This is a genomic window from Microlunatus parietis (genome assembly GCF_013407955.1).
GTDB lineage: Bacteria > Actinomycetota > Actinomycetes > Propionibacteriales > Propionibacteriaceae > Microlunatus > Microlunatus parietis.
Genome location: NZ_JACCBU010000001.1, coordinates 7002643 through 7060313, shown reverse-complemented (window position 1 = coordinate 7060313; position 57671 = coordinate 7002643). Strand labels below are relative to the sequence as shown.

47 protein-coding genes (2 of these 47 only partly in view) are annotated in these 57671 nt (G+C 70.9%); 23 read left to right on the top strand and 24 right to left on the bottom strand.

The window, feature by feature from the left end:
- The 3 genes from BKA15_RS33840 to BKA15_RS37145 all read left to right on the top strand — a co-directional run.
- Nucleotides 1-456, top strand: the 3' portion of a protein-coding gene (locus BKA15_RS33840; protein WP_179758005.1) for a hypothetical protein. 1794 nt of this gene lie to the left of the window's left edge; the window shows 456 of its 2250 coding nt (coding positions 1795-2250); its start codon lies beyond the left edge, outside the window; the stop codon is at nucleotides 454-456.
- A gap of 88 nt (nucleotides 457-544) precedes the next feature.
- The gene (locus BKA15_RS33835; protein ID WP_179758004.1) at nucleotides 545-2212 is read left to right on the top strand and encodes a stealth family protein; all 1668 of its coding nucleotides are present in this window, start codon (nucleotides 545-547) and stop codon (nucleotides 2210-2212) included.
- A complete protein-coding gene (locus tag BKA15_RS37145; protein WP_179758003.1) occupies nucleotides 2209-3795 on the top strand; it encodes a stealth family protein in 1587 nt (528 codons plus the stop codon). The genes BKA15_RS33835 and BKA15_RS37145 overlap by 4 nt, the downstream gene beginning before the upstream one ends.
- Nucleotides 3796-4307: 512 nt before the next feature.
- Here the strand turns inward: BKA15_RS37145 and BKA15_RS33825 are convergent.
- A complete protein-coding gene (locus tag BKA15_RS33825; RefSeq protein WP_179758002.1) occupies nucleotides 4308-5714 on the bottom strand; it encodes a sugar nucleotide-binding protein in 1407 nt (468 codons plus the stop codon).
- Between the two features lie 7 nt (nucleotides 5715-5721).
- On the bottom strand, nucleotides 5722-6720 hold the full coding sequence (rfbB, locus tag BKA15_RS33820) for a dTDP-glucose 4,6-dehydratase (RefSeq protein WP_179758001.1): 999 nt from the start codon (nucleotides 6718-6720) through the stop codon (nucleotides 5722-5724).
- Nucleotides 6721-6777: 57 nt separating this feature from the next.
- Here rfbB and BKA15_RS37140 point away from each other — a divergent pair, with 57 nt between their 5' ends.
- From BKA15_RS37140 to BKA15_RS33805, 3 genes are all read left to right on the top strand, one after another.
- Nucleotides 6778-8616 (top strand): glycosyltransferase family 61 protein, encoded by a 1839-nt coding sequence (locus BKA15_RS37140; protein WP_179758000.1) that lies wholly within the window; start codon nucleotides 6778-6780, stop codon nucleotides 8614-8616.
- A 39-nt stretch (nucleotides 8617-8655) separates the two neighbouring features.
- Nucleotides 8656-9528: a glucose-1-phosphate thymidylyltransferase RfbA gene (gene rfbA, locus BKA15_RS33810; RefSeq protein ID WP_179757999.1), complete on the top strand. Its 873-nt coding sequence runs from the start codon at nucleotides 8656-8658 to the stop codon at nucleotides 9526-9528.
- Between the two features lie 89 nt (nucleotides 9529-9617).
- Nucleotides 9618-10028 (top strand): VOC family protein, encoded by a 411-nt coding sequence (locus BKA15_RS33805; protein ID WP_312879638.1) that lies wholly within the window; start codon nucleotides 9618-9620, stop codon nucleotides 10026-10028.
- A 17-nt stretch (nucleotides 10029-10045) separates the two neighbouring features.
- Here the strand turns inward: BKA15_RS33805 and BKA15_RS33800 are convergent, their stop codons facing one another.
- The 6 genes from BKA15_RS33800 to BKA15_RS33775 form a co-directional block, all read right to left on the bottom strand.
- A complete protein-coding gene (locus BKA15_RS33800; RefSeq protein ID WP_179757998.1) occupies nucleotides 10046-11014 on the bottom strand; it encodes a hypothetical protein in 969 nt (322 codons plus the stop codon).
- 99 nt (nucleotides 11015-11113) lie between these two features.
- Entirely contained in the window at nucleotides 11114-12928 is a 1815-nt protein-coding gene (locus BKA15_RS33795) for an ABC transporter ATP-binding protein (RefSeq protein WP_179757997.1), read from the bottom strand.
- Nucleotides 12921-14762: an ABC transporter ATP-binding protein gene (locus BKA15_RS37135; RefSeq protein WP_179757996.1), complete on the bottom strand. Its 1842-nt coding sequence runs from the start codon at nucleotides 14760-14762 to the stop codon at nucleotides 12921-12923. The genes BKA15_RS33795 and BKA15_RS37135 overlap by 8 nt, the downstream gene beginning before the upstream one ends.
- Nucleotides 14763-14980: 218 nt before the next feature.
- The gene (locus BKA15_RS33785) at nucleotides 14981-16882 is read right to left on the bottom strand and encodes a hypothetical protein (protein ID WP_179757995.1); all 1902 of its coding nucleotides are present in this window, start codon (nucleotides 16880-16882) and stop codon (nucleotides 14981-14983) included.
- Between the two features lie 9 nt (nucleotides 16883-16891).
- Entirely contained in the window at nucleotides 16892-18859 is a 1968-nt protein-coding gene (locus BKA15_RS33780) for a vWA domain-containing protein (protein WP_179757994.1), read from the bottom strand.
- Nucleotides 18856-20274: a magnesium chelatase ATPase subunit I gene (locus BKA15_RS33775; RefSeq protein WP_179757993.1), complete on the bottom strand. Its 1419-nt coding sequence runs from the start codon at nucleotides 20272-20274 to the stop codon at nucleotides 18856-18858. Before BKA15_RS33775 ends, BKA15_RS33780 begins: the two co-directional genes overlap by 4 nt.
- 42 nt (nucleotides 20275-20316) lie before the next feature.
- Between BKA15_RS33775 and BKA15_RS33770 the strand changes: the two genes are divergently transcribed.
- The 3 genes from BKA15_RS33770 to BKA15_RS33760 all read left to right on the top strand — a co-directional run bounded on the left by BKA15_RS33770 (nucleotide 20317) and on the right by BKA15_RS33760 (nucleotide 22255).
- On the top strand, nucleotides 20317-21207 hold the full coding sequence (locus BKA15_RS33770; RefSeq protein ID WP_179757992.1) for a hypothetical protein: 891 nt from the start codon (nucleotides 20317-20319) through the stop codon (nucleotides 21205-21207).
- A 176-nt stretch (nucleotides 21208-21383) separates the two neighbouring features.
- The gene (locus BKA15_RS33765) at nucleotides 21384-21839 is read left to right on the top strand and encodes a chymotrypsin family serine protease (RefSeq protein WP_179757991.1); all 456 of its coding nucleotides are present in this window, start codon (nucleotides 21384-21386) and stop codon (nucleotides 21837-21839) included.
- Nucleotides 21840-22057: 218 nt separating this feature from the next.
- Nucleotides 22058-22255, top strand: coding sequence for a hypothetical protein (locus BKA15_RS33760; protein WP_179757990.1), 198 nt, complete (start codon nucleotides 22058-22060; stop codon nucleotides 22253-22255).
- A 45-nt stretch (nucleotides 22256-22300) separates the two neighbouring features.
- Here the strand turns inward: BKA15_RS33760 and BKA15_RS33755 are convergent, their stop codons facing one another.
- The gene (locus BKA15_RS33755; RefSeq protein ID WP_179757989.1) at nucleotides 22301-23065 is read right to left on the bottom strand and encodes a sulfite exporter TauE/SafE family protein; all 765 of its coding nucleotides are present in this window, start codon (nucleotides 23063-23065) and stop codon (nucleotides 22301-22303) included.
- Entirely contained in the window at nucleotides 23062-23823 is a 762-nt protein-coding gene (locus BKA15_RS33750; protein ID WP_218871688.1) for a GntR family transcriptional regulator, read from the bottom strand. Before BKA15_RS33750 ends, BKA15_RS33755 begins: the two co-directional genes overlap by 4 nt.
- Before the next feature lie 100 nt (nucleotides 23824-23923).
- On the opposite strand from BKA15_RS33750, the gene BKA15_RS33745 reads away from it, so the two are divergent.
- Nucleotides 23924-26170: a family 78 glycoside hydrolase catalytic domain gene (locus BKA15_RS33745; protein ID WP_179757987.1), complete on the top strand. Its 2247-nt coding sequence runs from the start codon at nucleotides 23924-23926 to the stop codon at nucleotides 26168-26170.
- Between the two features lie 123 nt (nucleotides 26171-26293).
- Nucleotides 26294-27481, top strand: a complete 1188-nt coding sequence (gene sepH, locus BKA15_RS33740; protein WP_179757986.1) for a septation protein SepH — start codon at nucleotides 26294-26296, stop codon at nucleotides 27479-27481.
- A 9-nt stretch (nucleotides 27482-27490) separates the two neighbouring features.
- On the opposite strand, the gene BKA15_RS33735 is transcribed toward sepH, so the two are convergent.
- Together BKA15_RS33735 and BKA15_RS33730 are read right to left on the bottom strand one after the other, a co-directional pair.
- Nucleotides 27491-27925 (bottom strand): hypothetical protein, encoded by a 435-nt coding sequence (locus BKA15_RS33735; protein WP_179757985.1) that lies wholly within the window; start codon nucleotides 27923-27925, stop codon nucleotides 27491-27493.
- Nucleotides 27926-27941: 16 nt separating this feature from the next.
- Nucleotides 27942-29249: a UDP-glucose dehydrogenase family protein gene (locus tag BKA15_RS33730; RefSeq protein ID WP_179757984.1), complete on the bottom strand. Its 1308-nt coding sequence runs from the start codon at nucleotides 29247-29249 to the stop codon at nucleotides 27942-27944.
- 123 nt (nucleotides 29250-29372) lie between these two features.
- Here BKA15_RS33730 and BKA15_RS33725 point away from each other — a divergent pair, with 123 nt between their 5' ends.
- From BKA15_RS33725 to BKA15_RS33700, 6 genes are all read left to right on the top strand, one after another.
- The gene (locus BKA15_RS33725) at nucleotides 29373-30557 is read left to right on the top strand and encodes a glycosyltransferase family protein (RefSeq protein ID WP_179757983.1); all 1185 of its coding nucleotides are present in this window, start codon (nucleotides 29373-29375) and stop codon (nucleotides 30555-30557) included.
- Complete coding sequence (locus BKA15_RS33720) at nucleotides 30547-31770, top strand: glycosyltransferase family 4 protein (protein ID WP_179757982.1); 1224 nt, start codon at nucleotides 30547-30549, stop codon at nucleotides 31768-31770. Before BKA15_RS33725 ends, BKA15_RS33720 begins: the two co-directional genes overlap by 11 nt.
- A 2-nt stretch (nucleotides 31771-31772) precedes the next feature.
- A complete protein-coding gene (locus BKA15_RS33715) occupies nucleotides 31773-32924 on the top strand; it encodes a glycosyltransferase family 4 protein (RefSeq protein WP_179757981.1) in 1152 nt (383 codons plus the stop codon).
- A complete protein-coding gene (locus tag BKA15_RS33710; RefSeq protein WP_179757980.1) occupies nucleotides 32924-34774 on the top strand; it encodes an ABC transporter ATP-binding protein in 1851 nt (616 codons plus the stop codon). Before BKA15_RS33715 ends, BKA15_RS33710 begins: the two co-directional genes overlap by 1 nt.
- The gene (locus BKA15_RS33705) at nucleotides 34771-35865 is read left to right on the top strand and encodes a phosphotransferase family protein (RefSeq protein ID WP_179757979.1); all 1095 of its coding nucleotides are present in this window, start codon (nucleotides 34771-34773) and stop codon (nucleotides 35863-35865) included. Before BKA15_RS33710 ends, BKA15_RS33705 begins: the two co-directional genes overlap by 4 nt.
- Before the next feature lie 137 nt (nucleotides 35866-36002).
- The gene (locus BKA15_RS33700; protein WP_179757978.1) at nucleotides 36003-37034 is read left to right on the top strand and encodes a phosphotransferase; all 1032 of its coding nucleotides are present in this window, start codon (nucleotides 36003-36005) and stop codon (nucleotides 37032-37034) included.
- Between the two features lie 247 nt (nucleotides 37035-37281).
- Here BKA15_RS33700 and BKA15_RS33695 read toward each other — a convergent pair whose 3' ends face one another.
- Complete coding sequence (locus BKA15_RS33695) at nucleotides 37282-37914, bottom strand: thymidine kinase (protein WP_179757977.1); 633 nt, start codon at nucleotides 37912-37914, stop codon at nucleotides 37282-37284.
- 122 nt (nucleotides 37915-38036) lie between these two features.
- Between BKA15_RS33695 and BKA15_RS33690 the strand changes: the two genes are divergently transcribed.
- Entirely contained in the window at nucleotides 38037-39188 is a 1152-nt protein-coding gene (locus tag BKA15_RS33690) for an aminotransferase-like domain-containing protein (protein WP_218871687.1), read from the top strand.
- Here BKA15_RS33690 and BKA15_RS33685 read toward each other — a convergent pair.
- Entirely contained in the window at nucleotides 39181-39855 is a 675-nt protein-coding gene (locus BKA15_RS33685; protein ID WP_218871686.1) for an alpha/beta hydrolase, read from the bottom strand. The genes BKA15_RS33690 and BKA15_RS33685 overlap by 8 nt on opposite strands.
- Nucleotides 39856-40009: 154 nt before the next feature.
- Here BKA15_RS33685 and BKA15_RS33680 point away from each other — a divergent pair, with 154 nt between their 5' ends.
- On the top strand, nucleotides 40010-40555 hold the full coding sequence (locus BKA15_RS33680; RefSeq protein WP_179757975.1) for a hypothetical protein: 546 nt from the start codon (nucleotides 40010-40012) through the stop codon (nucleotides 40553-40555).
- Here BKA15_RS33680 and BKA15_RS33675 read toward each other — a convergent pair.
- Nucleotides 40507-41250 carry a DinB family protein gene (locus BKA15_RS33675; protein WP_179757974.1) on the bottom strand — a complete coding sequence of 248 codons (744 nt, stop codon included), beginning with the start codon at nucleotides 41248-41250 and terminating at the stop codon, nucleotides 40507-40509. The genes BKA15_RS33680 and BKA15_RS33675 overlap by 49 nt on opposite strands.
- A gap of 129 nt (nucleotides 41251-41379) precedes the next feature.
- On the opposite strand from BKA15_RS33675, the gene BKA15_RS33670 reads away from it, so the two are divergent.
- The gene (locus BKA15_RS33670) at nucleotides 41380-41949 is read left to right on the top strand and encodes an ArsR/SmtB family transcription factor (RefSeq protein WP_179757973.1); all 570 of its coding nucleotides are present in this window, start codon (nucleotides 41380-41382) and stop codon (nucleotides 41947-41949) included.
- A gap of 2 nt (nucleotides 41950-41951) precedes the next feature.
- Here BKA15_RS33670 and BKA15_RS33665 read toward each other — a convergent pair whose 3' ends face one another.
- From BKA15_RS33665 to BKA15_RS33650, 4 genes are read right to left on the bottom strand one after another with little or no spacing between them, the layout of a single operon-like run.
- Nucleotides 41952-43067 carry an alkaline phosphatase family protein gene (locus BKA15_RS33665; RefSeq protein WP_179757972.1) on the bottom strand — a complete coding sequence of 372 codons (1116 nt, stop codon included), beginning with the start codon at nucleotides 43065-43067 and terminating at the stop codon, nucleotides 41952-41954.
- 5 nt (nucleotides 43068-43072) lie between these two features.
- On the bottom strand, nucleotides 43073-43651 hold the full coding sequence (locus BKA15_RS33660; RefSeq protein ID WP_179757971.1) for a DUF5998 family protein: 579 nt from the start codon (nucleotides 43649-43651) through the stop codon (nucleotides 43073-43075).
- Between the two features lie 50 nt (nucleotides 43652-43701).
- Nucleotides 43702-46347 (bottom strand): bifunctional acetate--CoA ligase family protein/GNAT family N-acetyltransferase, encoded by a 2646-nt coding sequence (locus BKA15_RS33655; RefSeq protein ID WP_179757970.1) that lies wholly within the window; start codon nucleotides 46345-46347, stop codon nucleotides 43702-43704.
- 10 nt (nucleotides 46348-46357) lie between these two features.
- Nucleotides 46358-47206 (bottom strand): aminoacyl-tRNA hydrolase, encoded by an 849-nt coding sequence (locus BKA15_RS33650; RefSeq protein ID WP_312879634.1) that lies wholly within the window; start codon nucleotides 47204-47206, stop codon nucleotides 46358-46360.
- A gap of 51 nt (nucleotides 47207-47257) precedes the next feature.
- Between BKA15_RS33650 and BKA15_RS37130 the strand changes: the two genes are divergently transcribed.
- Both BKA15_RS37130 and BKA15_RS33640 read left to right on the top strand, forming a co-directional pair.
- On the top strand, nucleotides 47258-48913 hold the full coding sequence (locus tag BKA15_RS37130) for a LicD family protein (RefSeq protein WP_179757968.1): 1656 nt from the start codon (nucleotides 47258-47260) through the stop codon (nucleotides 48911-48913).
- A 399-nt stretch (nucleotides 48914-49312) separates the two neighbouring features.
- A complete protein-coding gene (locus BKA15_RS33640; protein ID WP_179757967.1) occupies nucleotides 49313-49624 on the top strand; it encodes a hypothetical protein in 312 nt (103 codons plus the stop codon).
- 108 nt (nucleotides 49625-49732) lie between these two features.
- Here BKA15_RS33640 and BKA15_RS33635 read toward each other — a convergent pair whose 3' ends face one another.
- The 5 genes from BKA15_RS33635 to BKA15_RS33615 form a co-directional block, all read right to left on the bottom strand.
- Nucleotides 49733-50578 carry a carbohydrate ABC transporter permease gene (locus BKA15_RS33635; protein ID WP_179757966.1) on the bottom strand — a complete coding sequence of 282 codons (846 nt, stop codon included), beginning with the start codon at nucleotides 50576-50578 and terminating at the stop codon, nucleotides 49733-49735.
- Entirely contained in the window at nucleotides 50575-51498 is a 924-nt protein-coding gene (locus BKA15_RS36120) for a carbohydrate ABC transporter permease (protein ID WP_179757965.1), read from the bottom strand. Before BKA15_RS36120 ends, BKA15_RS33635 begins: the two co-directional genes overlap by 4 nt.
- Nucleotides 51495-52754 (bottom strand): extracellular solute-binding protein, encoded by a 1260-nt coding sequence (locus BKA15_RS33625; protein ID WP_179757964.1) that lies wholly within the window; start codon nucleotides 52752-52754, stop codon nucleotides 51495-51497. Before BKA15_RS33625 ends, BKA15_RS36120 begins: the two co-directional genes overlap by 4 nt.
- 144 nt (nucleotides 52755-52898) lie before the next feature.
- Nucleotides 52899-55196, bottom strand: a complete 2298-nt coding sequence (locus BKA15_RS33620; protein ID WP_179757963.1) for an FdhF/YdeP family oxidoreductase — start codon at nucleotides 55194-55196, stop codon at nucleotides 52899-52901.
- Between the two features lie 168 nt (nucleotides 55197-55364).
- Complete coding sequence (locus BKA15_RS33615) at nucleotides 55365-56669, bottom strand: cytochrome P450 (RefSeq protein ID WP_179757962.1); 1305 nt, start codon at nucleotides 56667-56669, stop codon at nucleotides 55365-55367.
- A 130-nt stretch (nucleotides 56670-56799) separates the two neighbouring features.
- On the opposite strand from BKA15_RS33615, the gene glpK reads away from it, so the two are divergent.
- A protein-coding gene (glpK, locus tag BKA15_RS33610) for a glycerol kinase GlpK (protein WP_179757961.1) crosses the window boundary here: on the top strand, nucleotides 56800-57671 show its 5' portion. Its footprint extends 661 nt past the window's final position; 872 of the gene's 1533 nt are visible here — the first part of the coding sequence; its start codon is at nucleotides 56800-56802; its stop codon lies off the right edge, out of view.

The following is a 57671-nucleotide window of genomic DNA, read 5'->3' as shown; positions in this document are numbered from 1 at the left end:
GTGGGCCGGACCGTCGGCGGCTTGCGGCTCGTCCGGGGCGAGGTCACCCTGTGGCTGATCTGGGACGCCGACCGGCCGGTCACGCTCGCGCCGACCACGCAACAACTGCTCGGCGGGACCCGGACCCAGCACGTGCTCAAGATCATCCACCCGGGATCGCTGCGGCTGGAGGCGACGCTGGCCGACCGGCCGGTCGACCCGGCGCGCCCGTACACCGTGGCCGCAGAGCTAACCGGCCGCCGGCTCGCCGTGCACGTGCTGAACCAGGCCGACCGGGCGGCGGACGTCCTGATCGCCGCCGACGGGATCGAAGCGGCATGGCAGCGCGGCGTCGGAGCGGGCCGCGGTGTCTATCGACTGTTCGACCTGCCGGCCGGCACAGAACCGCCACGGCTGGTCACGGTCACGCACCGGGTCGGCCGCCACACCTCGACCCGGCAGACCCGGCTTCGCTGACCTTCCGGCCAGGTTCCCAGACGTGCCGTTCGACACGTCCGGGCTCCGTGTGCCCGCCATGTGCACCCATCTCGCTAGAGTGGCGCGCATGTCCCGACCCGGCGGCGAGGCCCGGCCCTGGACGTCGGTCGTGGTGCATGCCCGTACCACGACCGTTCGCGGCATCGTCCGGGCACTGCGCCGGACCCGGCTCAACCTGCAGCACCGGCTCGCGATCCTCATCGATCTGGTCCAACGGACCCGGCACCGGTCCGCGCTCCGGGATTCGGCGACGGGCGGCTCGACGGCGATGGTGATCGAACGCGGCCACCCGGTACCGGCGGCGAAGGTGGAGGGTCTGCTGTTCGACCCGCACCGGCGCCGACTGGCCGACGACCTGGTCACGGCGCTGCGCAGCACGGGTGCCGAGCCGACCACCCGGAGCGTGCGCTGGAACCAGCCGATCACGATCACCGTGGACCGGACCGATCCGGACCGGGTCTGGACGGCCGTACGGTCCCTGACCGACCGGCATCCCGGCCTGGTCGTGCAGCGCTACGACGAGGAGCTCGACCGGGCCGACGAGCCCGGCCGGACGTTGGCCGGGTTCGTGCTCGGGCCGGCCATCCGGACCACGCTGTTGCCGAGCCGGGCGCTGAGCCGTCCCTGGCCTCCCGGCGGCGAGCTGCCGGCCGAACTCACCGGCCCCACCTGGCAGCTCACCGGGCACGCCGTCGACGCGACCACCGGACGGCACCTGGGCGAGCCGGCAGCGGTGCGGATCAAGATCACCGAGCGCGTCGAGGAGCCGGAACCGGAGTTGATCACCGAACCGATCGACGTGGTCTACACCTGGGTCGACTCGGCCGATCCGGCCTGGCAGCAACAGTTCGCGGCGGCCCGGCCGGGCGGGCGGCCGACCCAGGCGGCGAACGTACCGGCTCGCTTCCAGCAGTACGACGAGCTGCGCTACAGCCTCCGCTCGATCGCCGAGTTCGCGCCGTGGGCCCGGCGGATCTGGATCGTCACCAACGGCCAGGTGCCGCACTGGTACGCCGGTGATCATGACCGGATCACGATCGTGTCGCACGCCGAGTTGTGGCGCGGCGAACCGGGGCTGCCGACGTTCAATTCGCAGGCGATCGAGGCGTGCCTGCACCGGATCGACGGCCTGGCCGAGCGGTTCCTCTATTTCAACGACGACTTCTTCCTCGGCCGGCCGGTGGCGCCGGAGACGTTCTACCACGGCCGGACCGGCCGGCCGATCGTCTTCCCGAGCAATCAGTCGGTCCCGCCCGGCCCGCCGGAGCCGCGCGACCTGGCGCCGGACGCGTCCGGCAAGAACAACCGGATGTTGATCGCCGCCGCGACCGGCCGGATGATCGACCACAAGTATCTGCATGTGCCGCAGGCGTTGAGCCGGTCCATCCTGACCGAGTTGGAGTCGATGTTCCCTGCCGCGTTCGCGCAGACCAGGAAGGCGACCTTCCGGTCGCTGTCCGACCTGGCCGCCTGCAGCCTGCACCACGGTTACGCGCTGGCCACCGGCCGGGCCCAGACGGGCCGGATCACCCAGCGCTACGTCGACGTAGAGAGCCGGGCCTGCGCCCGCGACCTGGCCGACATCGCCCGCTACCGCTGCTACGACGCGTTCTGCCTGAACGCGATCCGGGAGGACGGTGACGAACAGTTGATCAAGGACTTCCTGCGCCGCTACTTCCCGGTGCCCGCACCGTGGGAGAACGATCAAGATCACGAACGGGAGCTGGCCGGGTGACCGGACCTCGACGATGGCGTCAGGACACGTTCCGTGAGCTGATCCGGCTGCGCCGCCGGTTCGCCGCCCGCCGCGCCGTGCTGGGCCGGCCCGGCGGCCTGGCGTACCGGCGGGCCGAGTTGGACGGGACCCGGGTGCTGGCCCGGACCGTGCCTGGGCTACGGCTGCCGGAACACGCGGCCTCGGTCACCGAGCGCCTGCGGAAGCTGTTCCGGGATCGTGACCTGCTGTACTGGCAGTTGCCGGTCCGGCCGGACCGCCGGCCGACGTTCGGAGTACGGGAGCGGGACCGGCCCGAGGTGCTCCGGCTGATCGTGTCCCTCGGCCCCGCCTGGTACGCAGAGCCGCTGCGCCGGTCCGGCGACCGGACCGGCGCGGTCAGCCGGCCGGCCTGCGGCCCGCTGCCGTCGGCGGTGCGGGGGTTCGCCCTCTGGGAGTGCTGTGTCGCCGCCGAGGACCCCGGCTTCGGCACCGGCGAGGATCACCGGATCGAGGTGCACTTCTGGCGCGAGGAGCCGGACCAGACGTTGGTCAGCCTGGTCGACAACCAGACCGTCGACCGGCTGCGGCCGGCCGACCTCGGCCCGTCCGGGTCGGTACCGCCGGCGTTGGCGGCCCGGCCCGCCCACGCGGTCGGCTTCCCGATCGATCTCGTCTACACCTGGGTCGACGGCGCCGACCCGGCCTGGCAGCGGGACCGGGCCGCGGCGGCGGACGCCGTCGACCCGGGCCGGGCGACCGAGCGCGCCGACGACCCGGCCCGGTTCACCGACCACGACGAACTGCGGCACAGCCTGCGCTCGGTCGAGCAGTACGCGCCCTGGATCAACCACGTCTGGATCGTCACCGACGGCCAGCGGCCGCACTGGCTGCGGCCGGACGACGACTGGGTGACCGTGGTGTCCCACAAGGAGCTGTGGCCGGACCCGGCCGGTCTGCCCACCTTCAACTCGCACGCCATCGAAACCTGCCTGCACCGGATCCCCGGGCTGGCCGAGCACTATCTCTATCTCAACGACGACATGATCTTCGGCCGGCCGGTCGCGCCCGAGTTGTTCTTTCACCCGAACGGGATCGGGAAGTTCTTCGCCTCCCGGCTCACCGTCGACCTGCTCCCGCCGGCGCCCGGCGAGATCGCCTCCACCACCGCCGCCAAGAACGCCCGCCGGCTGCTCGCCGAGCGGTTCGGCATGATCAACTCCGGCAAGTACTTCCACACCGCCGTGGCCACCCGGAAGTCGGTGATCACCGCACTGGAGGCCGAGTTCCCTGAGGTCTTCGCGGCGACCCGGCGAGCCCGGTTCCGTACCACGGACGACGTCGCCGCGGCCGGGTCCTTCTACCTCGGCTACGCGTACGCGGTCGGCGCCGCCGTGCCCGGAACGATCGCCTACGAGTACGTCGACCCGTCCAACAGCGTCGACGCCCAACGCCTCGGTCAACTGCTCCGGTTCCGTACCCCGGACTCGATCTGCCTCAACGACGGCCACTCCCCCGACGCCGACCCGGCCCGGACCGACCTGGTGATCAAGGACTTCCTGCGCCGCTACCTGCCGGTGCCGGGTCGCTTCGAGAAGGACTGAGCCCGGCCTGGCATGAGGGGATTCCTCGGCGCACGGTGATTTCCGCCGCGCAAGGGCGTTTCAGGTCGGACCATGCCTGGAACCGGGCGGTGCAACTGCCGAGCGTGGATGGTCAGGCCGCGCGTTGGTGTGGATGACACAAATCTGCAACAGAACCGGTTGTGCAATCGATTTCAAGGCTCCGGTGAGCGGTTGCATTGCAGATTTGTGACACCACGCGCGAGCATCGACAGCGGGACACGCCCGGTACGGAAGCTCGCCGGTCATTTCGCGGCGGAGTTCACTCAGGATCCGCAGGGCAACCTTCGTCGAACGGCGCGGCCCGAACTGTGGTCTCCTGACGCCCCGTCGGAAGATCAGCCACGCCACCCGCGGCGCCGAAACGATCAAGGAACGCTGTACCGAGATTGCGGACTTCTCGGTGCTCCGCCGCGCCGCTGATCAACGGAACCCTGCCCGGATCAGAACGATCCCGTGCCGCAGACTCGTCGGCCGGGCCATCCTCGGCGTCATCACGAACCACCGTCGACCTCCAAGGCCGCCAGGTAGTCGGCCAGGGCCTGGTCGCCGTCGGGCAGGGTGAGGCCGGCGGCCTTGGCCTTGGTCAGGTCCAGCGCGCTGTGCCGGGGGCGCGGGGCCAGGTTCTTGTCCTGGCCGTACTCCTCGGTGCTCACCCGGGTCACGTCGTCGGCCGAGCGGCCGCGTGCCACGAACACGGCGGCGGCGAGGTCGGCCCAGGTGCGGACCGGGCCGTCGCAGGACACGTTGTAGGTGCCGTACGGCTTCCCGCCGGCCAGCAGGTCGACGGCCGCCTTGGCAAGATCAACAGCGAACGTGAGCCGGCCGTGTTGATCATCGATCACCGACGGCGCGATGCCGCGGTCGGCCAGCGACGCCATCGTCGCGATGAAGTTCTTGCCGTCGCCGACCACCCAGCTGGTCCGGAGCAGATAGTGCCGCGGCCAGCTCTGCACCAGCGCGTCGCCGGCGGCCTTGGTCTGGCCGTAGACGCCGAGCGGCGCGAACGGCTCGTCCTCGTCGTGCAGTTCCCGGGTCCCGTCGAAGACGTAGTCGGAGGAGACGTGCACCAGCGGCAGCCGGTGCTCGCGGGCCTTCTCGACCAGCCGGCCGACCGCGTGCACGTTGACCTGCCAGGCCTGCCGCCGGCCCTCCTCAGTCTCGGCCGCGTCCACCGCCGTGTACGCGGCCGCGTTGATCACCGCGCCCACCGATCGCCAGTCGATCTTCTCCAGCGCCTCCGGGTCGGCCAGGTCGCACTCGGCCCGGGTCAGCGCGATCGCGTCCGGCAGCAGCGCCTGCAGGGCCCGGCCCAGCTGGCCGCCGGCGCCGATGATCAAGGTCCGCTTCGCCGGCACCGGGCGCACCTCGGCGAGCGCCGGGTGGTTCCGGTCGGCCTCGGACAGCTCCCCCTCGGAGAGCGGGATCGGCCAGGCGACCGCGAGCGTCGGGTCGGCCAGGTTGACGAACGTGTAGGAGTCCTTCGCCGCCGGGCTCCAGTGATCATTGACCAGGTACGAGTACGCGGTGCCACCCTCCAGCACCTGGAACGCGTTGCCGACCCCGCTCGGCACGAACACGGCCCGCTCCGGCCCGTGCTCGACGGTGACCACGGTGCCGAACGTCGGCCCCTCCCGCAGATCGACCCAGGCACCGAAGATCCGGCCGGCCGCGACGGAGATCAACTTGTCCCACGGCTCGGCGTGGAAGCCGCGGGTGACGCCACGGGTCGCGTTGAAGGACACGTTGTTCTGCACCGGGCCGAAGTCGGGCAGCCCGAGGTCGATCATCTTCTGCCGCTGCCAGTTCTCCTTGAACCAGCCGCGGTTGTCGCCTCGCACGTCCAGGTCGATGATCAACAACCCGGGGATGGCGGTCTTCTCGATCTTCAGCTCAGCCACGGGTGCCTCACTGACCGACGGCGGCGTACTTGGCCTCGGTCGCGGCCTTCTTCGGCCGCCACCAGAACTCGTTCGCGCGGTACCAGTCGATGGTCTGGGCCAGGCCGGAGGCGAAGTCGCGATACTGCGGCTGCCAGTCCAGTTCCCGCCGCAGCCGGGTCCAGTCGATCCCGTACCGCAGGTCGTGCCCGGCCCGGTCGTTCACGTGGTCGTAGTCGTCCCGGGACCGGCCCATCAGTTCCAAGATCGTCTCGACGACCTCGCGGTTGTTCTTCTCGCCGTCGGCGCCGATCAGGTAGGTCTCCCCGATCCGGCCGCGCTCGATGATCCGCAGCACCGCGCTGGAGTGATCATCGACGTGGATCCAGTCCCGGACGTTCAGGCCGTTCCCGTACAGCTTCGGGCGTTCGCCGTCGATGATGTTGGTGATCTGCCGCGGGATGAACTTCTCCACGTGCTGGTACGGGCCGTAGTTGTTGGAGCAGTTGCTCAGCGTCGCCTGCAGCCCGAACGACCGCACCCAGGCGCGGACCAGCAGGTCGGAGCCGGCCTTGCTGGCCGAGTACGGGCTGGACGGGTTGTACGGGGTCTGCTCGGTGAACCGCTCCGGGTCGTCCAGCTTCAGATCGCCGTACACCTCGTCGGTGGAGATGTGGTGGTAGCGGGCCTCGTACCGGCGCGCGGCCTCGATCAACGTATAGGTGCCGACCAGGTTGGTCTGGATGAACGGCGACGGATCGGACAGCGAATTGTCGTTGTGCGACTCGGCGGCGAAGTGGACCACCACGTCGTGGTCACGGACCAGCTCGTCCACCAACTGCGGGTCGCAGACGTCGCCCTGGACGAACCGCAGCCGCTCCGCCGGCAGCCCGGCCAGCGTGGTCAGGTCGCCCGCGTAGGTCAACTTGTCCAGCACCGACACGGTGTGATCGGTGTGATCGATCAGATAGCGGACGAAGTTCGACCCGATGAACCCGGCGCCACCGGTAACCAGCAGTTTCGACATGGCTGACACCCTAATACTGAGCGGACGTCCCGGCTCCGCATCACTACGATGGGGCACGTGGTCAGCCGAAGCCGGATCGCGCGAGGTCGAATCCGTCTGGGCGCACTTCCCGGCCGGGTGCGTCGTCGGCTGCTGCGTGCCGCCGGGGAGTCCCGCCGCGCGCTCGCCGCCGCACCCGCCTCGATGTCGGAGTCCGTGGTCTCGTTCGTCCGCCGGCACCGCCCGGTCCGGGTCCCGGCCCGGCAGCTCCGGCCGCTGCTGGCCGAGCAGCCGGCCCGGATCGTGATCATGACCGACGCGCCGATCGAGCTGGCCGACACGCTGGACCGGTTCCCCGCCGCCGAGATCCTGCTGGTGCTGATCACCGGCAAGGGGCCGCGGCCGGTGCTGCGGCTGGTCTCCGCGCAGGCCGGGCTGCCGGACCGCGTCCGGGTCGAGGCGGTCACCGAGGCGACCGAGATCGCCGCCCTGCTGCGCGACCTGGCGCCGGTGCCCGCGATCATCGACGCGACGGTCCGGACCCGGGTGAAGAAGTACGCGCTACGCCGGTTCCCGTACTATCTCGCGGACGGCGGCAGCTATCTGATCACCGGCCTCGAAGACGAGACGGACCGGCCGAACGCGCGGAAGGGTGCCGGCCGGGCCACGATCCGGGACCTGTCGGCGCTGATCGCCGCCGAGCCGCTGCTCGCCAAGTATCTCGAGATCACCGACGTCACCGACCGGTCGATCATGATCACCAAGCGCGGCCGGCACCTGATCAAGCTGTACGACGCGGAGGTCCAGCCCGCCCTCAGCGCACGGCTCGGCGACCGGTGGGGCGGCGAGCTGACCCGGCGGCCCGGCTTCACCTATGCGGCACGGAACCGGCTCTCGGTGAACGATCCGCAGTACGCGTTCCGGCTGCCGGAGCGCTGGCCGGTGCCGGACCGGGTGCTCCGGCTGCACCACGGCGTGGTCTGCGGGCCGCGCCAGCTGGCGATGGTCGACGGCGCGATCCTGCCCTGGTCGTTCCACCATCCGCTGGCCAACAAGCGGCATGCCCGCGGCACCACGTACATCAACAACACGGTCGCGGCGCTCTCGGACAGCTTCCAGCCGACCGAGAACCTGGACGGCACCTACTTCCACCTGGACTCGGAGTTCCCCGGCCACTTCGGGCACTTCGTCACCGAGGACCTGTCCCGGCTCTGGGGCTGGCGGCTGGCCAAGGAACGGTTCCCGGACTGCCGGCTGCTGATCTCCGTGCCGCGCGGCGCGGACGGGCTGAAACCCTTCCAGACAACGCTGCTGGCCGCCCTCGGGATCGGGCCGGAGGACATCTGCACGTTCTCCGAGCCGGTCCGGGTGGAGACCTTGATCGGCGCCACGCCGCAGTTCCACAACCGGCGTTACGTCGACCCGGACCTGAGCCGGATCTGGGACCAGTTGCGCGCCATGATCCGGCCGGACGCCTCGGTCGACCGGGTGCCCCGGATCTTCGTACCGCGGCCGCCCGACGGCACCCGGCAGTGCCGCAACGGCGACGAGGTCGAGCAGATCTTCACCGACAACGGCTTCAAGGTGATCCGGCCGGAACTGCTGCCGATCCCCGACCAGGTGGCACTCTTCGCCACCGCCCAGGTGGTCGCCGGTTACGGCGGGTCGGCCATGTTCAGCATGATCTACAGCGACCGGCCCGGCGTCCGGATCGTCATCGGCTCGGACCGCTACACCGCCTCGAACGAGTACCTGATCTCCGCCGTGAAGGGCGACAGCTACCACCACTACTGGTGCCCGGCCCTGGTCCAGACGCCGGACAACGGCGAGTTCAACGCGGAGGCGTTCCACTCCGACTTCGTGTTCGACACGGCCAGGGACGGCGATAACCTGCGCAGGCTGCTCGAAGGCTTGTAGGATCGGCGATTTCACCAGCGTCGTCGAGAGGAATCAGCCATGCGCGGGATCATCCTGGCCGGGGGTTCGGGAACGCGCCTGCACCCGGTCACGATGGGGATCAGCAAGCAGCTGGTGCCCGTCTACGACAAGCCGATGATCTACTACCCGCTGTCGACGCTGATCTTCGCCGGTATCCGGGACATCCTGGTGATCACGACGCCGCACGACGCGCCGGGCTTCGAACGGCTGCTCGGCGACGGGTCGCAGTTCGGCATCTCGATCACGTACGCGCAGCAGGAGACGCCGAACGGGCTGGCCCAGGCGTTCGTGATCGGCGCGGACTTCATCGGCGACGACCGGGTCGCCCTCGTCCTCGGCGACAACATCTTCTACGGGCCGGGCGTCGGCACCAGCCTGAGCCGGTTCCGTGATCTTGACGGCGGTGCCGTGTTCGCCTACTGGGTGGCCGATCCGCAGGCGTACGGCGTGATCGAATTCGACGCCGACGGCAAGGCGATCTCACTCGAGGAGAAGCCGGCCAAGCCGAAGTCGAACTACGCCGTGCCCGGCCTCTACTTCTACGACAACGAGGTGGTCCGGATCGCCCGCGACCTGAAGCCGTCGGCCCGCGGCGAGTACGAGATCACCGACGTGAACCGGCACTACCTGGAAGCCGGCAAGCTCCAGGTGGCCGTACTCCCCCGCGGCGCGGCCTGGCTTGACACCGGCACCTTCGAATCCCTCAACGACGCGAACAACTTCGTCCGCACCCTGGAGGCCCGGCAGGGCCTGAAGGTGAGCGCGCCCGAGGAAGCCGCCTGGCGCCAGGGCTTCCTGTCCGACGCCGAGCTCGAACAGCGAGCCGGCAAGCTCGCCAAGTCAGGCTACGGCGACTACCTGCTCGGCCTGCTGGAGCAGTCCCGCACCTGATCGGACCTGTCGGTTTTTCACGTAACGTGAAAACTGTCGCTTTACCACAGAAGCTTCTCTGGCATTGCGACAGGAAGGTTGGTAAAGAGGTGGGTTTTCCGGTCCTCATGCACACCGTTCTCGACGCTCGCGACTGCCGCGGCCTGGCCGAGTTCTATCGGGAGCTGCTGGGTCTTCGCTACCGGGCCGGGGAGGAGCCACCGCCCGCGGGCGAACCGGACGAGGCCGACTGGCTGGTGCTGCTCGATGATCAAGGTCGGCGGGTGGTGACCGTCCAGGAGAAGCTGGACACCAAGCCGCCGACCTGGCCGGCCGAGAGCGTGCCGATCCAGATGCACATGGACTTCCGGGTCGAGTCGCGGGAGGAGCTCGAGCGGCATCGAGCCCGCGCGGAGGAGCTCGGGGCCCGGCTGCTCCATGATCGAACCGCCGACGAGGGCGAACCGCTCTACGTCCTGGCCGACCCGGCCGGGCACCCGTTCTGCCTGCTCGTCCAGTAGCCCGGCCGAGGCCCGGGTCAGCTGATCGTGGCGGTCACGTCGATGACGACGTGGGCCTTCTTGGAGGAGTACACCTTGATCTGGCGCGCGGCCGACACCGTCGTGGTCAGCTCGTTGACGATCGTGTCCGCGGTCGCGTAGTTCACCGACGAGGAGGACGGAAGGGCCGATGCCGCCGAGAACACCTTCAGGTGGCCACTGGCCTCGGTGGCGGTGGCGATCACGTTGGCCTTGATGCCGGCGACGCCGGGCTGGATGAGCGTGCTGGGCAGGGTGATCGTCCGGGTCTCCCCCGCGGCGAACTTGGCGCCGGAGCGGGAGTCGTACACCCGGATCGGGGTCGGCAGCAGGCCGAGTTGTGCGCCACCCTGGCTGAAGCCGACTCGGCAGCCGTTGATCTGGATCGTCCCGTCGCTCGGAGTGGAGATCCCGAGATTGAGCCTGGTGCTCAGCGGGTATGGGCCATAGCTGGCGGCCGGGACGACGACGCGGGTCCGGGTGATCGAGGTCGAGACGGCGATGCTGACGTCGGCCACGGTGGCGGTCAGGGATCCTGAGCCGGCTACCCACAGCCGGCCCAGCGCGGTGACGGGGTTCGCGCTGCTGTTCCGCACGTACCACTCGATGTCGCGGATGAGCGAGCCGGCCGGGATCTCGACGCTGGCCCACAGGGGCGACGCCGCGTTGGCGGTGTAGGTCCCGTAGCCGCCCCAGGCTCGTTGGGCGGACGCAAACTCCGCGGTGAAGTCGAACATGCTCACCGTCTTGTACGTGAAGCCGTGTTGCGGGGCGGACCCGAGGGAGCTGGTGACCGGGGAGGCGAGGACGGACGGATTCTTCGGGTCGCCGGCGGCGGTCTTGCCGTCGCCGGGTTCGGCGGCAGCGGGCTGGGCGCCGGTCAGCGCGGAGCCGAGGACGGCGGCGGCCGCACCGGCGCCGAGCATCAGGCCTCGGCGGGACAGCGGCCCCTGTGCTTCTTCGCTCATGGGAGTGCCTTTCTACTGAGTCAGAGAGCGTTCAGGCGTTCGCTCTGGGCTCAGTGTGCGGCGCGATTCCGGGCTTGGTGGGGAATCCTGTGATATTGGTCACTCGGACCCTCTGTAGGCGTTCGCCTGGATCCGGTACAGCTCCGCGTAGTGCCCGCCCAGACGGAGCAGGGTTTCATGATCACCTTGCTCGATCACCCGGCCCCGGTCGAGCACGATGATGTGGTCGGCGGCCCGTACGGTCGAGAAGCGGTGCGATACCAGCAGCGTGATCCCGCCGGCGCGGCTGCGGTCCCGGGCCGACTCCGCGTAGCGGGTGAACAGCGCGTCCTCGGTGTGCGCGTCGAGGGCGGCCGTCGGCTCGTCGAGTACGGTGAGCAGCGGTTGCTCGCGGATCAGGCCGCGGGCGAGGGCGACCTGCTGCCACTGCCCGCCGGACAGCGCGACACCGCCCGGCCAGGTGGTGCCCAGTTGGGTGTCGAGCCCGTCCGGCAGGGTACGGAGCAGCCCGGTGGCGCCGGCCGCGGCGAGGGCGCGGTGCACCGTGGCGTCGTCGGTTGAGGCCCGGTCAAGATCGCCGAGCGTCACCGCTTCCCGTACCGTCAGCTCGAACGGGGCGTGATCCTGGAAGGCTCCCGTACAGCGTCGACGCCAGGCCTCCAGGTCGAGCCGGGCAAGATCAACTCCGTCGATCAGCACCGCACCGGCTTCGGCTCGGTACATTCCGCAGAGCAGTTTGATCAAGGTGGACTTGCCCGCCCCGTTCTCGCCGACCACGGCCGTCACCCGGCCCGCCGGCAACTCCACGGACAGGTCGTCGAAGATCATCCGGTCAGTGCCAGGGTAGCGGAAACTCAAGCCTCGCAGGGAAATCCCCGCTGTCAGCCGTTCGGGTACGGCAACCCGCGGCTGGTCCGGCAGGCTCCGCTCGCGATCGGCGCGATCATGCAGCCAGAGGAACCTGCTGCCGACGGCGAGGCAGCCGACCAGCCACTGCGTCATGCCCACCACCATGCCCAGGTTGCCGCTCATGGCCGCCGCCAGGACGACCGCGAGGGCAAGATCACCGACGCTCGCCTGTCCGGTCGCGACCCCGGCGCCGACGAGCAGCAGTGTGCCGCCGAACCCCGCCGCCATGATCAAGGTCGCGGCCACCTTCCGGCCGGCCGCGACCCAGGCGACCCGGATCCGGACCCGGTGCTCGGACCGCCACGCCGCCCGGCTGAGATCGAACAGCGCGGGACCGAGCCCGAAGACCCGGAGTTCCTTGCCCGGTGCCGCCCCGGAACCGAGCTTCACCAGATGCCGTTGCCGGCGACGCTCCTCACCGGTCCGTTCCTGCGCGGCCTGCTCGTCCCGGGCGGCGGTCCTGGCGACGAGAACGGCCGGCAGTCCGAACAGCGGCAGCAGCAGGAGCGCCGGATGGACCGAGGCGAGCAGGACCAGGGTCAGCGTGGTCTGGGCGACGGCGCCGACCAGCTCGGCGAGCGCCTCGAACGTCCAGTGCACGATCCAGGCTTCCTTGCGCAGCGGGTCCAGCCGGTCCAGCTGGTCCGGGCGTTCCAGGTGCTCGATGCCGGTCAGGCCGGCCGAGGTCTCGATCAGGCGCTGCTCGAGCACCAGGCCTGCCTTCTCCTGGAACGTGTGGTTGAGCCGCGCGCCGATCGCGCCGGTCGCCCAGCCGATCACGTTCGTCAACGCCAGCAGGCCGATCGCGAGGACGACGGCGCCGGCCACGCCGCCGACCACCCCGTCGACGAGCTGCTTCAGCCAGAGCGCCTGCAGACTGCCCGCGGCCCAAGCGGCCGGCACCAGCAACAGCGTGCCGACGGTGAGGCCGGGATGGGAGCGGGCCGCGATCCGGAACGTGAAGGCCAGTGTGCGTACCGCCCCGGGCAGTTCTTGATCAGGCATCGTGGACTCCTTCGTCGAACCGGCGGGCTTGCAGGCGATACATCCGGCGGTAGAGCCCGTCCGTCGCCATCAGTTCTGCGTGGGTTCCGTGCTGGGCGATCCGGCCACGGTCGAGGACGGCGATCCGGTCGACGTGCCGGACGCTGGACAGCCGGTGGGTGACCAGCACCGTCGTCGTGCCTGCGGTGAGTTCCAGGAACCGCTCGAACAACGCCGCCTCGGCCCGGACGTCGAGTGCCGCGGTCGGCTCGTCCAGCACCAGCAGCCGGGCCCCGGCGTCGGCCGCCCGCAACGCCCGGGCCAGCGCGATCCGCTGCCACTGGCCGCCGGACAGGTCGACGCCGCCGCGGTAGTGCCGGGACAGGACGGTCTGCCAGCCGTCCGGCAGGTCCTTGATCAACTCCAGAGCGCCCGCTCGCTCCGCCGCCCGGCGGACCGCCTCGGGATCACCGGCCGTCTCGACCCGGCCGAAGCCGACGTTCTGGTGCGCGGTGAGTTCGTACCGGATGAAGTCCTGGAAGATCACCGCGAGCTGCGCCCGCCAACTTGCCAGATCAAGATCACGGAGATCGGTGCCGTCGATCCGTACGGCACCCTCGTCGGGGTCGTAGAACCTGGCCAGCAGCTTCAACAGCGTCGTCTTGCCCTCACCGTTGCGGCCGACGATCGCCAGCGAACTGCCGGCCGGGATCGCCAGCTCCACGCCGTCGAGCACCGGACGATCGTGTCCGGGATAGCCGAAGCGGACACCGCTGAGCCGAAGCTCGCGGCGCGGCATCCCGATCGCCGGTGCCGAACCCCGGGGCCGGACGCTCAACCGGTGGGTCCGTTCGGCGAGCCCTACCAGATGCGGCAGCGCCGCCGCGCCCTGCCGGACCCACCAGGTCGCCAGCAGCGGATGGCCCAACGACTGCAGGGCGATCAGCGCCTGGACGTACACCGTCAGCTCGGCCGCACCGAGCCCGCCGGAGACGGCCGTGGCGCCGAGGGCCGCCAGTACGGCTCCGTTGGCGACGGCGATGGTGCCGAGCGTGAGCAGAACCGGCCGCAGGTTGGCCCGCCGGGCCTGCCAGACGTGCCGGAGGTACGCGGTGCGGTGGCGGCGGGCCCGCCCGGCCAGCCAGCCGGCCAGTCCGAACAATCGGACCTCCTTGGCCGCGGGCGGGTCCAAGGCAAGATCACGGAAGTAGTCCGCCCGGCGTTGCTGACCGGCATGCGCCTCGTGCTGCTCGACGATCTCGTGCTCGTTGCCCGCCATCCAGACGTGCGTGCCGACCGCGGCCAAGATCAACAACAGCGGCGCCCACCAGGCGAACCCGGCCAGCAGCACGCCCGCCCCGGCGGCGCTGATCACGGTCTTCAGCGCGGCCCCGAGCTGCTGGACGATCGTGGTCAGCGGTGCCAGATCGGCCCACTCGTACTCACCCGCCCGCCGGATCTCCTCCGCCGTCTCCGGATCCTCGAGGTGCGCCAGGCCCGGCGGTCCGACGGTCGCGCTGAGCAGCTGCTCCCGCATCCGCTGCGCCACCCGCGAGCCGAGCGACGTCGCGACCGCGTCCCGGAGCGGCGTGATCAACTGGCCGGCCGCGAACGCCAGCCCGGCCAGACCGACCGCGGCCGCGAGGGCGGCCGCCGCCGCGGAGTCGAGCCCGGCGCCGAAGGCCGGTGCCGCCCGCGCCACGGCCAGGCCGCTGGCCGCGATGGTGACCGGGCCGAGCAGTCCTTCGACGACGACCAGCACGACGAAGCCGGCGAACCGCAGCCGGTCGGTGCTTGCGACGTAGCCGACCAACAGGCGCAGGGCGACCGGAAAGGGAGTGGTGACGGTGGACACCGGGATTCTCCTCGAGCAGGAACCAGTGGCCGCAGCTGCTCGAGAGGAGCAGGCGGCGGGGACAACTTCTGCGCGGCGGCCCGGCGGACGTCAAAGACGTCAGCGCTGCCAGCCTAGGCCGGACCCCAGGGACGGCGCACCGGATTATTCCTACTCGACCAGCGAGCACTGTGGAACATCGAGGGCACCAGACGCGGTGTCCAGGATTGAGGCGGAGCCTACGATCGCGCAGCGGCGAGCTTGCTGCGTAGCCGGAACAGCTCCTTGCGGGCGGCCTTGGCAACCCCCTTGTCCGGGTGCCGCTCCCCGACCAGGGCCAACATCGACTCCGAGGAGGGGCAGGGGAAGCGGGCGGCGACCTTGATCAACTCGTAGGCCCGATTCGCTCCCGCGTTGATCAAGCCCTTCATCGCCTCGGCCCCGGTGACGGCGATCATGGTCACCAGAAGTTGATCACGCAGGTCGACGGTCATCCGGCCGGCCTCGGCGGGATCGAGCTGCACCAGGACCGTGAGTGCCGCGGCTGCGGACGGATCCTGGGGTGTTCCACGGTCGGCGATCCGGCGCAGCACGGTCAGGTACGGCGGCCGCAGGTGCTCCGGCACCGTCGTGTCCAGCATCATGATCGCGGTCGGCACTGCGGCCAGCGCGTCGGCGACCTCGGCGGAGTCCAGGGCTCGATCCGGAAGGGCGCCGAGCCAGGCGTCCACCAGGGTCCACCAGTCCGCCGGCTGCTTGGCCTCCTTGTTGATCATCGCCACGAGGGTGTCGAACGTCGAGGATCCCAGGTCGGACGCCGTCTCGACCTCGATCCCCTGGCGCCGCAGCTCGTCGATCAGCGCGACGACGCCGAGCGGGGTGATCGTGATCTTGGCGCTGACGACAATTTCGGTGTCGAACTTGGTTCGTTCGGTGACCACCTCGGACTGCTCGATCATCCCCGCACGTTCCACCATTTGGAGAGCGCGGGACACGGACCAGGAGTCGAACATGGGGTCGTCCAGTTCGCCCTGCGACGCCGCCAGCTCGCGGAATTGCGCGACGAGCTCGGCGAAATCGAGCGGACCGGGCCCGGTCAGCAACGGGCTGAGCAGCATCGGTATCGCCGCGTCCACCAGGTCCGGGTGCGCGGTGAGGCTCCGAGTCAGGTACGAACCCGCGGGCCCATACGACAGCAGCACCTCGGCGGCCTTCCTCGCCTCGGCGGACGGATCGTCGCGGACCCGTTTATGCCAGGCCTTGACCGGAACCAACCGTCCCCGCACCTCCCGGATCGCCCCGGTCTCCATGGCCCACCAGTGCCAGTGATCAAGTTCCGGTAGATCACGCGCCGAACGCTTGCGGTACGTCTGGTCGCCGTACGTCATCTCGAGCTGATCGCCGGTGCCGAGGCGTTCCACCAGCTCCCGGGCGTCGGCGAGCTTCAGGGCTCCGGTCTTGGTGAGCGTCTTCCCGTCCGGCCCCAGGTAGTCGGCGAACGCCCGGAATCCCTGCAGCACCGGAGCCTTCTCGGCGCTGGCCCGCACCGCCTCGTCGCTCGGCTCGACGACCGGTCCGATCACGACCGGCTGGCGATCGAAGCCCGGCCGTTCCCCGCCGGTGATCGCGACGCGTTGATCTTGCGGCAGCTGGTTGAACTGGTCGATGAGGCGTTGCAGTTCCTCCGGATCCAGCTGGGTCGGATCGCTCACGCCCATGCTCGCGAAGATGCTCTTGGCCATGCCGAAGTTCGCCGGGTTGTCCATCTCCTCGACGAACGCCGCGGCCAGCCGCCGGGCGTGGTCGGCGAGCCGGGCCCGCGAATCGCCCGACCGCAGGATCCCTTCCTCGGCAAGGAAGTCGACGCCCGCGGCGATGTTGTACGGGAGCTCGGCGACCCCGGCCCCGGCTGCCGACAGCTTGGACGGGCACCACTCGAGCAGGAACTCCTCGAGCTCGTCCCGGGTCAACCGGTCCAGTCGCCGGTCACCGTAGGACCACTTCCAGTCCAGCAGCAGCCCCAGCTGAGCTGTCGCGTCCGAGCCCTCCGCAAGGATCTCGTGGCCGAAGGCGAGACAGACCTCCTCGCGGAAGCTCTGAAACTCGTCGTCGGTGGTGGGGAGGGCACTGGCACTGGCCATACCGCGAACCTACCGGCCGGAGCCGCCGCGCCGCGACCGCAGGTAGTCGGCCACGACATACTCTCCGAGTCGATCCGTGTCGGGCGTGAACACCCGCCCGCCGCAACGGCGGGCGATGGCGTCGACGAAGCGGGCCAGGCCGGGATCGTCGCCGAGCATGAACGTGTTGATCACCGCGCCGTAGCGGGCCAGCTCATCGACCTCCGCGACGGTCGCGCGGACGGTCTGCGCGGTGGTCGGGTAATGGAAGACGGCGTCGCCGCCGCCGGTCAGGTGGGCGGTCGGCTCGCCGTCGGTGATCACCAGCACCACCGGCTCGGCTTCCGGGTGCCGCCGCACGTGCCGGCCGGCGAGCATCAGGGCATGCTGCAGGTTGGTGCCCTGGATCCACTCCGGTTCGATCTCGGCCAGCTCGACGCCGGACAATTGGCGGGCGAGCCGGTTGAAGCCGATCACCTGCAGCGCGTCCTGCCGGAACCGGGTCTCGATCAGCTGGGTCAGCGCCAGCGCGGTCTGCTTCATCGGCGCCCAGCGCCCGTCCTGCAGCATCGAGAACGACAGGTCGACACACAGCGCGACCGCCGCCGCGGTGCGACGCTCGGTCTCCGCCACCTCGAAGTCGGCCACGTCCAGCCGCAGCGCCCGGCCCGGGATCCGTTCCACCGAAGAGGTCCGGCGGTACGCGTTCCCGACCGTCCGCGGTACGTCGATCGGCAGCTCGTCGCCGAACACCCAGGGCCGGGTCGAGCCGACCAGCTCGTCGGCCGAACCGGTCCGGTGATCATCATGATCACCGAGCCCGGACGCCGCCAGCTGCTGGAACACCCGGCGCAGCGCCGTCTGCCCCATCCGCCGCACCGCCCGCGGCGTCAGCCGCAAACCGTCCGTATCGCGGCGCAGGAAGCCCTGCCGCTCAAGTTCCCGTTCAAGATCACGAAGCGCCTCGAGATCGGTCACGGCGTCTCGGCCCAGGTGCCGTTCCAGCGCGTCGACGTCAATGTCGTCCAACGTCGCGCCGGGATAGGACTGGGACAGCTGGGCGCCGAGATCCTCCAGCTCGGCCAGCTCGGCGACGGCCTGCACCGCCTCGGAATACCCGAGCGATTCACCGCCCGGCCGCATGCCGACCCGCGACTCACGATCCAACCCCGGCCGCAAGGCGCGCAGGTTGTCGGACAGCTGGGCCATCTCCGAGGCCAGGTCCGCGTCGGCCAGCGCCTGGTTGATCAACTGACCGAGTTGATCACGCTGCTCCGGGCTGAGCGAATTCAGCATCCGTTGCGCCGCGGCCTGGCGCCGGGCCAGCGCGTCGATCAACTCTTCGACGTTCTGCGGGTTCTCCGGGAAGAACTGGCCGTGCTTGGCCATGAACTCGCGGAACTGCTCGGTGGTGTCCTCGGACCGGGCGTGCGCGGCGAGCAGCGCGTTCAGGTCGGCCAGCATGTCCTTCACGGCTGCCATCGCCGCCGGGTCGGGCGATTCCATCGCCTGCTTCAGCCCGGCGAACTGGGCGTCCAGCACCTCGCGCCGCAACTGCCGGGCGATCGAGTCGAAGATCTCCTTGGCCTCCGGCGAGGTCCACTGGTAGTCGGCCAGGGCCCGGATCGCGCCGGCCGCGTTGTCGGGCAGCGTGGCGAGTTCCATCTCGGCCAGCCGCGCGTCCGGGCTGTCCGACCTGGCCAGCGCGTCCCGCTCGGTGGCGAGCGCCTGGTCCAGCGCTGCCCGTACCTGATCGAGGGTGCCGCCGAGATCGCCGCGCCGGCGGGCCAGTTCCCGGAGCCGGCGCAGCCGTTCGGACAGCCGGTCCAGGCCGCCCTGCCCGTCCAGCCCCTGCCGGAGCAGGTCCCGCAGCGCCTCCTCGATGCTGGACGACGCCAGCACGTCCTCGCCGATCCGGTCCATCGCCGCGCGGACGTCGAACGGCGGCGCGAGCGGATCGGGCCCACCGCGCCACGGCCCGTACCGGAAGCGGCTCATTCCGGATTCTCCCGGTCGGCGGAGCCGTAGACGGTCCGGCCGTCGATGGTGTCCTTGTCGATCCGCCGGGTCAGGTGCAGGCCCTCGAGCACGAACTCGACGGCGTCGGCGGCCTGGCTGCGGCTGGCGCCGTCGTGGTAGCCGAGCCGGTCCAGCACCCGGGCCAGCCCGGGCACCGGGCCGACCTGACCGAGCAGACCCTCGGCCGTGGTGCCGTCGCCGGTCTCGACCAGCCCGCCCTCGGCGAACACCGAGGTGAAGCCGGTCAGGTCCTCACCGGCCAGCCGTTCCCGGAACGTCACCGCCACCGCGAGCCGCAGCAGATGATCAAGGAGCGCCCGCTCCCGACCCTCCTCCCCCAGCTCGAATTCGATCTTGCCCAGCAGCGTCGGCAGCACCGGACCAAGATCACCGACCCGGGCCACGGCCGGATCCTCGCCGAGCCGGGCCGACCGTCGCAGGGCCGCCGCGGCCACCGATTCCGCTGCCGCGATGGCGAACCGGGCCGATACGCCCGACCGTTGGTCGATCGAGGAGGACTCGCGCAGGTTCGCGGTGAACCGGGCGATCACCTCCAGCAGATGATCACCGACGTCGGCGACCAGCCGGGCCTCCTGCCGCAGCAGGCCGATCTCGTCGGACACCTCGGTCAGATAGTGGGTACGGATCTCGGCACCGAACCGGTCCTTCAGCGGCGTGATGATCCGGCCGCGGTTGGTGTAGTCCTCCGGGTTCGCGGTCGCGATCAGGAACAGGTCCAGCGGCAGCCGCAGCGAGTAGCCGCGCACCTGGATGTCCCGCTCCTCCAGCACGTTGAACAGCGCCACCTGGATCCGCTCGGCCAGGTCGGGCAGCTCGTTGAGGCCGAAGATGCCCCGGTTGCCGCGCGGCACCAGGCCGTAGTGCACGGTCTCCGGATCGCCCAGGGTGCGGCCCTCGGCGACCTTCACCGGGTCGACGTCGCCGATCAGGTCGCCGACCGAGGTGTCGGGGGTGGCCAGCTTCTCGGCGTACCGTTCGTCCCGGTGCCGCCAGCCGACCGGCAGGTCGTCGCCTCGTTCGGCGGCCAGACTGCGGCACCGTACGCACACCGGAGCCAGCGGATCGTCATTGATCTCGCACCCGGCGATCACCGGGACCCACTCGTCCAGCAGGCCGGCAACGGTCCGCATCAGCCGGGTCTTGCCCTGGCCCCGCTCGCCGAGCAGGACCAGGTCGTGGCCGGCCAACAGGGCCGTCTCCAGGTCGGGCAACACGGTGTCGCCGAAGCCGACGATGCCCGGGAACGCCTCCTCGCCGGACCGGAGCCGGCGCAGCAGGTTGGCCCGAAGTTCCTCCTTGACCGTTCGGGACTGATAGCCGGAAGCCCGGAGCTCGCCGAGGTTGGTCGGCCGGGCATGATCATTCAGGCTCATGGATTCGACCCTACGACTGCCCGGCAAGCGCATACTCAGATCATGAGCCGACTTCTCACCTTCGCCGGCGGTGTGGCCGGGCTGGTGCTCCTCTGTTCCGCATGTGCGCAGCTCACCGGCCCTGGTCAACCTGCCCTACCGCCGCCGACCGGGTCGACCGGCCTGGTGACCACCCGGCATCCGGTCACCGTGATCGACGACGGCTCCGGACCCGAACTGTGCCTGGGCGGAGTGGCGGAGTCGTTGCCGCCGCAGTGCAGTGGGCCGAAGGTGGCCGGCTGGACATGGGCCGGGAAGTTCGAGGAATCCGATGGGGTCCGCTGGGGCGACTACATCGTGACCGGCCGCTACGACCCGGAAGCGGACGTGCTCACCGCGACCGAGGTCCGCTCCGGCGAGGGCTATGTCTGGCCGGACTCCGAGGAGGAGACCTGGACCTCCGCCTGCCCCGAACCCGCCGGCGGCTGGCGGGTGACCGACACCTCCAAGGTCTCGGAGGAGGACCTGGACGCGGCTCTGAACCTTGCCGCATCCTTCCCGGACTACTCGACCGCCTGGGCGGACCAGAGCCCGAACCCTGCTTCCCGCAGGAGCCTGTCTCCAGGGGAGCAGGAGCGCTGGTTCAACGACCCGCTCTACACCGTGCTCAACATCGCGGTCACCGGTGACGTCGCTGCGGCCGAGGCCAAGCTCCGCACGGTGTGGAGCGGCATGCTCTGCGTCTCCCGCGGCCAGCGGACGGAGGCCGAGCTGATGGCGCTCCAGGAACGACTACCCAGCGAGGTCGAGGGACTCGCGAACAGCTCCGCCGATCCCCGGGCCGGAGTCGTCAAGGTCCAGGTGCTCTACGACGACGGTGCGATCCAGCGCGCCCTGGACGAGAAGTTCGGCGCCGGCCTGATCGTGGTGACGTCGATGCTGGAGCCGGTCTGATCGATCGGTTTCAGTGGGACAGCCAGGTACGGTGCGATGCCCGAGATGATCACCGACTGAACCTGCGCCGCCGCCGGCGCCTCAGGATGTCCGGGTCCTGCTCGGCCAGCAGTGGCACAGTCAGCACGGGCCACCGATCCCGATCACACGGCCGCGGCGATGATCAGGGATGAACAGTGGGTGAAGTTGCTGCGGTGGCGGGAATCCTCTCGTTCGTCCGCAACGCCGCTGTGGGAAGCGGTGAGGACATTCAGTTCAACAGAACGCTGAGTGGAAGCTCGGCCGACAACTTTATCTACACCCGGCCAAGCGGCGGACTACGGGAGATCACCTCGTGGGCAAACCCCGTCGTCGGCGCGACCGTGTGCAATTACGGTGAGGGAAGCCGCACCAACGCCCAGTGCGCCATCGTCAGGAACACGAACGGCATGATCACAGACCGCGACGACGGAACGGTCTACACACAACTGCGGGTCGTCGACCGTGCAATCACGGAGGGCGGCGACAGCGGTGGCCCCTGGTTCATCAACAATGCCGCCCGCGGAGTGCATAGTGGACTGTGGGACGGACGCAGCGCATTCGAGATCGCCCAGGCCGTCTCCAGTGTGGGCGTCTCGATCAAGACCAACTGAGATCGGAGGGGGTGACTGCGTTGACCATTCGGCTCCTTATCAGCGTTGCAGCCTGCACGATGCTGCTCACGTCCTGTACCGGTGGGGGCGCCCCGGCAGCGACGCCCATCGGCTCACAGCATGGCCCCCGACTTCTTGTGGCGACAGAGAAGGACGACGGAGTACTCCAAGCATCAGTATCCGGCGTTCTCGCTGTGGACGCTGCAGGGTGCGTAACTGTGGACGGCATACCCCTGATCGCGCCGTTCGGCTCGCGGCTGGATACTGACGGGACGATCCATCTCGAAGGGATCGGCAGCTACGCACTGGGGGACGAGTTGCCGAGAACAGCGAGCAGTTTCGTCAACGCGTCTGAGGTCAAACCTGAATTTCAAGGATGTACCGGACAGCAGCTGGTTAGCCTGTACGCCACGTGATGGCGCCACCGAGACTCCAATGGGCCGGCACCGGGCACCGCGCCGTCAGTGGGCGAACGCGAGGTACGGCGCGAGGCCCAGCATCATGATCACCAGGGCGTAGCGGAGCACCTTGGTCGGCAGGGCGTGCGCGATCCGCCAGCCGATCAGGACTCCGATGAGTTCCGGGATCCCAACGATCCCCGCGAGTCGCCAGTCGACGGCTCCCTGGGCCAAGTAGCCGATCGTCCCGACGCCGGAGATGATCACCGACTGGACCTGCGCCGCGGCCAGTGCCTCCAGGATGTCGGTCCCGGCGGCGACCAGCAGCGGCACCGTCAGCATCGGGCCGCCGATCCCGATCACGCCCGCCGCGACTCCCACCAGGAGACCGATGGCGGCGACCAGCGGGACCGGCGGATGCCGTACGCCGAAAGGGTTCCGGCGCAGCTGGCGGACCAGGACGAGGACGGCCGCGGCGATGATCAGGACGGCCAGCACGACGCCGAACCAGCGCGGCGACAAGGCGGAGTTGATCATGATCCCGGCGGGCGTACCCAGCAGTGCGGCGCCGGCCAGCCAGCCCGCGGTGCGCCTGGTCGCCGGCCGCTGCAACTGCCCGGACCGGTGGTAGGCGGCGGTCCCGACCAGGCCGGTGGCGACGTGGGTCACGATGGCCGTGCCGGCGACCGCGCTCGGGGACAGGTCGGTCAGGGCGAACAGGCCGATCGTCGGCAGCACCCCGCCCGGCCCGACGGCGGTGATGCCGATGCCGCCGGCGATCCCGATCAGGCCGAGCAGGACGGCCACCGGAACGGAGATGTCGATCATCGCGTGCCGCGGTGCAGGTTGGCGTGCAGGGACAGCCGGTCGGCCCGGACCCGCAGGACCTCGTCGTCGATCGGCCGGCCGTCGGCGAGCCGGGTCAGCCGCTCGATGGTGAAGATCGCGTCCCCCGGTTCGATCCGCAGGGCCTGCGCGGCGGCCGGCGTCGCGTTCGTGGCGTGCACGGTGACCTCGGCGAGTCCGAGCCGGTGCCCGCCTGCCTCGATCAGGGCGAAGACGTCGGTGCCCTCGAGGTCGGCGTCCAGCAACGGCCGGCCGACGTCGACCGGGAGGTAGCTCAGGTCGAGCGACAGCGGCTCGTCGTTGATCAGGCGCAGCCGTTCCAGCCGGACGACCGGGTCGCCCGGCCCGAGGCCGAGCCGGTCCGCCCCGGGATCCGGATGTTCGTCGAGCTCCTCGGCGCGCAGCACCTCGTTGCGGACGGCACCACGGTCGGCCAACGCCTCGGCCAGGCCGGCCAGCCGGTCCAGGCCGTGGCCGAACTTCGCCGCCAGCACCCGGGTGCCGGCGCCCCGGCGCCGCTCGATCAGGCCCTCGGCGCGGAGCAGGTCGAGCGCTTCCCGGACCGCGTTGCGGGAGGCCCCGAACTCGGCGGTCAGCGAGGGCTCGTCCAGGCGGTCACCGGGCGGCACGGCCCCGGACAGGATGCGCCCGCGCAGCTCAGCGGCCAGCCGGTCGGCACGGTCCCGGCGCGGCTGCGCGGAGGTCTGGTCGGCGGGGATCCGCCGCGGTCGGGAAGTCACAGAAGCCACCCTAGCCAAGTTTCGCCAGAGTTACGCCACCCCCGTCCGCAGGCTAGGCTGAGCACTCCTGAAACATTTCAACCCCTGGAGGGCCGCGCTCGTGGACTGGACCGGGTCGACGCCGATCTGGGCGTACGGAAATCCCGACTGGTGTTTCCTCCGGTACGAGTTCGACGCCGGCCCCGGGCCGATCGCGCGGGCGGCGCTGGCGATCACCGCGAGTTCGACCCGGCCCGCCCTGCAGTACGTCTACCGGGCCCACTTCAATGGCACCGTGCTCGGCGTCGGCCCCACCCGGCCGCTCGGCGACGAGTCCCGCTACGACACGTACGACCTGACCGGGCTGCTGTGGCCAGGCCCGAACACGGTGGGAGCGCTGCTCCACACGACGGCCGATCACCGCTGCCAGGCCATGATCATCATCGAGTACGCCGACGGCGCCGTGGCCCGCTTCGGCAGCGGGCCCGACTGGCAGGCGAGCTCGGCCGCCGACGCCTATCAAGAGGCGGGCAGCATCGGGACCGCCGTCTTCGCCGCACCGGTGGAGAACCTGGACGCCCGCCGCTACCCGCACGGCTTCGACTCCCCCGGCTTCGCCGAGCACTGGCCGGCCGCCGCCGTCCGCGAACCGTTCGCCCGGCTCGAGTCCTCACCGGTCCCCCTGGTCGAGCGCCGGACGATGCCGCCGGCCCGCGTCCTGGCCGAGGGGCCCGGCCGGCTGGTGCTCGACTTCGGCCGCACCTGGGCCGGCGGCGCCCTGATCCGCGCCCGGGCGAGCGCCGGCGACACGATCGAACTCCGCTTCGGCGAGGTCCTCGACTCGACCGAGCGCCCGACGGTCAAGTTCGAACTCCACACGGGCAACGTCTACCGCGATGTCTGGACCCTCACCGACGGCGACCAGGAGCTCGAGACCTGGGGCCTGCGGGTGTTCCGCTACCTGGAGGTCCGGACGCTCGCCGGCAACCCCGACCTCGAGGTGCTGGCGGCCGCCTATCGCTCCCCGTACGACACCGAGGCGGCGGCGTTCACGTCGGCCGATCCAGACCTGGACCGCGTCTGGCGGCTCTCGGCGGACACGATCGAGGCGCTGAATCTCAACCTGTACGTGGATTCCTGGACCCGCGAGCGGCTGCCGTACGAGGCGGACGCCTATCTGCAGCAGCGGGCCCACCTGTGCCTGGACCCCGATCCCGCGCTGGCCCGCTACTCGGTCGACTTCACGCTGGAGCACCGGACCTGGCCGACGGAATGGCCCTTGTTCGGGCTGCTCGCCGTCCACGACCTGTGGTGGACCACCGGCGACGACGGCCAGCTCCGGGAGCAGTATCACCGGCTGCCCGACCTGCTGCCGCTGCGCTGGCTCGACCCCGGCACCGGCCTGGTCCGCAAGCCCAGCGACGGCGGCGCCGCGGGTGACCTGGACCGCGGCGGGTTCGACCGGGACCTGGTCGACTGGCCGCCGGGCGAGCGGGACGGGTACGAGTTCGGCGAGGTCAACACGGTGATCAACGCGCTCGCGTACCGCTGCTTCCGGGCTGCCGCCGACCTGGCCCGAGCTGTCGGCGAGCCCACCGACGCCGAGCACTACGCCGCGACCGCCGACCGGCTGCGCGACGCGATCCAACGGCACCTGTTCGATCCCGACCGGCAGGCCTACGCCGACGGGCTCGACCCGGCCGGCCGCCGGCTGGGCCACCACGCGATCCACGCCCAGCTGTTCCCGCTCTGGGCCGGCGCCGTCCCGGCGGACCGCGTGGACGGCGTGGTGCAGGACCTGGCCGGGCGCGGCATGGCGTGCAGCGTCTACGCCGCGGCGTTCCTGCTCGAGGGTTTGTTCGAGCACGCGGCCGGCGACGTCGCGCTGCCGCTGATCACCGCGCCCGGGAACCGCAGCTGGCGGCACATGCTCGACGTCGGCGCGGGCGCGACGATGGAGGCCTGGGACGCCGCGTTCAAACCGAACCTCAGCCATTCCCATCCGTGGGCCGCGTCGCCGGCGTTCCTGCTGCCGCAGGGCCTGTTCGGGTTGCGGCCGCTGGAGCCGGGCTACCGGTCGTTCGCGATCCGGCCGCAGCCGGGGCCGCTCGACCAAGCGGAGGTACGGCTGCCGGTGCCGGCCGGGACGATCGCGGTGCGGGCCCGTCGCGACGGCGACCGGCAGGACTATCTGATCCGGGTGCCGCCGGGCAGCACCGGCCGCCTCGCGCTGCCGGCCGGGTCGGCGCCCGAGATCGAGCTCGACGGCGCTACCGTACGGCTGCGTCCGGACGGCCGCTGGCTCACCGCGGAGGTCCCGCTGGGCCCGGGTGACCACCTGGTCCGGACAAGTCCGTACCTCAGGTAGACGTCGAACTTTTCCGGACACTCCGGCCGAAAGTGCGCGCTCCGGTTGCGCCTACCACGACCCCACCAGGCCGCGGAGTAGGTTAACCAGGAACGAACACCACGGGGAGGATCGGCTGAGGCGATGCGCACGGCGCGGCTGGTGGGACTGAGTCAGGACGGTCAGTCCCTCATCATCGCGACCGACGGTGGAGAGGAGCTGGCGCTTCCGGTCGACGACGGATTGCGAGCGGCGATGCGTGGTGACCGCCCCCGACTCGGACAACTGGAGATCGAGATGGAGAGCGTACTGAGCCCACGCGATATTCAGGCACGGATCCGGTCCGGGGCGACCCTGGAGGAGGTCGCCCGGGTTTCCGGAATGCCGGCCGACCGGGTCGAGCGATTCGCCGGCCCGGTCCTGCTGGAGCGCGAGCACATGGCCGGTCAGGCCATGGCGTCGTCGGTACGGAGGCGGGGTGAGACCTCGGGCCACCGCAACCTCCGGCTGGCCGTGACGGAACGGCTGGCCGACCGCGGCATCGACCCGGACACGGTCGCCTGGGACGCCCGCCGCCTGGACGACGGCCGCTGGGCGGTGACCGCCGAATACAAGTCGGGCGAGTCCGTCCGCACCGCCGAGTTCCACTTCGACCCGCGCGGCCGCTATTCGCTGGCCGGCAACGACGAGGCCCGCTGGGTGCTCGGCGAGGCCACCCCGGCCAAGGGTCCGCAGCCCGGCCGACGGCGCCCGCAGCGCCCGGAACAGCACCTGCGCGCTGTTCGCAGTGAGTCCGGCCGCAGCGAGTCCACCCGCCCTGGGCCGGCCCGGGAGCCGTCGTTCCACGACAGCTTCGACGAGGCGGCCGAGCCGACCCTCGACCTGAACGACGAACTCGCCCTGGTCCGGGCCGTCCAGGTCGACGAGCCGCGGACCGCGCCGGACCGGGAACCGGACGACGAACCCGGCATCCCGGACGACCACCGCCCGGCGGCGTACGAGGAGGCCGACTACGAGAGTTCGGCCGAGGACGGCGGCATGACCACGCTGTACGGGATGCTCGGCGGCGACGGCTACGCCGAGGACTCGGTCACGGTCTACCCGGGCCTGCGCGACCAGCCCTCCGAGCCGGTCGGCTGGGAACCGGAGATCGTGGTCAACCACCCGCCCGAGCCGCAGCCCGAGGCCGAACCCGAGCCGGAACCGGAGCCCGAGGCGCTGATCCCGGCCCCGGAGCCCGAACCGGCCAAGCCGAAGCGGACCAAGAAGAAGCGGGCCTCGATCCCGAGCTGGGACGAGATCATGTTCGGCGGCCCGCCCCGCAAGGACTGACCGCCGGCCTCACTCCTGGGCGGCCTTCCGGAGTTCCCGGCTGAAGCTCCACCAGCAGATCAGGTGGGTGATCACGCCCAGGCCGAGGCCGATCCCGGACATCAGCAGCGCCCGACCGGGCACCTCGCCCGTCGCCGCCGCCCAGGTGGTGCCGCGCACCTCGACCCGGTCGCCCTCGTTCAGCCAGCCACCGCCCTCGATCCTGCCCTCGCCTCGCCCGGTGCCGAGCGGCCAGCTGCCGTAGCAGGTGGTCTCGGAACTGGTGGTCCCCTCGTTGTTCGTCGAGACGGTGACCTCGCAGCGATCGACCGTCGCCGTGGTCGGGCTGCCGAGCGCGTACGTCAGCAGGCCGGGCAGCACCACGATGCACCAGCCGACGAGCAGGCCGCCCCAGACCACGAACGGCGTGATCCGCAGCGCCGACCGGGCCGTGTCCGCATCCACGGCGGCGACTCTAGCTTCAGAGCCGCCCCGGAGCCCGGTAGCTCCAGCCGGACGCGCGCCAGCGGCCCGGGTCCAGCACGTTGCGGCCGTCGACGATGCGACGGTGCCGGACCAGCCCGGCCAGGTCGGCCGGCCGCAACTCCCGGTACTCGCGCCACTCGGTGAGCAGCAGCACCGCGTCGGCGCCGTCGGCCGCCTCGGTGACGGAGTCGACGACGGTCAGGTCGGCGCTCCGCTTCCGCGCGTTGTCGGCCGCCTGCGGATCGGTGACCCGTACGTGCGCGCCGCGTCGCTGCAGGTCCAAGGCCACGGCGAGCGCCGGCGAGTCCCGGACGTCGTCGCTGTCCGGCTTGAACGAGGCGCCCAGTACCGCGATCCGCGCGCCCACCAGGTCACCGGCGCACACCTCGGCCGTGAGGTCGACGATCCGGTCCCGCCGCCCGAGATTGATCCGGTCCACCTGGTCCAGCAGCCCGGCCACCCGGTCCACCCCCAGCTCGGCGGCCCGCGCCCCGAACGCCCGAATGTCCTTGGGCAGGCAGCCGCCGCCGAAACCGACCCCGGCGTTGAGGAACTGCCGGCCGATCCGGACGTCCCGGCCGATCGCGTCGGCGAGCACGGTGACGTCGGCGCCGGCCGCCTCGCACATCTCGGCCATCGCGTTGATGAACGAGATCTTCGTGGCCAGGAACGAGTTCGCGGCGACCTTGACGAGCTCGGCCGTGGCCAGGTCGGCGCTGATCACCGGGGTGCCGGCCGCGATCACCGGCGCGTAGACCTCGTTCAGGATCGCCACCGCGCGCTCGTCGCCGGTCCCGCTGCCGTAGACCAGGCGGTCCGGCCGGAGTGTGTCGGCCACCGCATGCCCCTCGCGCAGGAACTCCGGGTTCCAGGCGACCGCCGCGCCGGAGCCGGCCGCCGCGAACCGGTCCGCCAGCCGCTCGGCCGTTCCCACCGGCACGGTGGACTTGCCGACCACCAGGTCCCCGTCCCGCAGGTACGGCAGCAGCGCGCCGACGGCCGCGTCGAGGGCCGACAGGTCCGCACCGGGGCGGTCCGGCAGCTGGGGCGTGCCGACGCAGAGGAAGTGCACGCTCGAGCCGGCGACCGCCGCCGGGTCGCCGGTGAACCGGAGCCGGCCGGTGGCCAGCGTCTCGGTCAGCAGCGACTCGAGCCCCGGCTCGTAGAACGACGGCCGTCCGGCGTCCAGGCGGGCGGCCAGTTCCCGGTCGGAGTCGATGCCGACGACCGTATGGCCGAGATGGGCGAGGCAGGTGGCGTGGACTGCGCCGAGGTAGCCGCAGCCGATGACGGAGATCAACATGATCATGAGCCTGGTGGATCGAGTTGATCAACGCCACCTTGATGAAAGCATCCTCATCCGCGACTCATCGCGAGTTAACGAACCATGATCAAAGTATGAACGAGTCGAGTTGAGGAGTTGATCATGCATCCGTTGCGCGTCGCGCTGTATTCCCATGACACGGTCGGGCTGGGCCACACCCGGCGCAATCTGACCATCGCCGCAGCGTTGTCCCGGCGGGACGCCGATCTGCTCATGATCACCGGGAACCCGGAGGCGACCCGGCTGCCGCTGCCGCGCCGGACGGACGTGATCACGATGCCGACGATCGGCAAGGACGCGGCCGGCGACTACCGGTCCCGGGTGCTGTCGCTGTCGTACCCGGACATGATCAACGTCCGCCGGGCCCTGCTCAGCTCGGTGCTCGGCGAGTTCCGGCCGGACCTGCTGATCGTCGACAAGGTGCCGCGCGGCGCCGGCGGCGAGCTGGAGCCGGCTTTGCGCCAGGTCGCCCGCGACGGCGGCCGGGCGGTCCTCGGCCTGCGCGAGGTGCTGGACGATCCAGCCAGCACCGCCGCCCAGTGGCGGGCCGACCGGACGACGCAGGCCATCGACGAGTTCTACGCCGCGGTCTGGGTGTACGGCGACCCGCGGGTCTACGATCCACGGACCGAATACCGGCTGCCCGGCTCGGTGGCGGACAAGCTCGAGTTCACCGGCTACCTGAGCCGAGGCCGGACCAGCGGACTGACCGGCGGCCGTGGCTCGGTCGGCCAACTCGACCCGGCTCGGCCCTACGTCGCCTGCCTGGTCGGCGGCGGCCAGGACGGCGACGCGCTGGCCCTCGCGTTCGCCGAGGCAGCGTTCCCCCAAGATCATCTCGGGGTGGTCGTCTGCGGCCCGTACCTGGCGGCCGAGCGGCGGGCCCGGCTCCGGCAGCTCGCCGGCCGGCGGTCCGACCTGGTCCTGCTCGACGTGGTGCCGGGCGCCGACGCGGTGATCGACCGGGCCGCCGCTGTCGTCTCGATGGCCGGCTACAACACCGTCTGCGAGATCCTGGCCACCGCGACGCCGGCGCTGCTGGTGCCGCGCACCCGGCCCCGGGCCGAACAGCTGATCCGAGCCGAACGGTTCGCCGGCCGCGGGCTGGTCGACCTGCTGCCACCGGACCGGCTCTCCCCCGGCCGGCTGGCCGACTGGCTCGCGTCCGCCGTCGCCGGCTCGGCCCAGGCCACACTGCGGTCCTCGACCTCGGTCCGGCTGGACGGTCTGGCCCGGATCCCGCACCTCGCCGACGCGTTGCTGGGGGTGACCGAGGATGCTGCCTGATTCTCAGCCCCTGCTGCGGGTCGGCTACGTCGTCAAGATGTATCCGCGGTTCTCCGAGACCTTCATCGTCACCGAGCTGCTGGAACTGGAGCGGCTCGGCCTCGACCTCACCGTCTTCTCCTTGCGGCTGCCGAACGACGGGCGGTTCCATCCGGCGCTGGCCGAGGTACGGGCCCCGGTGCACTACCTGCGGCACTCCGGGATCAGGGCCGACGACCTGTGGCAGACCGTCGCCGGCGGCACTGCCCTGCCCGGTTTCACCGAGGCGCTGCCCGACCTGCTCCGGCTCGACGCGGCCGACGCCCACCAGGCGGTCCAGCTCGCCGTCGCGGTACGGGAGCAGCGGATCACCCACCTGCACGCCCACTTCGCCTCGATCTCGGCTGCGGTCGCCCGGGTCGCCGCCAGGCTCGCCGGGATCGGCTACAGCCTGACCGCGCACGCCAAGGACATCTTCCACGCCGACGTCGACCATGATCGACTTCGGGAGCGGCTGGCCGACGCGACCCGGGTGATCACGGTGAGCGACTTCAACCATGATCATCTGCGGCGGACCTTCGGTGCCGCCGCCGACCGGGTGGAGCGGCTCTACAACGGGATCGACCTGCGCCGGTTCCAGTTCACCGACCCGGCCGACCGCGTCCGTGACACTCCGGTGATCGCGGCCGTCGGCCGGCTGGTGGAGAAGAAGGGGTTCGCCGACCTGATCGACGCCGCCGCCCTGCTCCGCGACGCCGGCCGTCGCTTCCGGGTCGATCTCGCCGGGACCGGGCCCCTGGCCGCCGAGCTGCAGGCCCGGATCGACCGGCACCGGCTCGGCGGGGTGGTGCGGCTGCTCGGCGCCCTGCCGCAGTCCGCGGTGGCCCGGCTGGTCGGCGCGGCCGACGTGTTCGCCGCGCCGTGTGTGGTCGGCAGCGACGGCAACCGGGACGGGTTGCCGACCGTCGTCCTGGAGGCGATGGCGCTGGGCACCCCGGTGGTTGCGACCGACGTCACCGGGCTGCCCGAGATCGTCGAGGACGGCCGGACCGGACTGATGATCGAGCAGCACGACCCGGCCGGCCTGGCCGCCGCGCTGGCCCGGCTGCTGGACGCCCCGGAGCTGCGCAGCGGCCTGGCGAAGGCAGCCCGGGACCTGATCGAGATCGAGTTCGACGCCGCGCGCCAGGCCGCCAAGCTCGCCGCCGGCTTCCGTACCTCAGGAAGAGGTTGATCATGAGAATCGCCTATGTCTGCACGGATCCCGGGATCGAGATCTTCGGCACCAAGGGTGCCGCGATCCACGTCCGCGCGGTGATCACCGAGCTGCTCCGGCGCGGCCACGAGGTGCAGTTGATCACGCCCCGGCCGGGCGACCGGCCGACGCTGCCGGTCCCGGTGCACCGGCTGCCGGTGGTCCGCGGCGACGAGCCGGCCGACCGGGAACGGTCCGCCCAGGCCAGTGACGCCGCCGTCGCCGGAGTCCTGGACACGCTGCGGCCGGACCTCGTCTACGAGCGGTACGCCCTCTGGGGCCGGACCGCGACCGCGTGGGCCGCACGCCGTGGCGTGCCAAGCCTGCTCGAGGTCAACGCACCGCTGACCACGGAGCAGGCGACGTTCCGCAACCTGGCCGATGCCGCCGGCGCGGACCGGGTCGCGGCCGCCGCGATCGGCGCAGCGACGGCGGTGGTCTGCGTCAGCGCCGGCGTGGCCGACTGGGCCCGAACGCTGTCCCGGCGGCCGGAGCGGATCGCGGTGATCGGCAATGGGGTCGACCCGGCCCGGATCACGCCGTCGCCCCGCCCGGTCGCGCCGGCCGAGGCGCCCGACTTCACGGTCGGTTTCGTCGGGTCGCTGAAGGCCTGGCACGGCGTCGACACCCTGATCCGGGCGCTGTCCCGGCTCCGCGGCGACCGGTACCCGTGGCGCGGGTTGATCGTCGGCGACGGGCCGATGCGGATGGACCTGGAACGGCTCGCCGCCGAACTCGGGATCGCCGACGCGATCGAGTTCACCGGGGCCATGGAAGCCGGCCGGGTCGTCGCCCAGCTGCACCGGATGGATGTCGCCTGCGCCCCGTACCCGGCGCTGGGGCGGTTCTACTTCTCACCCCTGAAGGTGTACGAATACCTGGCGGCTGGGCTGCCGGTGATCGGCAGCGCGATCGGCGAGATCCCGGCCGTCCTCGATCATGGCCGGCTGGGCCGGCTGGCGCCGCCCGGGGACCCGGCCGCGCTGGCCGACGCGCTGGTGCTGCTCCGGCGTGATCACGGCGAACGGCTGCGGCTGCGCGACGCCGGCCGGCGCGCCGCGGTCACCCGGCACAGCTGGGCCGGCGTGGTGGACCGCTCGCTGGCCCTGATCGACCGCCAGGCGGTCGCCTGATGCCGGCGTCCGCGAAGCGCGGGTTGTCCGGCGCCCTGCCCGGGCTGCGCCGCACGCTGCACCGGTTCCGGCACCAGGTCGCCGCGGAACGGAAGTTGATCTTGGTCGGGTTGCTGGCCCTGTTCGCCGAGGTCGCGCTCCGGCTGCTGGAGCCCTGGCCGCTGGCGTACGTCATCGACGCCATCGTGGCCGCCACCGGCGCCGACCTGGCCACCCGCGGCGCGCCCGTGCCGGGCATCCCCGGGGTCGCCCATCTCACGGTCCTGTTGATCATCTGCGCCGCCGCCCTGGTCGGCGTGGTCGCGCTCCGCGCCGGCGCCGCGTACCTGATGACGGTCTGCTTCGCGCTGGCCGGCAACCGGGTGCTGACCCGGGTCCGGACCGAGTTGTACGGGCACCTGAACCGGCTGTCGCTGCGGTTCCACGAGTCGCGCCGGACCGGCGACCTGGTCACCCGGGTGACCGGCGACATCGGCCGGCTCCAGGAGGCGACCGTCACCGCGGCGATCCCGCTGGCCGGCAACGTGATCACGCTGGCCGGCATGTTCGTGGTGATCGTGATCATGGACTGGCAGCTGGCCCTCGCGGTCGCCGTGGTGTTCCCGTTGTTCCTGCTGATCGGCGGCCGGCTCACCCGCAAGATCAACTCGGTGTCCCGCGGCCAGCGGGAGGCCGAGGGAGCGCTCGCTTCGCTCGCCACCGAGTCGCTCGGCGCGATGCCCGTGGTGCAGAGCTACGCGCTGGAATCGCGGCTGGAGCAGCGGTTCGGCGGCAGCAGCGAACGGACCCTGGCGGACGGGGTCCGGGCCAAGAAGCTGTCCGCCGGGCTGGAACGCAAGACCGACGTCCTGGTCGGCCTGGCCACCGGCGTCGTGCTGCTGCTCGGCGGCCACCGGGTGCTGGCCGGGGCGCTCACGCCGGGTGAGCTGACCGTGTTCCTCACCTATCTGAAGACGGCGTTCCGGCCGCTCCGCGACATCGCGAAATACACCGGGCGGATCGCGAAGGCCGCCGCCTCCGGCGAGCGGATCGTGGACCTGCTGGACACCCGGCCGGAGATCGTCGACGCGCCGTGGGCCCGGCCCGCACCGCGGTTCCGCGGCCTGATCGAATTCCGCGACGTCGTGTTCGGCTACCGGCCCGGTCGGCCGGTCCTGAAGGGCCTGAACCTGATCATCCCGCCCGGCCGCCGGGTCGCGCTGGTCGGGCCGTCCGGCGCCGGCAAGTCGTCGATCGCCGGGCTGCTCAGCAGACTGCGGGATCCGGACGCGGGCCAGGTGCTGATCGACGGCCGCGACCTGCGCGACCTCACCCTCGACTCGGCCCGGTCCCAGGTCGCCGTCGTGCTGCAGGACAGCGTGCTGTTCGCCGACACGATCCGGGCCAACATCGCGTTCGGCGCGCCCGATGTCTACGGTGACGGCCGGCCGGTCGGCGAGGAGTGGATCCGGTGGGCGGCCCGGCTGGCCGGCGCGGACCAGTTCATCCAGGCCTTGCCGCAGGGGTACGACACCGTGATCGGCGAACGCGGCGCCACCCTGTCCGGCGGCCAGCGGCAACGGATCGCGATCGCCCGGGCCGCGATCCGGAACGCGCCGATCGTGATCTTGGACGAGGCCATGACCGGGCTGGACCCGGGCACCGAGGCCGAGGTCGCGGCGGCGTTGCGCCGGCTCACCGAGGGCCGGACCACGCTGGTGATCACGCACGACCTCGACGCCGCCCGGGACGCCGACCTGGTCTTCTGGATCGACGAAGGTCGCGTCGTCCGAGCCGGCACCCCCACCGCCGTCTTCGACCACCCAACCGATCCACGCGCCCTGAGCCTGTCGAAGGGCCGGGTCCGATGATCACTGACCGCGCCCTCCCCGGCCTGCCCATCCTCCTCGAAACGGACGGTGTGACCCAGCTCCGCTACAAGCCGGGCACCAGCTGCGTCGCCGCGATCGCCCGGCCGGACGGCCCCGCCTTCGGGTACGCGGTCTCACCGGCCGCCCGGCCGAAACTGGACAAGCTGATCCGCAAGGCGCCGCCCGGAACGATCATCGACCATGATCAAGAACGGAACCTGATCATGGCCCGGGCGGCCGCGGACCGGGACCTGCCCGCGCTCGCCGACCCGGCCGCGGCCGCCGTGTCGCTGTTGCCCGGTCCGCCGCCCGCGTTCCGTACCCTCGCGTACAAGCCGCAACGTCGCTGGGTCGCCCTCGCCTCTCAAGTCGGCCACGAACCGGTGCTGTTGCGGGCCTACCGGAGGACCACCGTTGCCGACGCGTACCTCCGGCTGGCCCGGTTCGATCGGCTCGCCGGGACCCGGCGTTCACTCGGCTGGGACGCCGACTACGCCGTGATCGCGACCAGCTTCGAGCCGGGCGAGAGCCTCGCCGAGCTGATCGAGTCCGGCGCCGCCACCGACGCGATGCTGACCGGCTGCGGGGCGGCGCTGGCCCGGCTCCATGATCATCAGCCGTTCCCAGGCGCTCCGGTCCGCGAGGCCGACCCGGCCGCGACCGTCGCCCTGCTCGGCGTCCTGTTGTCCGACCAGGCAAGCCGGGCGCAAGGAATTCTGGACCGGCTGCGGGCCACCGCCCCGGCCCGGGTTCCGCCGGTGCCGTGCCACGGCGACTTCTCGGCCGACCAGGTGATCATCCCGCCCGCCGGGTCGACGCGAACCGAGCCGACCTTGATCGACTTCGACCGGTCCGGGTTGGGCGATCCGGCCGCCGACCTGGCCGGGCTGTCCGCCGCCGGGCTCGGCCCGGACGCGGTCGACCGGGTGCTGGCCGGCTACCGAACCGTCCGACCGGTCCCGGCCGGGTTGGACTGGCACCGGGCCCGGGCGCTGCTGCTCCGCGCCGCCGACCCCTTCCGTACCGCGAGCCCGGACTGGCCCGCCGACATCCTCGCGAACCTGGACCGACTCGAGGAGGCCATGCCATGACCGACCATCCCATGTCCCCGACCTCCCAGCCGCGACCGTTCGACCTGTCCGCGACCGTTGCAACGGTCGCGGCCGGGTGGAACGGTCGCGGATGCCAGACGGGAGCCTCGCGGGGGCGGAGGGCCGAGGAGGTTCGGGTGACTCGCGCCCCTGAGCTCCCGGCGATCGTGGCCGGACTCGCCGACCTCGGCCTGCGCCTGGTCCGGTCCTGGCCGCGCGGCGCCGACCGGCTGCTGCTGGACCTCACCGACCATGATCATCGCCCGGTCGCCGGCCAGTGGCTGGCGGCGCCGGGCCGGGCCGCGGCGATCGCCGCCGCGACGCCCGGGGCGCACGCGGTCGGCCCGTTCGTCCTGCAGCCAGCGGGAGCCGACCGACGGCTGCCGGCCGTGGTCCGCCGGCTGCAGTGGCCGGGCACCGCGCTGCTCGGGCACCGGCCGGAACGCCGCGCCGTGCTCCGCGAGCCGGACGGCAGCTTCACCAAGATCGTCCGGCCGGACCGGTGGCGGCGCCTGGTCGACAGCGCCCGGCTCGCCGAGTCGCTGCCGCTGGCCACGCCGACGGTCCTCGACGCCGATCCGGGGCAGGCCTCGGTCACCACGGCCGCGCTGCCCGGCCGGACCCTCACCGCCCTGCTCACCGAACCCGCGGCCGCCGAGGCCTGCCGGGCCGCCGGCCGTGCGCTGGCCGGGCTGCATCGGCTCGACCCGGCGATCGCCACGGCCGGCCGGGCCATCCCGGCACTCCATGACCTGACCGCGGAACGGGCGGTCACCGCGCACTGGCAACGGCTCGCCGCCGAGTACGCGGCACCGCTGCCGGCCTGGCGCCCGCGGCGGCCCGCGCTCGGCCGGGTCCCGGAACCGCCGGAGCGGCCGGCCCTGATCCACCGGGATCTGCACGACGGCCAGCTGTTGATCAACGACGACGGCGAGGCCGGCCTGATCGACTTCGACCTGATCGCCGTCGGCGACCCTGCGCTCGACCTGGCCAACCTGATCGCGCACCTCGAACTCCGCGCGGACCAGGGCGTGCTCGCCGACCCGGAGCCGCTGATCGAGGCGGTGCTGAACGGCTACCGGCCGAGTTCGGCGCTCCGGTCCCGACTGCCGGGCTATCTGGCGCTGGCGCGGGCCCGGCTCGACGCGGTCTACGCGTTCCGGCCCTGAAGCAGTCGCTCCCTGAGCTTGTCGAAGGGCTAGGCCACAACCGGCTTGGCCCTTCGACAGGCTCAGGGCGCGTTCGGCAGTGCCCTAGTGTCGTGCGTCCCTAGTTCCTTAACAGTTGGCGACGCCCAGGCACGCACCTCGCGGCGTTCTCCTCAGTCGATATATGACCCGATATGTCTTCCTCGTCGGCCTGGCGATGCACGCACCTGGACGCCGCCACCTGTCAAGGAACTAGGGACGCACGACACTAGGCGGGCTCGGTGAGCGTCGCCCGGGCCACTTCCCGGGTCATCCGGCGCCGGTGATGGGACCGGCAGAGCGTCTCGTACCCGATGTTCGCGGACGGCTCCAGCTCGGTGTCGCCGACGACGACCTGGGCGCCCTCGGTGATCATCCGGCCGTCCGCGGTGCGGGCGTTGTGGGTGGCCCGGGCGCCGCACCAGCACAGCGGCTGCACCTGGAGCAGCTCGATCCGGTCGCACAGTTCGACCAGCCGCTGCGAGCCCGGGAACAGGGTGGTCCGGAAGTCGGTCAGGATCCCGAACGCGTACACGTCGATCTGAAGTTCGTCGACGATCCGGGCCAGGTCGTCGATCTGCTCGGCCCGATAGAACTGGGTCTCGTCACAGATCAGGTAGTCGATCCGGCTGCCCTGGGTCAGTTGCTCGACCACGTACCGCCAGAAGTTGAAGTCCTCGACGACCTCGATGGCCGGCCGTTCCAGGCCTAATCGGGACGAGATCGTCGCCTCCCCCGCCCGGTCCTGGCTGGTGAACAGCCGGCCGGCCCGGCCACCGGCCGAGTGGGTGTGATCGAACTGCAGGGCAAGGGTCGACTTCCCGCAATCCATCGGCCCGGTGTAGTACACGAACTCGGCCACCGACGAAGTGTGCCAAATTTCCACCTCCGCGCTGGACACGTCGCCCGGCGAGTTGAGAATTTCCTTAAGGTTGGATCGTGTCCGCAGAAGTTCAACACCTGCCCCCCGACAGTCTGCCAAGCTTGTCCGCCCGTTTCGCGACGGTCAGGCCGTCCGTCGTCCGCGAGCTGCTGGCGCTCACCCAGCGGCCCGGTGTCATCTCGTTCGCCGGCGGGCTGCCGGCGCCCGAGTTCTTCGACCTCGACGGCGCGCTGGCCGCGGTCCAGGAGGCGCTCGGCTCCCCCGCCGTGCTGCAGTACTCGCCGTCGGAGGGCAACGCCGAGCTGCGGGCCCGGATCGCCGAGCGGTACGGAGCGTTGGGCCTGGCCACCGAGCCCGAGCAGATCGTGATCACCACCGGTTCGCAGCAGGGCATCAGCCTGCTCGCCTCCACCCTGGTCGACCCGGGCGACGTGGTGCTGGTCGAGCGGCCCAGCTATCTCGCGGCGCTGCAGTGCTTCAGCCTGGCCGGGGCGCGGCTGGTCGGCGTGCCCGGCGCCGGCGACGAGGTCGACCTGGACGCGCTGGCCGAGCTGGCCGCCGAGCACCGACCGAAGGCCTTTTACACGGTGCCGAACTTCCACAACCCGACCGGCCGCACGTTGACCCCGGAGAACCGGGCCGGGATCGTCGCGGTCGCCGAGCGGTACGGGTTCCGGGTGATCGAGGACGACCCGTACCGGGAACTGAGCTATGGCGCGCCCGCCCCGGCGTCGCTGGCGATCGGCGCCGAGCCCGGCCGGGTGGTCAGCACCGGCAGCTTCTCCAAGATCCTGGCGCCCGGGCTGCGGCTCGGCTGGGTCCGGACCGACCCGTCGATCAAGTCCGCCGTCGTGATCGCCAAGCAGGCGGCCGACCTGCACACCTCGACCCTGGACCAGGCCGCCGCGGCCCGCTACCTGGCGTCCGGCCGGCTGGAGGGCGCGGTCGAGCGGTCCCGGGCCGGCTACGCCGAGCGGCGGGACGCGATGCTGGCCGGCCTGCCCGGGGCGCTGCCCGAGGGCAGCATCTGGAACCGGCCGGCCGGCGGCATGTTCGTCTGGGCCACGCTGCCCGAGACGTACGACACTGCCGCATTCCTCGGCGCCGCCATCGACCACGACGTCGCCTTCGTCCCGGGCGCCCCGTTCTTCACCGACCCGGCCCCGGCCAACACGATGCGGCTGTCCTTCGTCACATACCCGCCGGAGCAGATCGCCGAGGGTCTGCGCCGCCTCGCCGCCGTCTTCACGTAGCCGGAGCGGCGTCACCGAAGGCCCACCTCACCATCAGCGGGAACTCGTTTCGCCAGAAGGCGCCGCCGTGCTCGCCGGGACGTTCCTGCAGGATCACGTCCGCCCCGGCGGCACGGAGCGCGTCGGCCCAGCGGGTGGCGTTCTCCAGGAACCAGGGTTCCTCGGTCCCGCCGAGCAGGTACGCCCTCGGCAGCGGACCGGGAAGCACGTCGGGCGGCCGGTGGCCGCCGCCGGGCGAGGCGCAGAAGATCACCCCGTAGACGTCGGGGTGGCGCAGGCCGAGCGAGAGCGCGAGCTCCCCACCCGCCGACACTCCGCAGACCGCGGTCCGTTCGGCCGGCAGGTCGAGCTCGAACCGCGACCGCACCCAGGCCCGCACCTCGTCGACGAAGAACCGCTCGTGGGCGGTGAAGATCTGCTCGTCGAACTGCGGCGAGTACTCCTTGATCCGGGCCATCTCGTCCGGGTCGTCGGTCCGGTGCACGCCGACGACCATCGTCGGCGGCGCGTCGGCCTCCAGGTCCGGGCCCCACTGCGAGATCCCCTGCCCGTCGCCGGCGTACACGATCGCCTCGGGCGGCCGCCGCGGCACAGAGACGGTGACTTGGCGCCCGCCGTCGTAGCCGAAGCTCTCGGTGACGAACTCTCCGGCCACGTTCATGATCATCTCCTGGTCGGTGGCGGGCGCCGCGTCGGGTCGCGATTCATGCCGTCATCCTGGCAGCATCCGCCGACAGCGACAGCGACGGCACGGGCGCGACACAGGCGTATATTGGAGTAAGCACGCTACTAATCGTGCGGGTGGACCTGGGGAGGCTGCGGTGACCGAGCGACTCGAACTACAACCCGGACCGCTGATCCCGGACTCTCTGCCCGTTCGCGGCGCCCTCTTCGGTGCCGCGATCGGCTTCGGCGGCTCGCTGTGCTATCTGATGGTCTCCATGATCATCGGCTACGCCCCGGTCCTGGTGGCCGAGCTGGCCAACACCTGGCCGATCACCGGACCTCAGCTGCCGACGACGCCGATGATCGCGGCGTTCTACCTGATCGTGGCGCTGCTGTACGGAGTCCTGCCGGCGACCGTGGCCGGTCTTGTCGCCGGAGCCATCATCGGCCTGATCCTCCGGCTGAGGCCGCCCCAGCCGCTGGCCGAGTGGCTGACCGGAACGCTCGTGTGTGTCGCCGCCCTCGCCGTCCTGGTGGGGGTGTTCGCGGCGTTCCTGCCGGACCTCGCGGGGTCCGGGCTGGCCGCGGTCTTCCTCGCGCCGTCCCTGATCTTCGTCCTCGCCGGCGGCCCGTTCGCGATCTTGCTCCGGCGCTACGCCGAGGGGCGCGCGGCGATCCGGTCAAGATCACGCACCGCGTAGCGTTGGTGCTCCCACTCCTCCTCGAGAATCGTGTGCAGGCAGGAACGTACGGTCTCCGCATAGTCCGGCTCATGCGGATTCGGCCGCTGCTCGGCCAGTTCCTCCGCTGTCACCGCCGCGAGAAAATCGCGGACCATCGCGACCCGGTCCGCGCGGACCTCGAGCACCTCGTCGTAGCCCGGCGGCTCGGTCGCGAACACCCCGGGATGCTTAGCGGCCGACTCAGCGTCCATCAGGCCGAGCGGATGGAACGGCTGCTCCCGCCGGAGCACGGCCTTGCCGAGCCACATGTCGGTGGCCAGCACCAGGTGCCGCAGCGTCTGGGCGAAAGACCACTCGTCGTCGACGGAGACATCGACGGTCCCGTCCGGCATTGCCGCGGCCCGTTCCATGATCACCGCCCAGGCCTGCTCGAGCTTCGCCCAGGCCGCGCGCAGCCCGTCGGGATCGGCGGCCCGGCGTTCGGCCCGCCCCGGGAACCGGCGGCAGAGTTCCGCCTCGACCAGCGGCACCACATCGACGTCGTTGATCATCAGCGTGCCGTCGTACAGCCACGGCGCGTCGATCTCCGCTCCGTCGACGCTCACCGCCCGCATCACCACCCCGCCCAGATCGCTGCGCCGGATCCTGGACCCGGACAGGTTCACCCGGTAGAACCGGGATCCCTGCAGGTCCTCGGAATCGAACTCGGCCATACGCTCCTCCTCGATTCAACGTGCCGGCTGACGACGATCGGCATCGGAACCCCTCGGTAGCGGATCCGTCCTTGGACCCGGTACTGTTTCAATTCTTTCAATCAGTGATCGTAGTGGAGTCAGCGCGACGTGTCGACCAGCCAGCAGGTACCGGATTACGAGCTCGACGAGGTACGGATCGTCACGTCGAACCGGGAGCTCAGGGCGATGTTCGACCCGTTCCGGGGCACCCTGCTGCAGCTGCTGCTCGAGCGCGCGGCCTCGATCCAGGAGCTCGCCACCGCGGTCGACCGGCCGAAGGGCACGGTCGCCTATCACGTCCGGCTGCTCGTCGAGGCCGGGATGATCAAGGTGGTCCGGACCCAGACCGTGCGGGGCCAGCGGGAACGCTTCTACGGAAGGACGGCCCGGCTCTTCGGCGTCGGCCGGATCACCCCGGAACAGACCGCGCTGATCCCCCATCCGATGGCCGAGTGGGCCGCCGAGACCGCGCCTGCCCACGCCGCGGACGCGCTGCGGGCGATCCGGCGCCACGCCTGGATCGACGAGGCGGTCGCCGACGAGTTCTGGGACCGGGTACTGGAACTGGTCAGCGAGTTCTCCCAGCTCCCCCGCAGCGAGCCGGGCCGGGCGCACGCCTTCCTGGTCGCGTTCTACCCGACCGAGTTCCCACGGCTGCCCGAGCGACCGGGGTCCTGAGGTCAGTCGACGAAGAGCGGGACGATCATCTCGGCCTCGGTGAGCGAGCCGTGCATGCCGATCAGGCCCATCTCGCGTTCCATCCGGCGGGTCATCCCGGCCCAGTCGTCCCGGAACGCGGCGACGACGTGGCCGTACCGTTCCTTGATCGACTCGTCGACCGGGCCGAACCAGCCGTCCTCGATCGCCTCGTCCCGGGTCCGGACCCAGGCCCGGTCACCGAGCCGGTCCCGCCAGCGCGCGGCGACGGCCTCCGGGCGATCATGATCGACATAGAGCTGCCGGAACCGGCCCTCGCCGGCCACGTCCGTGACGCCGGCGTCCAGCTCCGGGTCGTCCTCGATCACGATCCGGTGATCATCGGGGATGTCGATCATGCCGTGATCACCCGTGATGATCATCCGTACGTCGTCGTCCAGCCGGTCCCGGATCGCGCGGCAGAGCGCATCCGCGTCGGTCAGGGCGCCGTGCCAGTCGTGCGAGCTCACCCCGTGCGCATGCCCCGCGTGATCAAGCCGCCGCTCGTAGGCGTAGACCAGGCTCCGCTGCCCGCGCTGGGCCGCCCGGGCCACCATCGCGGCCCGTCCTTCAAGATCATCTTCGTCGCGGAAGCCGCGGAACTCGGCGCCGCGCAGGGCGGCCCGGGTCAGGCCGCTGCCGGTGAAGCGGTCCAGCGAGACGGTCGTCGTGGCGACCCCGGCGGCGCTGGCCCGGTCGAAGATCGTCGGCAGCGCCTGATAGGCCTCCGGGTCGATCGCCGACTCCCAGAAGAGGTGGTTCAGGATCTCCCGGGTCTGCGGCACCCGGGCCGTCCAGCCGACCATGCCGTGCCGGCCGGGCGGCATCCCGGTGCCGAGGCAGGTCAGACTGGTCACGGTCGTGCTCGGCACGCCGGACGTGATCGTCCGGGCCCGGTCCAGCAGCCCGGCCAGGTACGGCGCCTGCCGGATCGCCCGCCGGACCAGTTGATCACCGAGCCCGTCGATGACGATCAGCACGTACCGCTGCGCGTCGGGCAGAGCGAGCGGATCGCTGTCGTACGAAGGAACTCCGAGGTGAGCGGCCAGCCCGGGCAGCAGCTCGGCGAGGGTCGTGGCGCCGTAATGCGGAATGATCATCGAGCTCAGGACGTCGCCCGCTGCAGGTTCGTGGCGAACTGCACCAGTCGGGCGACGCTCTCCGAGCCTTCGATCGCGGCACTGATCCGGACCGTCAGGTCGTCCGAGGTCAGGTTGCCGGTGTAGCCGTGGTCGGCCTCGCAGTTGGGGTCGTTGCAGCCGGCCGGCTCCAGATCGAGCCGGTTCATCGCGCCCCAGCCGATGGTCAGCCAGGTCTCCACCACCGCGTCCGGTGCGCCGTGATAGTGCTCGGGGCGGGCCACCACCCGGGTCACCACCACATTGTTGATCTTGGTCAGCCGGATCGACTCGGTCGACGCCGATGCGTACGCCCCGTCGGTCGGCGGATCCGCCGGATGATCATCCGTGTGCCCGACGATCAGCCGGGTCGGGGTCAGCGCCAATACGGTGACGTGGCGGTGGATCTCGTCGCCGGAGAACGTCGGCGCATGGTGCACCACGAAGTCGATGAGCTCCTCGTCGCCGAGCGCCAGCAGGACCGAATCCTCGACCAGCTCAGGAAAGTAGCCACTGGCGTCGATCTCGGCGCGCAGGCCCTTTCGGGTGCCGGAGTTCACCTTCATGGCGGTCATCCTGCCATGGATCCGTGGTCGCCTCGGACCAGCCATCGGAGTCAGAGAGTCCGGGCCATCGGATCCCGCTGGTCGCTGGTCGGGGCGATCAGGACCCGCGCGCCGAGCACGTGGACGCCGGTCACGGAGGCGATCACCGGGCTGAGCCGGACCGAGGCCAGCTGCGGTACGTCATCGGCGAGCTGGGCCAGCCGGTGCAGCAGGTCCTGCACCGCCGCCACGTCCACGCCCGGCGAGCCGTCCCGCCCGAACAGGGTCGGCGCCGCCCGCAGGTCGCGCACCATCGCGGCGGCGTCGGCGGTGGTCAGCGGCGGCACGCGGTGGACGGTGTCGCCGAGGAGTTCGCTGGCGATCCCGTCCAGGCCGAGCGACAGCATCGGGCCGAACGCGGCGTCCTCCCGGCTGGTCATGATCAACGGCACGCCCGGCGGCGCCATCGCCTGGATCACCGGGTCGGCCACCACCGGATCGTCGCCGAGGCCGAGCTCGGCAGTCAGCTGGCCCAGTTCCGCCCAGGCGTCCCGGAGCGCCTCCGGGGTCTCCAGGTTGCGGTAGACGCCGGCCAGGTCCGGCCGGCCGCGGACCCCCTTGGACCGCGCCTTCAGCACCACGTCCCAGCCGAGCCGGGCGGCCACCTCGGTCGCCTGCTCCAGGCTGGACACCCGGTGCCGCGGCACCAGCGAGATCCCGTACGTGGCCAGCAGCGCGGTCGCTTCCGGGCCGGTCAGTTCCCGGCCGGCCCGGTCCCGGGACAGCACCCGGTTCACCACCCGCTTGGCGGCCAGTTCGTCGACGTCGAGCAGCGGCACCGCGCCCGGGTCCCGTTCCCGCCAGTGCGCGTACGCACTCAGGGCGGACAACGCCTGGACCGCGTCGGCCGGGGCGTCGAACGTCGGCAGCCCGCCCGGCTTGTCGTCGTCGCCGTTGTCCAGGTCGGAGTACTCCTGGAAGTCGATCAGGACCCCGACCAGCGGCTTCTTCGCCTCCGCGGCCAGCTCGGCCAGCGCGCCGTGAATCGCGTCCGTACCGCTGTCGAAGATCGCCACTGCCGCGCAGACGACGGCGTCGCAGCCGTCGTCCGCCAGCGCCTGCCGGGCCGCCTCCGCGTAGCGTTCCGGGGCCGCGTCGCCGGGCAGCACCACCGGGTCGCCGCCGGCCAGCAGGCCGACCGCGGTCACCGTGTGGGTCAGCTGCTGGACCAGGGTCGCCGAGTTCGCGATCACCCGGACCCGCGGCCCGGCCGGCAAGGGCTGCCGGGCCGCGATCTTGGCGATGTCGAACATGGCGCCGCGGCGGTGCACGACGATCACGCCGGCCTGCCGGAACAGCGCGTCGACGGCCTGCTCCGGTGCGTGCCCGAGGCCGCCGCGGACCCCGATGTGACTGGACCGGCGGGCCTGGCCCGGCGCGAACACGATCACCGGCTTGGTCCGGGTCAGCTGCCGGATGATCCGGAAGAACTTGCGCGGGTTGCCCAGCGAGTCCAGCGTCAGCAGGCAGGCCCGGGTCGCCTCGTCGTCCTGCCAGAACTGCATCACGTCGTTGCCGGTGACGTCCGCGTACGCCCCCGAGCTGATGAACGAGGACAGCCCGATCTGCTGCCGCAGCGCCCGGTTGATCAGGGCGACGCCGACCGCGGCCGACTGGCAGAACATGCCGACGCCGCCGGTCCGCGGCATCGGTCCCGGGCTGGCGTTCAGCCCGACCGCCGGGTCGGTGTTGATCAAGCCCAGCGCGTCCGGACCGAGCGCGCGGATCCCGTACGCCCGAGCCAGGCTGACCACGGTCCGGTTGTCCTGCGTGGAGTCCGTACCGGTGAGCACGACCATCGCCGTGGCACCCTTGTGGGCGGCGTCGATCACGACCGCCCCCAGCTCGTTGGTCGGGATGGACACCAGGACCAGGTCGATCGAGCCCTCGATGGTGGCGATCGAGGTCGCGGTACGGACTCCGGAGACGGCCGTGGCGTCCGTACTGACGGCAATCACCTCACCCCGGAATCCCCCGCTCAGCAGGGAATTGACCAGGCCCTGGACCCGCCGGCCGCGGCCCAGCACGACCACCCGCTCCGGGGTCAGCAGCCGCCGCATCGAAGCCGCCTCGGCCCGGTGCTCGCGCCGCTCCATCACGCCGACCGACGTGTCGGTGGGCAGGATCGGGAACTCCACGGAGAGCACGCCGTCCTCGACGTCCTTGGACACCTTGTAGCCGGCGTCGGCGAACACCTGGGCCATCCGCCGGTTCTCCGGCAGCACCTCGGCGACGAACTTGGTGATCCCGCGCTCCCGGGCCGCCTCGGCCAGGTGCTCCAGCAGCAGCTGCGCGATGCCCCGGCCCTGGTGCGCATCCTCGATCAGGAACGCAACCTCGGCCTGGTCGTTCTCGATCCGGTCGTACCGGCCGACGCCGATCATCAGTTCGCCGAGCGTGAGGATGAAGGCGACCCGGTCCACGTAGTCGACCTCGGTGAACCGCTGCACGTCCCGCTGGCTCAGCCGCGGGTACGGGGCGAAGAACCTCAGGTACTTCGATTCCGGCGACACCCGGTCGTAGAACTCGACCAGCAGGTTCGCGTCACTCGGCTTGATCGGGCGCAGCCGAGCCACCCGACCGTCGGTGAGCAGCACGTCCGCCTCCCACTGGGTGGGATAGCCCGGCGGGTTGCTGCTCTGCTGCGCCGCTGACACATCGCTGAGCCTATTCGCCTCCGCCCGGTTCACGAGAGTCGGCGGACGAGATCTGGCTCTCATCAGCGAGCTGGGCGATCACGGTGATGGTTCCGGGCGCGATCTCGGTGAACCCGGCGTCGCGTACGGCGAGCAGCCGCTGGTCCTGCCACGCCTCGCCCGCGTCGGCCAGCCGCTCGGACAGCTGTTGCCAGTCCGCCGCACCGACCCGCCGTGCCGTGGCCGGGCAGCCCTGGTCGGCCCAGGCGGTCAACGTGTCGGGGTCGTCGGCGGCGAGCAGCGCGGCGGCGATCATGCCGGCGTGCCCGGTCTGGGCCATCGTCTTGCCCAGCGACATCACCGGTTCCGGCGGCAGCCACAGCCGCAATACTCCGTGCCCTGAGCCTGTCGAAGGGCCCAAGTCCGGGGCGTCGTCCACCGGCAGATCCGTGCCACCCACCTGCAGCCGCGCCACCCGCTTGTCCAACTCCGCGATCCGCCCCGGCAGCAGCGCGATCACCTCGGTGTCCCCGTCGGCCAGCGCGATCCCGGGCAGGTCGGCCAGCGCGGCCCAGTGGGCGCCGCGGGCCCGGCGGGTCACCTTGCGGATGTGGCCGGCGCAGTAGGCGGCGATCGCCTCCGCCCACGGCCCGCCCGGTTCGGCCCGCGGGTCGAGGCAGAGCCGGGCCGCCGCCGTCGCCGCCAGGCCGGCCGCGGCGTGCCAGGACGGTTCGGCGGTGCGTTCCAGCCGGAGCACCAGCTGCATCGCCCGGATGTCCTCGGCGGCCTCATCCCGATCGTCGATGATCTCCTCGCCGGAGAGCCCGAGCCAGTGCAGATAGCGACGTCGCAACGGTTCCAGCGCCTGTCCGATCACCACGGCCCCATCCTGGCATCGGGCTCTCATCGTTCACCGCTACCCTCGGCGCCTGTGAGTCAACGGAGCCGTACCCTGCGGACGCTGCTCGGCGGTGTGCGGCGCCGGATCGGCCGCGACCGAACCGCCGCCGGACACCCGGCCGAGCGAGCCCTGGTGGAGACCTTCACGAAGCAGGAGATCGCCGGCTGGCTGCTGCTGCCGCCGGATGCCCCGGAGTGCCGGGTGTCCCTGTGGCTGAACGACATCGCCGCGACCGAGGTCGTCGCCCATCCCGAACCGGACACCGTCGGCGGGCTGCAACGCCGCCGGTTCCGGTTCGTGCTGTACGACTTCTGGCGATTCGCCCGGACCACCGACACCATCTCGGTCCGGTACGACGAGCGCCCGGTCCTGCTGGCGGCGAGGAAGAGCTACGGCTATCGCCCCAAGATCGACGGCCGGTCGACGCCGGAGGAGTTGATCACACTGCTGCGGACCGGCCACATCTTCGGCCAGGGCGGCAAGATCCAGCTCGGCAAGATCATCGACACTGGCTGGCAGGACCAGGTGCTGCGGCTGCACGACGCCGTGCACCGGCACCTGGAAGCCGAGTTCGGCCTGCGAACGTTCCTCGGCTACGGCACCCTGCTCGGGTACGTCCGTGATCATGGTTTCATCGACCATGATCGCGACTTCGACGGTGCCTACCTGTCCCGGCACACCGATCCCGCCGCGGCGGCCGAGCAGTTGATCACCGTCGCCGAATCGCTGATCCGCAAGGGATTCCAGGTGATCCCGAAGGCATCCTGCCTCGCGATCAAGGACCTCGACTCCGGTGCGGCGCAGATCGACCTGTTCCACCTCGTCGGCCGGCCGGACGGCACCGTCGGCTTCCCGTTCGGCAGCGTCGGCTCCGCTCCCGTACCGGTGTCGGCGATCGAGCCCCTGCAGCCGGCGACGCTGGCGGGCCGCCCGGTTCTGGTGCCGGCCGACCCGACCGCGATCGTCGAGCACCTCTACGGCCCGGGCTGGCGGGTGCCCGATCCCGGCTTCAGCTGGCTGACCGCCCGGACCACCCGGGAGAGCCGGGCGCTGCTCGACCATGATCAACAGGACCGGCTCTATTGGACCGACTTCTACGCGCGGCCCGAGCTGTTGCCGCCGTCCTCCTTCGCGCCGTGGGTCCTTGATCATCCGGAGCTGCCCGACCGGGTCGTCGACCTCGGCTGCGGCGACGGCCGGGACAGCCCGGTGCTCGCCGGCGACGGTCGGACGGTAATCGGGATCGACCGCATCCCGGCGGCGGTGGCGCTCGCCCGGAGCCGTACCGAGGAGGCGTCGTTCGTCGAGGCGGACCTCAACGACGGCGACGCCCTGGCGGACCTGCTGGGACGGGCGCGCGGAGCATCCGGCGCACCGCTGTTGCACTACGCCCGCGGCCTCGCCGGCACGCTGCCCGAACCGGCCTGGCTCACCCTGCTGGACCGCCTCGCCGCCACCGGCCGCCCTGGCGACCTGCTCGCCCTGGAACTGCGGATCGACGCCGACCGGAACCGCCCGAAGGCCAACTTCCGCTCGTTCCGCCGCTTCCCGCCGCCGGCCGAGGTGATCACCCAGCTGACCGACCGCGGCTGGACGATCCTGGACCGGGAGGACGGCACCGGCCTCTCCCCCTACCGCACGGAGGACCCGGCCCTGCTCCGCCTCCTCGCCACCCGCCGACAGTGATTCTCGCCGGTCAGTGAGGGTGTCGCAGAATTCGATCCATAGGCACCATCACCGAAGAATGCGGCCCGGCCCGTAATCAAGGCCTACGACTGGAGCGAATTTCAGCCGGTCAGTCGCGGCGAAAATCCACAGCGGTCGTGCCGTGAGGTGAACGGGGCCGAAGCCATACGTCGGCCAGCTCCCGGCGAGCACTCTCGCTCACTGAGCGGACTCCTTGACCTCGATTTCGGCCGGATCTGCCGGTCAACGCGTCCGCTCGACGACGTCACGGCACCAGCAAGATCTTCCGCGAGGTCGCCCGGGTGCCGAGTGCGCAACACGCTCCAGTCGCGGCGGAAATCCACAGCGGTCGGGGTCGTGAGGTGAACGCCATCCAGCGGACCGGCGAGTGGCGCGCTATTGCACTTTGCTGCGGGGCGGCAAGCAAGACGCACCGCCGAGGTCGTCGACACGGCCCTCGCCCAGGAGACCAGGGCCGGGATCGATCGTCTCGTCGATCACCTGACGGCCGACTTCGACGACCCGCTGCTGCCCGGCCTGACGGCGGCCGCGCTGCTGCAGGCGCACCGCGACGCCGAGTTCGCCGCCCTGCTGACCGACGACGCCGACCGGGTCCGCGCGGGCCTGATCACGCTCCTGGGCCGCTGGGCCGCGGAGGGCCACTGGCTCCCCTACAGCCGACCCGGACGGCCCAGTGGATCCTGCGGGTGATCGACGGCTGCTACCTCGCCGCCGACGCGGACGACTTCGATCCGGCCGCCACCCGCGCCGAGTTCCAGACCATGATCGACTGGCTGCTCGGCTCCCCGGCTCCGGCCGCTACTTCAGGCCGCTCATCATCACGCCGCGGATGAAGAACCGCTGCAGCAGCACGAAGACCAGGAAGGCCGGCAGGAACGTCACGGTCGCCGCCGCCATCACGGTGGCCAGCAGACTCTCCTGGGCCTGCAGGGAGTTCAGGCCGACGGTCAGCATGTAGTTGTTTGGGTCGCGCATGATCACCAACGGCCAGAGGAAGTCGTTCCAGTGCCAGAGGAAGACGAAGGTGCCCAGCGTGGCCAGGATCGGCAGTGTCTGCGGCAGGATGATCGACCAGTAGATCCGCAGTTCGCTGGCGCCGTCCAGCTTGGCCGCCTCGATCAGCTCGTCCGGAATGTCCATGATGAACTGCCGCATCAGGAACATCGCCTGCGCGTTGGCCAGGGTCGGCACCAGGACGCCCCACATCGTGTCCAGCCCGTCCAGGTTGCTGACGATCAGGAACAGCGGGATCAGGGTCAGGTGCGCCGGCACCATGAGCATCGCCAGGAACACCCAGAACATCAGGTCCCGGCCGAGGAATCGCTTCTTGGCAAAGGCATAGCCGGCCATCGAGGCGAACAGCAGCACCAGCACCACGGAGGCGACCGAGTAGATCGTCGAGTTGCCGATCCAGCGGCCGATCCGGTCCGAGCTCAGCGCCTCGGCGTACGCGGAAAGGTTCAGCCCGCCCGGGATCAGGGACTCCGGCAGCGAGATCGGCTGCCCGGGCCGCAGCGAGATGATCACCATCGCATAGAACGGGAACAGGGTGATCACCGCCGCGATCCCGAGCGGGAGGTGCCAGAGCAACTGGCGCCGGCTCCGTCGCAGCGGCCGGGTCAACGTCGGTGTCCGGGTGGTCATCGGCGCCGCCCGACGATCACGTTCTGGATCAGCGAGATGGCCAGGATCAGCAGCAACAGGACCATCCCGACCGCAGCCCCGTACCCGAACTCCGAGTAGTTGAAGGCCTGGTCGTAGATCATGTACGTCAGCGAGTACGACCCGCGGACCGGCCCGCCGGCCGTCATCACCAGGATGTGGTCGAACACCTGGAAGGACGTGATCGTCTCCAGCACCAGGACGAAGAACAGCGACGGCCGCAGCAGCGGCAGCGTGATGTGCCAGAACCGCTGCCAGGCCGTGGTCCGGTCGATCCTGGCCGCCTCGTAGTACTCCTCGGGGATCGCCAGCATCCCGGCCAGCAAGATCAACATGTCGTAGCCGAACCGGGTCCAGGCCTGCACGATGGCCAGCGACGGCAGCACCAGCGATGTCGAGCCGAGCCAGTCCAGCGCCGGCAGGCCGAGACCGGTCAACAACGAGTTCAGCGCCCCGGCGTCGGAGTAGAGCCACTTGAAGATCACACCGGACATCACGGCGCTGGTCACGACCGGCAGGAAGAAGATCACCCGGTAGACGCTGATCCCGCGCAGCGGCCGGTTCACCAGCGACGCCATGATCAACGCGACGACCAGGCAGAGCGGGATCGCGATCACCGTGTAGATCACCGTGACGCTGAGCGCCTGCCAGAACAGTTGATCACCGAACAGCCGCTGGAAGTTGGCCAGGCCGGACCACCTCACCCGGCCGGACAGGCCGACCTCGGCGAAGGACAGGCCGACGCCGTAGAGGGCCGGCCCGAGCCGGAACACCGCGAACAGGACCGCGTACGGCAGCACGAAGACGTAGGCGAAGAGCGCCGCGTTCGACCGCCACCAAGGCCGGCGGCGGCGACCGGCCGTCCCCGGCGCCGCCTCCGTCGAGGTCGCGGTGGAGATCACCGCGACAGCAGGCCGTCGACCTCGGCCGCCGCCGCGGTCAGCGCCGCCTCCGGTTCGGTCTTGCCGAGCAGGCAGCCCTGGATGTGCGGCCGCACCGTGTCGATCACCTCGCGCGCCTTCGGATGCAGGACGCCGACGTTGACCTGGTCGACGAACTGCATCTTGAAGGCCTGGAACTCATTGCCGGCCCACATGTCCTTGAGCGAGTTCCGCGGCGGCAGGAAACCGGCCGCCTTGAGGAACTTCTCCATCGTCGCCTTCTCGGTGACGAACTTGGCCCAGGCCACCGCGGCTTCCGGCGACTCGGTCGTCTTGAAGATCGACAAGCCGCCGACGGACCCAAATGTCACCTGCTGCTGGTCCTTGAACGGAGGACTGCCCGCGACGGAGCCGGCCGGCATGATCGCTTCCGGTACGGGAGCGTCCAGCGCGATGCTCATCAGCTCGGTGCCGCGGGCGAACGGGGTCTGCTCGAACTTCCCGACCGCCTGGGTCAGCCCGGCGTTGTTGAAGGCCTTCAGGTCGGCCAGCTCACGGAGCAGCTGCAGCGCCTTGACGCCCGGCTCCTCCTGGAACGCGGCCTTGGTCAGGTCGTCGCTGAGCACCTGACCGCCGGCCTGCCAGAGGAACGGGTAGAAGGTCAGGTTCAGGCTGCCGTCGGAGGCCTGGTAGTTGGCGAAGGTGAGGTTCTCGGCGACGCACTGCCGTGCCACATCGCGGATCTCGTCCCAGCTCACCGGCGGCTGCTCCAGCCCCAACTGCTGGAGCAGCTTCACGTTGTAGGCCGGGTTGGCGATCGTCATCAGCAGCGGCAGCCCGTACAGCTTCTCCTGGTACGTGAACGCACCGACCGCCGCGTCGACGTAGTCGGACCGGTCCTCCCCGAGCGCCTCGTCCAGCACGAAGAGCAGATCCTCCTCGACGAACCGCGGCACGAAGTCGGGGTTGAAATAGACGACATCCGGCGCCGACTTGCCCGCAACGGCCGTGGTCAGGGCCTGTTCGCGGCCGGTCCACGGCTGCTGCACCACCTGGACCTCGACCTTCGGGTACTTCGCGGTGAACTCCGTGACCAGCGGCTTCCACCAGGCGTCCTGCTGGGTCTCCCCCATCGGGTACGTCCAGTGCACGACCTTGCCCGACACCTGGTCCGGATTCGTGTTCGTGACGTCGGGTTCCTCGGCGCCGCCGCACCCGGCCACCAGGCCGCCGGCACCCAGCGCCACCCCGCCACTCAGCAAAGCTCGACGATCCACGAGACCATCCTTTCGAAGAGGCCACGGCGTCGGCCAGGACTCCGCGGGGCCCGGCGCCACAATGCCTGGAGCATAACGAGTTTCGGCCGTCCGTAACTGTTATGCGGCTAAGTTGTAACCTCGCAAATTCGGGCCGGGGCTCGTTCAGTCTCGGGCCGGCTCCAGCCGGATGATCACCGACTTCGAGGTCGGCGTGTTGCTGATCTCGGCCGTCGAGTCGACCGGCACCAGCACGTTGGCCTCCGGGAAGTACGCCGCCGCGCACTCCCGGGCCGTCGGATAGGCGACCACCCGGAACCGCTCCGCCCGCCGCTCCTCCAGGCCGCCCGGTCCGGGCCACTCGGAGATCAGGTCGACCAGCTGCCCGTCCGCGATGCCGAGGTCGGCAAGATCATCCGGATTCACGAAGACCACCCGGCGGCCGTCCGCGATGCCCCGGTAACGATCATCGAGGCCGTAGATCGTCGTGTTGTACTGATCATGGGACCGTACCGTCTGCAAGATCAACCGGCCCGGCCCGGGCTCCAGCACCTCGAGCCGGTTGACCGTGAACCGGGCCTTCCCGGTCGCCGTGTTGAAGGTCCGGGAATCCCTTGGCCCGTTGGGAAGCGGGAAGCCGCCCGGACTGTCGATCTTGGTGTTCAGGCCGTCGAACCCGGGTACCACGCGGGCGATCCGGTCCCGGATCCGGTCGTAGTCGGCCCGGAACGTCGACCACGGCACCGGCGAGTCGGGCAGCGTCCGGCGGGCCAGCTCGCAGACGATCGCCACCTCGCTGAGCAACTCGTCCGACGCCGGCGCCAACCGGCCCCGGCTGGCGTGCACCATCCCCATCGAGTCCTCCACCGTGACCCGTTGATCACCGGTCAGCTGCCGGTCCCGTTCGGTCCGGCCCAGCGTCGGCAGGATCAGCGCCTCCCGGCCGACGCAGGCGTGCGAGCCGTTCAGTTTGGTGGAAATCTGGACGGTCAGGTCCGCTTTCGCCATCGCCCGCTCGGTCAGCGCGGTGTCGGGCGTGGCCCGGACGAAGTTGCCGCCCATCCCGATGAACACCCGCGCCTCACCGTCCCGGAGGGCCCGGATCGCGTCCACCACGTCGTGGCCCGGCCGGCGCGGCGCGGTGATGCCGAACTCGGCGTCGAGCGCGGCCAGGAACGCCTCGGCCGGCTTCTCGTAGATGCCCATCGTCCGGTCGCCCTGGACGTTGCTGTGACCGCGGACCGGACAGGCGCCGGCGCCCGGCCGGCCGATGTTGCCGCCGAGCAGCAGCAGATTGACGATCTCCCGGATCGTCGGCACCGAGTTCTTGTGCTGGGTCAGTCCCATCGCCCAGCAGACGATGATCGACTTCGCCCCGAGCACCAGCTCGGCGGCCTGCTGGAGCTGCTCCCGGGTCTGTCCGGTGGCCCGGAGCACCTGGGCCCAGTCCAGCCGGTCCAGTGCCTCGACGTACGCCGTGAAGCCGTCGGTGTGGCGGCCGATGAAGTCGGTGTCGAGCACCCCGCGGCCGGCCCGGTCGGCCTCCAGCACCATCTTGCCCAGCGCCTGGAAGAAGGCCAGGTCGCCGTTCAGCCGGAGCTGCACGAACAGGTCGGCCAGCTCGGTGCCCGACCCGACGACCCCGCTCGGCCGCTGCGGGTTCTTGAACCGGAGCAGCCCGGCCTCGGGCAGCGGGTTCACCGCCATGATCTTGGTCCCGCCGCGTTTGGCGGTCTCCAGCGCGGTCAGCATCCGCGGATGGTTGGTACCCGGATTCTGCCCGGCGATGATGATCAACTCGGCCCGGCCGAGGTCGTCCAGGGTGACCGTGCCCTTGCCGATGCCGAGCGTCTCGGTCAGCGCCGAGCCGCTGGACTCGTGGCACATGTTGGAGCAGTCGGGCAGGTTGTTGGTGCCGAAGCTGCGGACGAACAACTGGTAGCAGAACGCCGCCTCGTTGCTGGTCCGGCCCGACGTGTAGAAGATCGCCTGGTCCGGGTCGTCCAAGCCGCGTAGCCGGTCCGCGATCAGCTCCAGGGCGCCCGCGTACGAGATCGGCTGGTAGTGGTCGGCGCCGGCCGGCTTGTACATCGGGGTGGTCAGCCGTCCCTGAGCGCCGAGCCAGTGGTCGGACTTCGCGGCCAGCTCGGTGATCGAGTGCGCGGCGAAGAACTCGGGCGTGACCCGGCGCAGCGTCGCCTCCTCGGCGACCGCCTTGGCACCGTTCTCGCAGAACTCGAACGTGTGCGTGTGGTGCGGCTCCGGCCAGGCGCAGCCCGGGCAGTCGAAGCCGTCCGGCTGGTTCACCCGGAGCAGGGCCAGCGCGCTGCGCCGGACTCCCATCTGCTCCTGGCTCATCCTCAGCGCGGCGGCCACCCCGGGTACGCCGGCCGCCCAGCGCTTCGGCTTCTTGATCTTGAGGTTCGCATCGCCCTGGTCCGGCACCGGCGCGTCCTTCGCCACCGCGCTCACCTCCGCTTCGTCAGGTCCGCCCAGTTCGCCTCCGCCGGCGCATACTGGAACTCTAACGTGCTGTCGTTTTTCCCTCCTCAGCTCAACCGATAAAGCGCTTCAGCGCCTTCCAGCGTTCGAACTGAGGAGTTCTCGCGACACCCGTCGCGTGGTCCATGATCAGCTCCTGCTCTGCAGGGGCAGTGAGGTCAGGCCGCGCAGCACGAAGGTCGGCCGCCGCCGGGGTTCGCCGGCCAGCCGGAGGTCACTGAGCCGGTCCAGCAGCAGCCGGAACACGATGTCGGCCTCCAGCCGGGCCAGCGCGGCGCCGAGGCAGTGGTGCGGGCCGGCGGCGAAGGACAGGTGCTTGCGGGCGTTGGCCCGGGTGATGTCGAGCGTGTCCGGGTCGGTGAACACCGCCGGGTCGCGGTTGGCGCCGGCCAGCATCAGCGACACCGGCTCATCGGCCCGCAGCAGCGCCCCGTCGAGTTCCAGGTCCTCGGTCGGCACCCGGGAACTGAGCTGGATCGGCGGGTCGAACCGGAGCAGCTCCTCCACCGCGCCCGGCACCAGGTCATGATCATCGCGGAGCAGTTGCAGTTGATCTTGATGCCGGATCAGGGCCAGGGTGCCGTTGCCGATCAGGTTGACCGTGGTCTCGAAGCCGGCGAACAACAGCAGCATGCAGGTGGCCAGCAGCTCGTCCGCGGTGAGCCGGTCGCCCTCCTCCTCGACCGCGATCAGCTTCGACACCAGGTCGTCGCCCGGATCGGCCCGGCGCCGCTCGAACAGGTCCAGGAAATACCCCTGCAGCGCCGCCAACGAACGATTCGCGGCCAGCTGCTTCGAGGCCGGTGCCATCGCGTCCAGATCGGCCGCAAGATCACTGCCCCACTGCCGGAACCGTTCGTGGTCCGGCTGCGGGATCGCCAGCACCTCGCAGATCGCCAGCACCGGGAAGACGCCGGCGACCTCGCGCATCAGGTCGAACGACGGCGCGGTCCGGGCTCGGTCGACCAGGCCGGCGGCGATCTCGGTGAGCCGCGGCTGCAGGGCGCCGATCGAGGCCGGGGTGAACACCTTGCTGACCAGCTTCCGCAGCCGGGTGTGGTCCGGCGGGTTCTTGCTGATCATGGATTCCGGTCCGGTCGGGTCGACCAGGCCGTCCCGCGACGGACTGCCGAACAACCACTGCTGGACCCGCCCGGAGCCGGCGGTGATCTCGCGGCGCCGGCTGGTGCCGGTCACCGTCGCCGGATGCCGGAGCAGCCCGTCGCAGATCGCGTACCGGGTGGTCAGGGGGCCCATCGCGGTCTGCACCACCGGCCCGGACTCGCGCAACCGCCGATACATCGGGTACGGATCCGTGATCATCTTCGGACTCATCAGCTCGCCGAGCAGGTCGCCCCTGGCCCGCAACCCGGCCATCGCCACGGCGCGCACCGCGTCCCGTACCCCGCCGCCGACCTGCTCCAGAACCGACATCGCCGATCACTCCCTCGGGCCGACACTCCCTCGCGTCCCGCCTCATCGTAATCCGGCCCAGCCGGGACTCGGTCGCCGGATCGGTGCTAGGGGTGTGGTTGGCTGGGCACGATCACCGAGGAGGCAGTTCATGGCGGACTACATCGCGGCTATCGACCAGGGCACCACCAGCACCCGCTGCATGGTGTTCGACCGCGAAGGCCACGAAGCGGGCCGGCACCAGTTGGAGCACGAACAGCTCCTGCCGCACCCGGGTTGGGTTGAGCACGATCCGCTGGAGATCTGGCAGCGCACCGGTGACGTGATCAAGGGGGCGCTGGCAGCGGCCAAGATCACCGCCGCCGACGTCGCCGCGGTCGGCCTGACCAACCAGCGCGAGACCACGGTGCTGTGGAACAAGCGCACCGGGCGCCCGTACTACAACGCGATCGTCTGGCAGGACACCAGGACCGACCGGATCGCGTCCGCGCTCGACGCCGACGGGCGCGGCGACGTGATCCGGCGCAAGGCAGGGATCCCGCCGGCCACCTACTTCGCGGCGGGCAAGGCGCAGTGGATCCTGGACAACGTCGACGGGGCGCGGGCCGACGCCGAGGCCGGCGAAGTGCTGTTCGGCACCATGGACACCTGGCTCCTCTGGAACCTGACCGGCGGCGCGGGTGACGGCGGCAGGGGCGGCGGCGTGCACGTCACCGACGTGACCAACGCCAGCCGGACCATGCTGATGGACCTGGAGACGCTGGACTGGGACGACGAGCTGCTGTCGTTCTTCTCGATCCCGCGGTCGATGCTGCCGACGATCGCCGCGTCGTCGCCGACCAGCCCGTACGGACAGACCAAGGCGGACGGGCCGTTCGGTGCCGAACTCCCGATCGCGGGCATCCTCGGTGATCAACAGGCGGCGATGGTCGGCCAGGTCTGCCTGGACGCCGGCGAGGCCAAGAACACGTACGGCACCGGCAACTTCCTGCTGCTGAACACCGGCGAGGAGCTGGTCCGGTC

Bases quoted from the DNA above. Each gene is read 5' to 3' on its own strand.
- BKA15_RS33755 (WP_179757989.1), bottom strand. From the start codon at position 23,065: ATGATCGACATCTCCGTTCCGGTGGCCGTCCTGCTCGGCCTGATCGGG.
- BKA15_RS33720 (WP_179757982.1), top strand. From the start codon at position 30,547: ATGCTGCCTGATTCTCAGCCCCTGCTGCGGGTCGGCTACGTCGTCAAG.
- BKA15_RS33660 (WP_179757971.1), bottom strand. From the start codon at position 43,651: ATGAAGGTGAACTCCGGCACCCGAAAGGGCCTGCGCGCCGAGATCGAC.
- BKA15_RS33730 (WP_179757984.1), bottom strand. From the start codon at position 29,249: ATGTTGATCTCCGTCATCGGCTGCGGCTACCTCGGCGCAGTCCACGCC.
- BKA15_RS33635 (WP_179757966.1), bottom strand. From the start codon at position 50,578: ATGACCACCCGGACACCGACGTTGACCCGGCCGCTGCGACGGAGCCGG.
- sepH (WP_179757986.1), top strand. From the start codon at position 26,294: ATGCGCACGGCGCGGCTGGTGGGACTGAGTCAGGACGGTCAGTCCCTC.
- BKA15_RS33795 (WP_179757997.1), bottom strand. From the start codon at position 12,928: ATGCCTGATCAAGAACTGCCCGGGGCGGTACGCACACTGGCCTTCACG.
- BKA15_RS33710 (WP_179757980.1), top strand. From the start codon at position 32,924: ATGCCGGCGTCCGCGAAGCGCGGGTTGTCCGGCGCCCTGCCCGGGCTG.
- rfbA (WP_179757999.1), top strand. From the start codon at position 8,656: ATGCGCGGGATCATCCTGGCCGGGGGTTCGGGAACGCGCCTGCACCCG.
- rfbB (WP_179758001.1), bottom strand. From the start codon at position 6,720: ATGTCGAAACTGCTGGTTACCGGTGGCGCCGGGTTCATCGGGTCGAAC.
- BKA15_RS33725 (WP_179757983.1), top strand. From the start codon at position 29,373: ATGCATCCGTTGCGCGTCGCGCTGTATTCCCATGACACGGTCGGGCTG.
- BKA15_RS33675 (WP_179757974.1), bottom strand. From the start codon at position 41,250: ATGGCCGAGTTCGATTCCGAGGACCTGCAGGGATCCCGGTTCTACCGG.
- BKA15_RS33615 (WP_179757962.1), bottom strand. From the start codon at position 56,669: ATGTCGGTTCTGGAGCAGGTCGGCGGCGGGGTACGGGACGCGGTGCGC.
- BKA15_RS33785 (WP_179757995.1), bottom strand. From the start codon at position 16,882: ATGGCCAGTGCCAGTGCCCTCCCCACCACCGACGACGAGTTTCAGAGC.
- BKA15_RS33835 (WP_179758004.1), top strand. From the start codon at position 545: ATGTCCCGACCCGGCGGCGAGGCCCGGCCCTGGACGTCGGTCGTGGTG.
- BKA15_RS33770 (WP_179757992.1), top strand. From the start codon at position 20,317: ATGAGCCGACTTCTCACCTTCGCCGGCGGTGTGGCCGGGCTGGTGCTC.
- BKA15_RS33800 (WP_179757998.1), bottom strand. From the start codon at position 11,014: ATGAGCGAAGAAGCACAGGGGCCGCTGTCCCGCCGAGGCCTGATGCTC.
- BKA15_RS33780 (WP_179757994.1), bottom strand. From the start codon at position 18,859: ATGAGCCGCTTCCGGTACGGGCCGTGGCGCGGTGGGCCCGATCCGCTC.
- BKA15_RS33665 (WP_179757972.1), bottom strand. From the start codon at position 43,067: ATGATCATTCCGCATTACGGCGCCACGACCCTCGCCGAGCTGCTGCCC.
- BKA15_RS33685 (WP_218871686.1), bottom strand. From the start codon at position 39,855: ATGATCATGAACGTGGCCGGAGAGTTCGTCACCGAGAGCTTCGGCTAC.
- BKA15_RS33715 (WP_179757981.1), top strand. From the start codon at position 31,773: ATGAGAATCGCCTATGTCTGCACGGATCCCGGGATCGAGATCTTCGGC.
- BKA15_RS33705 (WP_179757979.1), top strand. From the start codon at position 34,771: ATGATCACTGACCGCGCCCTCCCCGGCCTGCCCATCCTCCTCGAAACG.
- BKA15_RS33775 (WP_179757993.1), bottom strand. From the start codon at position 20,274: ATGAGCCTGAATGATCATGCCCGGCCGACCAACCTCGGCGAGCTCCGG.